This is a genomic window from Pseudomonas sp. NPDC090752 (assembly GCF_055584805.1).
This window is the reverse complement of record NZ_JBVJLI010000005.1, coordinates 1-57,303: the sequence shown is the minus strand read 5'-3', so window position 1 is coordinate 57,303 and position 57,303 is coordinate 1. Positions and strand designations below refer to the sequence as shown.

The following is a 57,303-nucleotide window of genomic DNA, read 5'->3' as shown; positions in this document are numbered from 1 at the left end:
TGCCCCAGGCGCTGCACTGCTGCACCAGCACCTTGCGGCAAGTGTCGTTGTCGTCGACCACCAGTACCCGGGCATCGCGCAGCGGGCCGTCGAGGTCAGCCGGCGGTTGTTCCAGTCGTGATGGGTCGAGCGGCAGGGTGAGCCACAGGGTATTGCCCATGCTGGTGCTGCTCTTGATCCCGAACTCGCCCTGCATCAGGCCGATCAGCTGCTTGGCGATGATCAACCCGAGGTGGCCACCGAGCTTGTTGCTGGAGAGAAACTGGTGGCTATGCAGCTCGGCCTGCAGCAGCGCTTCTCGCTCTGCGGCCGGCAAGGGCTCGCCGCTGTCTTGCACGGCAATGCGCAAGCGCGGGATTTCGCCGCGCTGGTCCAGCGCCACGACCAGCAGAATCTCCCCCTGGTCGGTATTCTTCAGGGCGTTTTCCAGCAAGCTGGAGAGCGCCTGGCGCAGGCGCGTGGGGTCGCCGCTGACAACCCGCGGCACTTGGGGCTGGGTGAAACTGATCAGTTCGATGTTCTGCTGTTCGGCCTTGGCTCGGAAGATGTTCAGGCAGTCTTCGATCAGGGCGTTGAGGTCGAATTGCACATCGTCCAGTTCGATCTGCCGCGATTCGAGCTTGGAAATATCGAGGATTTCGTTGATCAGCGTGAGCAGTTCGTTGCCCGCGCTGTGGATGGTCTGCACGTAGTCACGCTGCTTGACCGACAGTGGAGTGCCCAGCAGCAGCTCGGTCATGCCCAGCACGCCGTTCATGGGGGTACGGATTTCGTGGCTGATCTTCGCCAGGAATTCGGCTTTGGCGTTGATTTCCGCATCGCTGGCGGCCAGCGCGCGGCTGGCGCTGAAGCGCTCTTCGCTCATCCTGCGCAGGCGCTCGCTGACTGCAAGGTTCAGCAGCAGCCCGCTGACCACTGCCAAGCCGAGCAGAATGCACAGCAGCCAAGGCGTCGAAGTACGTGTCAGGCCGAGCAGGGCGGGCAGCAGCACCAGACCACCAAGGTTGAACACCACCATTGCCAGGCTGAACAGCCGTGCCGGTGCATAACCCTTGTACCAGTGGTAGCTGCTGACCAACAGCATGCTAACGCTGCCCAGGGCCATCAGGGCGTAGGTCATCAGGTTGAGTGGCAGGGTGTCGACGAACAGCAGGATCAGCCCGCTGACAGCAGCAATCAGTATCTCGCCCTGCAGCAGACGGTTGAGCTGCGGCGAATTGCAGGGCGCGAAGAAATGCTGCGTGAAATACAGCCCGGCCATGCCTGCCAACACCAGGGTCAAGTAGGCAGCCGGGGTTTGCGCGCTGTGCCACAGGTGCCACCAGGGCCCGCTGAGGTTTAGCAGGATCAGGCCGCTGAGCAGCATCAGCCCATGGTACATGGCGAGAATCAGGGTAGTCGTGGAGCGGGTGTACAGAAAGCGGATCAGGTTGTGCAGGATCAGCATCACCAGGCCGCCGAACAACATGCCGAAAAGCAACGGCTGGCTGTGGTTGGAGGCTGCCTCGGCTGCGGGTTCCAGGCTGATGGCCGGGCGCAGTTGATGCTCGGAAACCAGGCGCAGGTAGATGTCCAGCGCTTGTGAGCTGTTGGGCAAGGGCATCACATGGTCGCTGCCGCGCAGGGTTGGGCTGCTGCCCTTGCCGGCCTGGCGCCCGTGGTGCAGCTGGCGTAGCAGCTTGTCACCGTCGAGGGCGTAGAGGTCCAGGCGCGAAAGGTCGGGGGCGAAGACCCGCAGCAGTTGCTCCTGATCACCCGGTTCCAGGCGATAGTGCAGCCAAAGGGCTTGTTCGGCCGGGGCGGCATCAAGGTCACCCAGGGCGGTCGGGCTGAACTGGCTGCGGTAGCGATCGGAGCGCACGTCGCTCAGTTGCAGGTTGGCCTGTTCATCGAGCAAAACCGACCAACCTCCGCCTTGATCGGCCGAAGCCGGGAGAAGGCAGAGCAGAGTCAGCAAGCTGACGATCAGAGCTGTGGCAATCCGAAGCCGACGCACTACGAGATCCCTTCCTAGCCGATGTGCCGTGTACTAACTATGCGCGGCGCGCCAAGTCGAAGGCAAGGCCCCGGTGGGGCCTTGTCGACGAGCCGAATGTCGCATATGCGAGGCGCCGCGACCATCCGAGAAAGGTTACTTCTAGTGTTCACCGCGCTCGCGAGCAATGGCTCGGTAGCCGATGTCGGTACGGTAGAAACTACCGTTCCAGCTGACTTCCTTGGCCAGGCGGTAAGCCTGCTGCTGAGCGTCGGCGACGGTGCTGCCCATGGCAGTGGCGCAGAGCACGCGGCCGCCGTTGGTGACGACCTGGCCGTCCTTGAGCGAAGTGCCGGCATGGAACACCTTGCCTTCGATCTTGGCTGCTGCTTCCAGGCCGCTGATCGCGTCACCCTTGGCGTAGTCGCCCGGGTAACCGCCGGCAGCCAGGACCACGCCCAGGCTCGGGCGCGGGTCCCACTGCGCTTCGACTTTGTCCAGGGCCTTGGCGAATGCGGCTTCGATCAGCAGCACCAGGCTCGATTCCAGGCGCAGCATGACCGGTTGGGTTTCCGGGTCGCCGAACCGGCAGTTGAACTCGATGACCTTGGGGTTGCCCGCCTTGTCGATCATCAGGCCGGCGTACAGGAAACCGGTGTAGACGTTGCCTTCTTCGGCCATGCCGCGCACGGTCGGCCAGATCACCTGGTCCATCACGCGCTGATGCACGTCGGCGGTGACCACGGGGGCAGGGGAATAGGCGCCCATGCCGCCGGTGTTCGGGCCGCTGTCCTGGTCGCCGACGCGCTTATGGTCTTGGCTGGTGGCCATCGGCAGCACATTGTGGCCGTCGACCATGACGATGAAGCTGGCTTCCTCACCGTCGAGGAACTCTTCGATCACCACACGCGAACCGGCTTCACCGAAAGCATTGCCGGCGAGCATGTCGCGCACGGCGTCTTCGGCTTCCTGCAGGGTCATGGCGACGATCACGCCTTTGCCTGCAGCCAGGCCGTCGGCTTTGATGACGATCGGCGCGCCCTTTTCCTGCAGGTAGGCGAGGGCCGGCTCGATCTCGGTGAAGTTCTGGTAGTCGGCGGTCGGGATCTTGTGGCGTGCCAGGAAGTCCTTGGTGAAGGCCTTGGAGCCTTCCAGCTGGGCCGCGCCCTTGGTTGGGCCGAAGCAGTCCAGGCCGCGGCTGCGGAACAGATCGACCACGCCGATGACCAGCGGGGCTTCAGGGCCGACGATGGTCAGGTCGACGTTCTTTTCAGCGAAGTCGGCCAGTTGCTCCAGGGCGGTAACGTCGATGGCGACGTTCTCGCACTTGGCTTCAATGGCGGTGCCGGCGTTGCCCGGGGCGACGAAGACTTTTTCGACGCGTGGGTCCTGGGCGACTTTCCAGGCCAGGGCGTGCTCACGGCCGCCGCTGCCGATGATCAAAACTTTCATGTCAAAACCTCGATTCAGGTGATCCCTAGGCTGGCGAATAACCCTGTGGGAGCGGGCTTGCCCGCGAATGCGGCGGTGAATGCACCATCGTATTCGCGGGCAAGCCCGCTCCCACAGGATCGCCGATTGCCCGGGATCCGCGTAATTAGTGGCGGAAGTGACGCATACCGGTGAACACCATCGCGATACCAGCCTCGTCGGCAGCAGCGATGACTTCAGCGTCACGCATCGAACCACCCGGCTGGATCACGGCGCTGATACCCACTTTAGCCGCATTGTCGATGCCATCACGGAACGGGAAGAACGCGTCCGATGCCATTACCGCACCTTGCACCTGCAGGCCAGCATGCTCGGCCTTGATGGCAGCGATGCGCGCGGAGTTGACGCGGCTCATCTGGCCGGCGCCGACGCCGATGGTCTGGCGCTGCTTGGCGTAGACGATGGCGTTGGACTTGACGAACTTGGCCACTTTCCAGGCAAACACAAGGTCGTGGATTTCCTGCTCGGTCGGCGCACGCTTGGTGACGATCTTCAGGTCATCGGCGCTGATCATGCCGATATCGCGGCTCTGCACCAGCAGGCCACCGTTGACGCGCTTGAAGTCCCAACCGGCAGTACGCTCGGCTGGCCATTCACCGCATTCCAGCAGGCGCACGTTCTGTTTGGCCGCAACCACGTCGCGGGCCGCCTGGGAAATTTTCGGGGCGATGATCACTTCGACGAACTGACGCTCGACGATGGCCTTGGCGGTTTCGCCGTCCAGCTCGCGGTTGAAGGCGATGATGCCGCCGAAAGCCGACTCGGTGTCGGTGGCGTAGGCCAGGTCGTAGGCCTTGCGGATGCCGCCTTCTTCTTCCGGGACGACGGCCACGCCGCATGGGTTGGCGTGCTTGACGATGACGCAGGCCGGCTTGACGAAGCTCTTCACGCACTCCAGCGCGGCATCGGTGTCGGCCACGTTGTTGAACGACAGCTCCTTGCCCTGCAGCTGCACGGCACTGGAGATGCTGGCTTCGCCCTTGTGGGCCTCGACGTAGAACGCCGCGCTCTGGTGCGGGTTCTCGCCATAGCGCATTTCCTGGGCTTTGACGAACTGGCTGTTGAAGGTACGCGGGAACTCGCTGCGTGCTTCGGTGCTCAGGGTGTCTTTGGCCTGGTCGATGGTGCCCATGTAGTTGGCGATCATGCCGTCGTAGGCGGCGGTGTGCTCGAATGCCTTGAGCATCAGGTCGAAGCGTTGGGCGTAAGTCAGGCCGCCGGCCTTGAGGCCTTCGAGAACGCTGGCGTAGTCGCCAGCGTTGACCACGATGGCGACGTCCTTGTGGTTCTTGGCAGCCGAACGGACCATGGTCGGGCCGCCGATGTCGATGTTCTCGATGGCGGTCGGCAGGTCACAGCCCGGCTTGGCGATGGTGGCCTCGAACGGGTACAGGTTGACGGCAACCAGGTCGATCGGCTTGATGCCGTGCTCGTTCATGATGGCGTCGTCGGTACCGCGACGGCCGAGGATGCCACCGTGGATTTTCGGGTGCAGGGTCTTGACCCGGCCATCCATCATTTCGGCGAAGCCTGTGTAGTCGGCCACTTCCACCGCGTTCACGCCGTTGTCCTTGAGCAGCTTGTAGGTGCCGCCGGTGGACAGGATCTCGACACCGAGCTGCTGCAGCTCACGAGCGAATTCGAGGATACCGGTCTTGTCGGAGACGCTGATCAGGGCGCGGCGGACTGGCAGGCGGGTAGTCTGGTCGGTCATTTCGGGTTCCAATAACGCGGTGGAGTCAGCAAAAAAGGCGTCTCTTCACAGAGGCCGCCTTTTCTGATTGGGATTCTGGCTTACAACAAGTCGTACTGCTTGAGCTTCTTGCGCAGGGTGCCTCGGTTGAGCCCGAGCATCTCGCTGGCCTTGGTCTGGTTGCCCTTGACGTAATTCATCACGCATTCGAGCAGGGGCGCCTCGACTTCGGAGAGCACCAGGTTGTACACGTCAGTGACGGTCGCGCCTTCCAGGTGTGCGAAGTAGTTGTGCAGCGCCTTCTCGACGCTGTCGCGAAGGGTCTGGCCCTCTTCGCTCGGCGTGTTGAGGTGCTGTTTGAGGTTGGCGTTGTCGCTCACGGGCGTTGTTCCACTCACTAATGTCTCGGTCATCATCGTCATGCGGCCACCCCTTGTCCGTCCTCTGTCTCAAGGCTCTGTCGACGTTCGCTGAAAAACCCGCGAACGTTGGCGCACTGCGCTTGTGTGTCTTCCAAAGCGTTGAACCTGGCGCGAAACTCCTTGCCGCCGGGTCGTGTCGCCAGGTACCAGCCAACGTGCTTGCGGGCGATACGTACGCCCATCACATCGCCATAGAAGGCATGCAGCGCGGCCAGGTGCTCCAGCAGGATGCGTTCCACTTCGTCCAACTTGGGGGCCGGCAAATGCTGGCCGGTCCCTAAAAAATGTTCGATCTCGCGAAAGATCCATGGCCGCCCTTGAGCGGCCCGGCCAATCAGCAGGCCGTCGACCCCGGTGGCGTCCAGCACCGCCCGGGCCTTTTCTGGCGAGGTGATATCGCCGTTGGCAAACACCGGGATGGACACCGCCTGCTTGATGGCAGCGATGGTGTCGTATTCGGCTTCGCCTGTGTACAGGTCGGCGCGTGTGCGGCCATGCACCGCCAGCGCCTGGATGCCGGCCTGCTCGGCGATCTTCGCCACGTTCAGGCCGTTCTTGTTCGCCCGGTCCCAGCCGGTGCGGATCTTCAGGGTCACGGGTACGTCCACCGCGCCGACGACGGCATGGAGGATTTCGTTGACCAATGCTTCATCTCTCAATAAAGCAGAGCCTGCAGCTTTGTTGCAGACTTTTTTTGCCGGGCAACCCATGTTGATATCGATGATCTGAGCGCCCGCTTCGACATTGGCCCGAGCTGCCGCAGCCATCATCTGCGCATCGCCACCGGCGATCTGTACCGAGCGCGGCTCGGGATCACCTTCGTGGATGCGGCGCAGGCTCGACTTGCGGCTGTTCCACAGGCTCATGTCGCTGCTGACCATCTCCGACACCACCATGCCCGCACCCAGGCGCTGGCAAAGTGTACGGAAAGGCTGGTCCGTGACCCCGGCCATGGGCGCGAGGATCAGGTTGTTGCGTAGTGTGTATGGGCCGATGCGTACCGCCGACATAGGTGTTCCCTGTTGTGGGGCCGAATCATTGGAGTTCGAAAAAGGGTGGGCATAATACCCGCTCTCGGTGACCGGATAAAGATGGATTTGGATAAAATCTGTACAGCTGCCGGCTTATAACCTTTGCATTGGTTGGCTGATCCCCTGTGGGAGCGGGCTTGCCCGCGAACACGGGCGAAGCCCGTGCCATCCAATGCGCTGCCTGCTTCGCGGGCAAGCCCGCTCCCACAAGGTTCGCGTTTATTCCGGGGAGCGGAAGCTGAGGCTGTAATTCACGGCCTTGGGCCCCGGGTCGAGGATATCCAGGGCGATGTGGATTGGGGTCTGGCTGGGCATTTCGCCACGCCCGGCCAGTTCACCGGAGAGGTACTCGCTGGGCTTGAAGCGACGGCTGGCGATCAGTTGGCCATTGAGGTCGGCGAAGCGCAGCTCCAGCAGCGGGAACGGCTGGGCGAACGGTGCGCGGTTGTAGATGATCGCATCGACAATCAGCGCGCCCTTGAAGTCCGGGTGGCTGCGCACCACCAGGTTGCTGCTTTTGATGCGGCCGATGTCGACACGGGTGGGCACTTCGCAGCCCAGCATCGGGCACAGCTGCTGGAAGAGCGGGCGGTACTGGTCCTGGCGCGCCATCTCGTCAAAATGAAACCACACGTACTGGAAGGCCAGCAGGCCAGCGGCCAGCAGGGTCAGCACACCCCATAGCAGGCGCTTGCCCCAGTTCGGCTTGGGCTTCTCCCAGCCCAGTTGCAGCGGGTCGTCGACCACGTCGACCAACGGCTCCTTGCGTGGCGGGCGTTCGGCCTTGGCTGCAAAACCCGGCTCCAGGCGCTCGTCAGGCAGCGGTTCGACAGCGTCGTCATCACGTGCCGACAGATGGATATCGGCTTCGTCGTCATCCCGAGCGCTCAGGCCCTTTTCGTGGACCAGGTCTTCATCCGATGGCTGGGGTTCGTGGAATTCATCCGGCTCGTGGTGCTCGGCGGGCCGATGTAAGGCAGGCTCTTCATCGAAGTCCAGGTCCAGATTGCCGCCAAGCGTGGGTTCGGTACGATCACCGGGGGCCGGTTCCAGGTCCAGTGGCTCTTGCTCCAGCAGGACCGGTGCAGGCTCGACAGCGTCCAGCGGCTCATGATGATCGTCGGTCGCGTTGCCGAACAGCTTGTCTGTGTGTGCGTCGGCGGCGGGTTCATCGCGCCGTGCCTGCAGCGTCTGCGTGGGCGCCGCGGGGCGCGGTTCGTCAGGTTTACCGCGGCGTTCGAGGCGGGCCAACTCCTGGTCCAGGTCCAGCTCATCCAGCGCCTGGGCGGTGGCCGCCCAGTCTTCAGGCTCGGCGAGGGGTCGTACGCTGGCCGGCGGTTCGGGCGCGATGTCCGGCTCGACCACCGGTATCGGCGGCACCACAGGTGCCGCGCCCGCGCGGTTTTGCTCGAGCAACTGCTTCGCCGCATTGAACACCTGCAGGCAGTGGCCGCAGCGCACGACGCCGCGTGCCACGCTCAACTGGTGGTGGGTGACGCGAAAGCTGGTCTGGCAATGCGGGCACTGGGTGACGAAACTGTCGGTCATGCGGCGATCCGGGAGCTGTACAGAGAAGTATTCTAGGCCCGCTTAGCGGCGGCGACCACTGATGCGCACCCAGCCGTCGCGCACGACGATCGGGTCCAGCTCGAAATCGGCGGCGTAGGCCGCGGCCACCTCCTCACCCTGTTCGGCAAGGATGCCCGAGAGCGCCAGCAGACCGCCTGGGCGAACCAGGCCGGACAGTTGCGGCGCCAGCGAGACCAGCGGGCCTGCAAGAATGTTGGCGACCAGCACGTCGGCCTGCATGGCCGGCATGTCTTCAGGGAGGTACAAGGCCAGCTTTTCGTCAGCGATGCCATTGCGCTGGGCATTGTCACGCGAGGCCTCGATGGCCTGCACGTCGATGTCGGTACCGACCGCTTCACGGGCACCCAGCAGCAGCGCGGCGATGGCGAGGATGCCCGAGCCGCAGCCAAAGTCCAGCACCTGGGTGCCTTCAAGCTGCTGGCCATCGAGCCATTCCAGGCACAGTGCGGTGGTCGGGTGGGTGCCGGTGCCGAACGCCAGGCCCGGGTCGAGCAGCAGGTTGACCGCGTCCTTTTCGGGCGCGTCGTGCCAGCTCGGCACGATCCACAGGCGCTGGCCGAAACGCATCGGCTGGAAGCCGTCCATCCAGCTGCGCTCCCAGTCCTGGTCTTCGATGACCTCGGCCTGGTGCTCGGGCAGCGCCGCGCCGGTCAGCAGTTGCAGGTGAGCGAACACCGCTTCGGGCTCGGCATCGGCCTCGAACAAGGCCAGCAAGTGGGTGTGCGACCACAGCGGGGTAGTGTTGAGGTCAGGTTCGAAGATAGGCTGATCTTCGGCATCCATGAACGTAACCGAGACAGCGCCGACTTCGAGCAGGGCGTCTTCGTAGGTTTCGGCTTGTTCCGGGCTGATGGCCAGGCGTACTTGCAGCCAGGGCATGGCGGGCACCTTTGGTAAATCGACAGGGGCAGCCCGAGGCTGCGCGAAGGCTGGCAGTTTACGCGAGTGCGGGGGGTTTGTAGAGGAGGGCTGGAACACCGCGGTGTCCACAAAAGAAAAACCCCGGCACAGGGCCGGGGTCTTCAATGCATCACGCTAGCGCGATCACTCCTGGTTGGCCAGTTTGTGCTCGAGGTAGTGGATGTTGACGCCGCCTTTGCAGAAACCTTCATCACGCACCAGGTCGCGGTGCAGCGGGATGTTGGTCTTGATGCCGTCGACGACGATCTCGTCCAGGGCATTGCGCATGCGCGCCATGGCTTCGTCGCGGTCCTTGCCGTAGGTGATCAGCTTGCCGATCAGCGAGTCGTAGTTCGGCGGAACCGAATAACCGCTGTACAAGTGCGAATCGACGCGAACGCCGTTGCCACCCGGGGCGTGGAAGTGCTTGACCTTGCCTGGGCTCGGGATGAACTTCTTCGGGTCTTCGGCGTTGATCCGGCACTCCAGCGAGTGTCCGCGGATCACCACGTCTTCCTGACGGAACGACAGCTTGTTGCCAGCGGCGATGCTGAGCATCTCCTTGACGATGTCGATGCCAGTGACCATTTCCGACACCGGATGCTCAACCTGTACACGGGTGTTCATCTCGATGAAGTAGAAGCTGCCGTTCTCGTACAGGAACTCGAAAGTACCCGCGCCGCGGTAGCCGATTTCGATGCACGCATCGACGCAACGCTTGAAGACTTCCTGGCGGGCCTTCTCGTCGATGCCTGGAGCCGGCGCTTCTTCCAGTACTTTCTGGTGACGGCGCTGCAGCGAGCAGTCGCGGTCGCCCAGGTGCACGGCATTGCCCTGGCCGTCGGACAGTACCTGAACTTCCACGTGGCGTGGGTTGGTCAGGAACTTCTCCAGGTAGACCATCGGGTTGCCGAAGGCAGCACCGGCTTCGGTGCGGGTGAGCTTGGCCGAGGCGATCAGGTCCTCTTCCTTGTGCACCACGCGCATGCCGCGACCACCACCGCCACCGGCGGCCTTGATGATCACCGGGTAGCCGACGTCACGGGCGATCGCCAGGGCGACTTCTTCGTCTTCCGGCAGCGGGCCTTCACAACCGGGAACGGTTGGTACACCCGACTTGATCATCGCTGCCTTGGCCGAAACCTTGTCGCCCATCAGGCGAATGGTGTCGGCTTTCGGGCCGATGAAGGCGAAACCGGATTTTTCCACCTGCTCGGCGAAGTCGGCGTTTTCTGCCAGGAAGCCGTAGCCCGGGTGAATCGCCGTGGCGCCGGTGACTTCGGCAGCCGCGATGATCGCTGGGATGTGCAGGTAGGAATTCTTGGAGGGCGCTGGACCGATGCAGACCGACTCGTCTGCCAGGCCCAGGTGCATCAGTTCACGGTCGGCGGTGGAGTGCACGGCGACGGTCTTGATGCCCAGCTCTTTGCAGGCACGCAGGATCCGCAGGGCAATTTCCCCGCGGTTGGCGATCAGGACTTTTTCGAGCTTCGCAGACATCGTTGGCTCTCCGCGGTTCAAACGATGGTGAACAGCGGCTGGTCGAACTCAACCGGCTGGCCGTCTTCTACCAGAATGGCGTCGATGACACCGCCGAACTCGGCTTCGATGTGGTTCATCATCTTCATGGCTTCGACGATGCACAGGGTGTCGCCCTTCTTCACGGACTGGCCAACTTCAGCGAAGTTTGGCGAAGTCGGCGAAGGCTTGCGGTAGAAGGTGCCGACCATCGGCGAGCGAACCACGGTGCCTTTCAGGGCAGGTGCAGCAGCGGCAGCTTCGGCAACCGGTGCAGCAGCGGCTGCTGGAGCGGCAACAGGGGCGGCAGCCATCGGTGCTGGTGCGTAGAACTGCTGGGCAGCTGGGGTCTTGCTGTTGCGGCTGATACGGACCGACTCTTCGCCTTCCTTGATCTCCAGCTCGTCGATGCCAGACTCTTCCAGCAGCTCGATCAGTTTCTTGACTTTACGGATATCCATTAATCATCAACTCCCAAAGGGTTCGGTCAGGGGGCGTAATTTAAAAACGTATCGAAACGTTTCTGTCGAACCCCGGCCCACGTGGACCAGGGTCTCAATCATCAGGGCTGTGCGTTGGCAGCCAGTTGTTCCAGTGCGGACTCCAGGGCCAGGCGATAACCGCTGGCGCCCAAGCCGCAGATCACTCCTACGGCGACATCGGAGAAGTAGGAGTGGTGACGGAACGGTTCGCGTTTGTGCACGTTGGACAGGTGCACTTCGATGAATGGGATGCTCACCGCAAGCAATGCGTCACGTAATGCGACGCTTGTGTGGGTGAAAGCAGCCGGATTGATCAGGATGAAGTCCACACCCTCGTTGCGTGCGGCATGAATACGGTCGATCAGTTCGTACTCGGCATTGCTCTGCAGGTATTGCAGATGGTGGCCTGCGGCGCGGGCACGCTGTTCCAGGTCCTGGTTGATCTGGGCCAGGGTCATGGCGCCGTAGTGGCCTGGCTCCCGGGTACCGAGCAGGTTCAGGTTTGGGCCATGAAGGACCAGTAGCGTTGCCATCTGCGGATTCCTTGGATTTGTAGGGCAATTCGACACAGCGCGGCGAGTGTGCCGCAAAGCGACGGCAAGTGTCCAGTTCCCGGCAATAGCCAGCACGATGTCCGAGGTTCGCGCGAAAGATGTGACCGAATGATTAAATCCGGTCACTCAAGTGGAGAATTTTCCCGGCACGCGGGAAGTTATAGACCGAGTTCGCCGCGCACGCGCGTCAGAATTCGCGCAAATTCGCCGGCGTTTATCTCGCCAATCAGCCGATCGCTGGTCATTTCGCTGCCGTTCGCCGAAAAGAACAGCAGTGCTGGCGGACCGAAAAGCTGATAACGGTCGAGCAGGGTGCGCTGTTCGGCGTTGCTTTCGGTAATGTCGAAGCGCAACAGTTTGAATGCGTTCAGCTGGGGTTGGACCTGCGGTGCGTTGAGCACCTCATGCTCGATGACCTTGCAGCTGATGCACCAGTCGGCGTACCAGTCCAGCAGCACGGGTTGACCGGCGGACTTGGCCTGGGCCAGGGCGGCGTCCAGCGCCGCCTTGGTGGTGACGGTCTGCCAGGCATCTGCCTTGGCAGCAAGGCTGGCGTTGCCCACTGCCAGCGTTGGCGTGGGCAAAGGGCGCAGCGGGTCGCCTTGGCCGTTCAGCGCGCCGTACCAGCAGGCGAGGGCGTAGACCAGCAGCGCCAGGCCGAGCAATTGCGCCAGGCGTTGGCGGGGGGCCTTGACCACGAACTCCAGAGCGCCGAGGAACAGCGCCACGCCGGCACTCAGGAACCCGACCAGCAGCAAGGTCACCGGCCCCGGCAGCACGCGGCTGAGCAGCCCGATCGCCAGGCCCAGCAGCAGCACGCCAATGGCGTTCTTCACGGTATTCATCCAGGGGCCGCTTTTCGGCAGCCAGGCCGCACCGCCCGTGGCCACCAGCAACAGGGGCGCCCCCATGCCCAGGCCCAGAGCAAACAGCTTGAGTGCACCGCCCAAGGCATCGCCGCTGGCGCTGATGTACAGCAGCGCGCCGGCCAGCGGTGCCGAGACGCAGGGCGACACCAGCAGGCTGGAGAGCACCCCGAGTACCGCCGCACCCACCAGTGAGCCGCCCTTGGTGCGGTGGGCGAGCTTGTCCAGGCGATTGTTCAAGGCTTGCGGCAACTTCAGCTCGAACAGGCCGAACATGGCCAGCGCGAACAGCACGAAGAACAGCGCAAACGGCACCAGCACCCAGGCCGATTGCAGCCGCGCCTGCAGGTTCAGGCCGGCGCCGAACAGGCCCATCAGCGCGCCCAGCACGGCGAAGCTGGCGGCCATCGGAATGACGTAAGCCAGCGACAGGGAAAGGCCGCGTAGGCCGCCCACCTGCCCGCGCAGGACCACGCCGGAGAGGATGGGCAGCATCGGCAGCACGCAGGGGGTGAACGTCAGGCCGACACCGGCAAGGAAGAACAGCAGCAGCGATTTCCAGCTCCAGCCGGGTGCGTTGTTCGCAACGCCACCCTCGCCATCGATGTTCAGGCGTTCGGTTTCCGGCGGGTAGCACAGGCCCTTGTCGGCGCAGCCCTGGTAGCCCACCAGCAAGGTGAAGGCGCGGGAATCGGTGCGCGGCAGTTCGATGTCCACTACACCGTGGTAAACCTCGACATCGCCGAAGAACTCATCGTGCTTGGCCTCGCCCTTGGGGATGTTCGGTGTGCCCAGAGCGATGTCAGCGGGTTCGGTACGGAACTGGAAGCGATGGCGGTAGAGGTAATAGCCGTCGGTGGCGACGAAGCGCAGTTTGAGGGTGTGCGCATCGGCCTGGACCAGGCTGAGCTTGAAGGCTTCGTGTACCGGCAGAAAATCTGCGCTGTTGCTCAGCGAGGCGGCGCCAAGGGTGGCGCTGGGGCGGTTGTCGAGCAGGCCGGAGGCGAAGGCAGGGCTGGCCAGCAGCAGGAACAGCAGGAAAAACAGGCGGCGCATGGCGGACTCGCGAGGTGGAACATGGCGGGCATGATAGCGGAAGTGGTGGTCATTGGGTTTTGTGTCGGCTGTGCGGACCTCTTCGCGGGCAAGCCCGCTCCCACAGGCTCTCCACTGCACTCGAGGCCTGCGCTGTACCTGTGGGAGCGGGCTTGCCCCGCGAAGGGGCCGGTACAGGCAAAATCAGACTCTGAAGGCCAGCACCGCTTTGCTCAGCTCATCACCCAGGCTCAGCAGCTGTTCGCCCTGCTCGCGCCCTTCGCCAATGCGCTGCAGATTGTCTTCACCCAATGCATGAATCCGTTCACTGTGCCCGCGAATCTCACTCACGGCACCGCTCTGCTGCGCCGTGACATCGGCAATGCGCACCGCCGTCTCGGCAATCGTGCGGATCGCGCTGACAATTTCATCCAACGCGCCATCGGCAGCCTGTGCCTGCTCAGCGGTGGCTTCGGCATGTTCCAGCTGCGCCCGCATGCCCGCCACCGATCCTCGAGCCGCCTGCTGCAAGCGGTCGATCAAGGCCTGGATTTCACCTGTGGCGCCGGTGGTACGTTGCGCCAGCGAGCGCACTTCATCGGCCACCACGGCAAAGCCGCGGCCCATCTCACCGGCACGGGCGGCTTCGATGGCGGCATTCAATGCCAGCAGATTGGTCTGCTCGGCAATCGAGCGGATCACCGTCAGCACACCGCCGATGGTCGCCGACTCCTCGGCCAGCTGTTCGATCATGCGTGCATTGCCCTGCACTTCGTCGACCAGCGCGCGCAGGCCGGAAAGGCTCTGGCCGATCACCGTCTGGCCTTGCTCCACGGCGCGGCCGGCATCGCGGCTGGCATCGGCGGCTGAGCTGGCGTCACCGGCCACTTGCTGGATGGTCGCTTCCAGCTCGCCCAGGGCGTCGCGGATCTGCCCAGTGTCGCCGGCCTGGCGCTCGGCGCCGTCGTGCAGCGCCGCGCTCATGCCAGCCAGCGCGTGGCTGCTGCCAGCAACCTGCTCGGCGTTGTGGCGGATGGTGCCGACCAGTTCCACCAGGTACTGGCGCAGGCGGTTTAGCGACTCCTGGATGTCGTGCAGCTCGCGGTTGGTCTTGCCCAGCGCGATGGGCGCGGCGAAGTCGCCCTCGGCCCAGCGCGACAGGGCGGGTGCCAAGCCGGTCAGGGTACGGGTGAGGCGCCGCTGCAAGGTGTCGATCAGCAGGGCGATCAGCAGGATCAGGCCGATCATCAACCCCTGCATGATGCGCACTTCACCGGCGATCTTGGCGTGCTGTGCGCGCACCTCGGGCTCCAGGCCGGCGATGGCCTGTTGCACGGCGTCGAGGCGCTGGTTGGCGCTGGCGGCAAGGGCGGTGCGCCGTTCTATCTGTTCACGGGTGCGTTGCAGCTCGGCGGGGTAGCGGTTGAGCAGGCTCTGCAGCTCGCGCTTGAGGCCCACGGCGACGTCTTCCTGCTGCCCGCTGGCCTGGCTTTCCAAGCCCATCATCGCGGCGAAATCGTCGGCGCTCGATTCGGCGGCGCGGGTCACGCCCAACAGTGGCAGGCCGTCGATGACCTGGGCCTGGGCGCGGATCAGCTGCAGTTCGCGTTCGACTTCGTCGGCCAGCTCGGCGCGGCCGCTGCTGACCAGTTTGTCACGGGCCAGCGACAGGCGGCCCAGATGCACGCTGGCGTCGAGCAACGGCAGCAGGTAGCGCGTGGCATCAGCGCTGGCGCTGTCGCGGGCATAGCCGGCCAGTTGTTCGAAGCTGGCGCCCAGCTCGCGCTCGGCTTGCAGCAGCAAGGCCTGCGGGTCGCCGGCGAGCTTGCCGGCGGCCAGCAATTCGTTGGCGGTGAAGGCCTGCAGGGTGCCCAGGCTCGGGCGCAATTTGTCGGCCAGTTCATCTGGCCAGCCCGCCAGCGCCGCCTGCAACTGATTGTTGGCTTCCACTGCAGCCGCGTGACGTAGAGCATCGCCACTGCCGAGGTAGGCTTGGGTGTTGCGTGCAGCTTGGTTCTGGAACTGCTGCGACAGGCCCAGGTAGCGCTCCATCAATTGATAAGGCCGTTCCAGGGCACGCTGCGACCACCACAGGGTCGCGCCCAAGGCGATACACACGGTCACCAGCAACAGGGTGTTGAAATTGGTCAGCCACTTCAGGCGCATAGCCGCGAACTTCCTGCGGGGGAGTGGAGAGGTAGGTGCCTGAAGTTATTGCGGTTTTGTGACGTGGTGATGACGCCAGTGGCTTGGCGTCATAAAAAACTGGCAATGTGCCTTCAGTCGGCTAGGGCTCGACTCGCACCACGCAGTTGCGCCCGGCATGCTTGGCCCGATACAGCGCCTCATCCGCCGCGCTGGCCATGGTCAGCGCATCGAGCGCTTCATCCAGCTGCACCACCCCGGCACTGAAGGTGCATTGCAGATCACCGGGCTGCGCGGGATAGAGTATTTCCGCAAAGCGCCGGCGTATTTCGTCGAGCACCTTGTGCGCGGCCTCCAGCGCGGTGTTGGGCATGACGATGGCGAACTCCTCGCCGCCGTAACGGCCGATGAAATCGGTCTTGCGCAGGCGCTGCTTGAGAAACAGCGCCAGGCTTTTGATCACCCGGTCGCCCATGGGGTGGCCATGGTGGTCGTTGATCTTCTTGAAATGGTCGATGTCGAGCATGGCGAAGCTCAGTGGCTGGCCCTCCCGGCGCGCACGGAAGCTGCAGTCTTCGAGCAGTTGCAGGATATGGGTGTGGTTGTACAGCCCGGTAAGGCTGTCCCGGACCATGCGCGACTTCAGGTGGCGGGCGCGGGCCGCGCGGTTGCGCACCGTGGTGATCAGGTGGCGTGAACGGATCGGCTTGGTCAGGAAGTCGTCGCCGCCTTCGCTCATGGCGTCGAGCTGCTTGTCCAGGTCATCCTCGGCGGACAGGTAGATGATCGGCACGCTGACATAGCGGTCGTTGTGGCGGATCACCTTGGCCAGCTCCGGGCCGGAGCAGCCTGGCATGTACATATCGAGGATGATCAGGTCGGGCTGGAATTCGGCAAGCTCCGCCATGGTGGCGATCGGATCGGTCAGGCTGCGGGTGATCATGCCGGCGCTGCCCAGCACGCGCTCAGCATGCAGGGCCTGGGTGCGCGAGTCGTCGATGATCAACACGCGCAGAGGTTCATGGGCTGCGGTACTGGTGATGGCTTCGAGTTTTTCCAGCAGGCTGGAGGCTTCCAGGGTGCCGGTCAGGAAGGCTTGCCCGCCCGCGCGCACGGCCGCCAGGCGCGTGGGGGTGTCGGTTTCGTGGTGGCTGAAAAACAGCAACGGGATGGCGTGTTCGCGGCCTTGCTGTGCCCGAGCGGCCAACGGCACGCCGCAGCCGGGCCCGGTGAAGTCGACATCCATGACGATGGCCGACGGCAGTTGCTCGGCCACCGATGCCAGGAACGCGTCTGCACCGAACAGCGGTTGAGCGCACAGGCCGAAGAACTCCAGCTGCTGGGCCAGGCGCTCGGCTCGCTCAGGGTCGCGCAGCAGCAGGTACACCGGTTTGCGCGCAGGCCGCAGCGCCACCTGGTCGGGTTGGTCACCCTTGCGCAAGCGGGGTTGCGACAGGCGTTGCAGCAGGTGATCGAGCTCCTGCTTGAGGCGCTCTTGGCTCGGCTCCGCGGCTTGGGTCATGTCCTGACTACTTATTGGTTGGAGGTGCAGGTGCAATGATGGCTCTATGCTAGCAGTTCTTTCCCGGCCTGCGCGTGCGCCGCATCAACAAAGCGTTGAAAACGAATATTCAGTTACTGACCGATTGGTCGCTTATGCGTACGGCGGTGTCTGCTTTATAGTGCAGCAACGCGGGCTTGCCGTGGCACCCTGGCGAATGCCTGTGGTCCAAGCCCCTGAACCGTCGTGACTGATTAAGGACAAAGCCATGCTGGACTGGAAAAACCGCGAGGCCAAAGCCGAGCCCCGTGAGCGTGTCGACGGCCGCGGCGCAGCCGCCCGTAGCTACTTGGGCGGCCTCTGGAGCCGTGCCCTGGGGACCCTGATCGGGTTGTACCTGCTGGTCTGTATCGGCCTGGGTTGGTACTGGAGCCAGGAGCCGGAGCTGTTCCCGGTGCAGCAGAGTGCCCAGGCTGCGGCCGAGCGCAATGGCCAGCAAATGGTGATTGGCTACACCACTATCGAAACCCTCAAGACCGTGGCCAATACCCTGCTGAACAAGCCGGGCGGCTATATTTCCAACGACCGTTTCCCGCCAGGGCTGTGGATGGACAACATGCCGAGCTGGGAATACGGCGTGCTGGTCCAGGTGCGCGACCTGTCCCGCGCGTTGCGCAAGGACTTCGCCCGTTCGCAGTCGCAGTCCACCGAGGACGCCGACCTGGCCAAGGCGGAGCCACGCTTCAACTTCGACAACAAGAGCTGGATCTTGCCGTCGAGCGAATCGGAGTTCGAAGAGGGCATCAAATCGCTGGGCCGCTACCAGACGCGTCTGGCAGCTGGCGACAAGGGTGCGATCTTCTACACCCGTGCCGACAACCTGAACAACTGGCTGGGTGATGTTGCCACGCGCCTGGGTTCGCTGTCGCAACGCCTGTCGGCCAGCGTTGGCCGGGTCAAGCTCAACACCAACCTGAAGACCGAGTCGGTGGTTGCCGGCCAGGCACCGCAGGTTGACGAGGAAGTGGTGGAAACCCCTTGGCTGCAGATCGACAACGTGTTCTACGAAGCCCGTGGCCAGGCCTGGGCGCTGTCGCACCTGCTGCGTGCCATCGAGGTAGACTTCGCCGACGTGCTGGCGAAGAAGAACGCGACCGTCAGCGTGCGCCAGATCATCCGTGAGCTGGAAGCCTCGCAAGAGCCGCTGTGGAGCCCGATGGTGCTCAATGGCAGCGGCTTTGGCATGTGGGCCAACCACTCGCTGGTCATGGCCAACTACATTTCGCGGGCCAACGCTGCGGTGATCGACCTGCGTCAGCTGCTGTCGCAGGGTTGAGCATGACCATCAGCGCCCATGAGGCCGCCCACCGGGCGGCCTCCGACCGCGAACTGGTCGCCTGGGTGGACGACGCCGATCAGGTGCTCGGCGCGCTGCCCAGGGCTGAATTGCGTGAGCGCGGCCTGATCGGACGTTGCACCTTCATCCTGTTGTTCAACGGTGCTGGTGAGCTGTGCGTGCACCGGCGCACGTTGAGCAAGGCGCTGTATCCCGGTTATTGGGATGTGGCCGCAGGCGGAATGGTGGCAGCGGGCGAGGCGTATGCCGATTCGGCCGCTCGGGAGCTGGCCGAGGAGTTGGGGATCGAAGGGGCCGATCTGCGCTTCCATGAGCGGTTTTACTTCGACCAGCCCAATAATCACTTGTGGTGCGCGGTGTATTCGGCGGTGTCCGATGCGCCATTGCGGTTGCAGCCGGAAGAGGTGATCGAGGCCAAGTTCGTCAGCCTTGCCCAGGCCGAGGCAGAGAGCAAGGTGCTGCCCTATTGCCCGGACTCGTTGGCGGCATTGCAGCGGTATAAGGCCAGCCTGCGGTAACGCTGGGTCGTTGGGTCGCAAATCATTCGCAAAATGGCGCATTCCAGTACTTAGCAATTGCCTGATTTATCGTTACACTGCGCGCCCTTTTCGGGCTGTCGCAGGAACCTGCGGCAGTAGCGCCGCCCCTGCCAGAGTGGGGCTTCGCGGTCGGTCTCTGCACAAGGAGCCCGACCAGTTTTTGTCCTCAGCACAGAGGAACAAAAGTGGCCAAGAAAGCTTCTTCCTTTTCCGCCCTTGGCGGTCTCGTGTTTTCCACCGATGCCGGTCGGCACTGCCCCGACTGCAGCCAGCCGGTGGATGCCTGCATCTGTAAGCAGCAAACCATCCCCGAAGGCGACGGTATCGCCCGCGTGCGCCGCGAGAGCAAAGGCCGTGGGGGCAAGACCGTGACCACCGTCACCGGCGTGCCGCTGCCGCCCGACCAGCTCAAGGAGCTGGCCACCACGCTCAAGCGCCGCTGCGGTACAGGCGGTGCTTTGAAAGACGGGGTTATCGAGATCCAGGGCGACCATGTCGAGCTGTTGATCGGCGAGCTGACCAAACAGGGTTTCAAGGCGAAAAAGTCTGGCGGCTGAGGCTGTCGCGCGATTTTTTGCCCAGCGCTTTCTAAACTCGTTCCCGTGGTCAGGGTCTATGCCTGGGCACGGATGAATCGTCATTTTCAGCTTTTACACTCGCTCCGCTGCCTGCGGGGCAGTGTCTTCGACTTATCTATAGGGGACTTGAATGTCCGTACGACGCACACGCAAAGACGATGGTAGCCAGTGGACCGTGGCCGACAGCCGCAGTGTTTATGGTATCCGCCATTGGGGCGCTGGTTACTTCGCCATCAATGAAGCCGGGCGCGTCGAAGTGCGCCCCAACGGCCCCCAGAGCGCCCCGATCGACCTGTTCGAACAGGTCGACGAACTGCGCCAGAGCGGCCTGTCGCTGCCGCTGCTGGTGCGCTTCCCCGACATCCTGCAAGACCGCGTGCGCCAGCTGACGGGTGCGTTCGACGCCAACATCGCGCGCCTGGAGTACCAGAGCCAGTACACCGCGCTGTACCCGATCAAGGTCAACCAGCAGGAAGCGGTGGTGGAAAACATCATCGCCACGCAGAACGTCTCCATCGGCCTGGAAGCGGGCTCCAAGCCTGAGCTGTTGGCGGTGCTGGCACTGGCGCCGAAGGGCGGCACCATCGTCTGCAATGGCTACAAGGACCGCGAGTTCATCCGCCTGGCGCTGATGGGCCAGAAGCTTGGCCACAACGTGTTCATCGTCATCGAGAAAGAGTCCGAAGTGGCGCTGGTGATCGAAGAAGCTGCTGAGCTGAAGGTCAAGCCGCAGGTCGGCCTGCGCGTGCGCCTGTCGTCCCTGGCGTCGAGCAAGTGGGCCGATACCGGTGGCGAGAAATCCAAGTTCGGTTTGTCCGCTGCGCAGCTGATTTCGGTGGTGCAGCGCTTCCGCGACGCTGGCCTGGACCAGGGCATCCGCCTGCTGCACTTCCACATGGGCTCGCAGATCGCCAACCTGGCCGACTACCAGCACGGCTTCAAGGAAGCCATCCGTTACTACGGCGAACTGCGCGCGCTCGGCCTGCCGGTCGACCACATCGACGTCGGCGGTGGCCTGGGTGTCGACTACGACGGCACCCACTCGCGCAACGCCAGTTCGATCAACTACGACATGGACGACTACGCTGGCGTGGTGGTGGGCATGCTCAAGGAGTTCTGCGACGCGCAGGGCCTGCCGCACCCGCACATCTTCTCCGAGAGCGGCCGCTCGCTAACCGCGCACCATGCCATGCTGGTCATTCAGGTCACCGACGTCGAGAAGCACAACGACGACGTGCCTAGCATCGAAAACAAGGAAGCGTTGCCCGAAACCGTGCAATGGTTGGCCGACCTGCTCGGCCCGACCGACATCGAGATGGTCACCGAAACCTACTGGCGTGCCACCCACTACATGGGTGACGTGGCCGCGCAGTATGCCGATGGCAAGCTCACCCTGGCCGAAAAAGCCCTGGCCGAGCAGTGCTACTTCGCCGTGTGCCGCCGCCTGCACAACTCGCTGAAGGCCCGCCAGCGCTCGCATCGCCAAGTGCTGGACGAGCTCAACGACAAGCTGGCCGACAAGTACATCTGCAACTTCTCGGTGTTCCAGAGCCTGCCGGATACCTGGGCCATCGGCCAAGTGCTGCCGATCATCCCGCTGCACCGCCTGGATGAAGAGCCGCTGCGCCGCGCGGTACTGCAGGACCTGACCTGCGACTCCGACGGCAAGATCAACCAGTACGTCGACGAGCAGAGCATCGAGACCAGCATGCCGGTGCATGCCCTCAATGAAGGTGAGGACTACCTGCTGGGCGTGTTCCTGGTCGGCGCGTACCAGGAAATCCTCGGCGACATGCACAACCTGTTTGGTGACACCGACTCGGTGAACATCTACCAGAACGCCGATGGCAGCGTTTATCACGCCGGTATCGAGACCCACGACACCATCGAAGACATGCTGCGCTACGTGCACCTGTCGCCGGAGGAGTTGATGACTCATTACCGCGACAAGGTCGCCAGCGCGAAGATCACGGCGCGTGAGCGGACGCAGTTCCTGGATGCGCTGCGGTTGGGGTTGACCCGGTCTTCTTATCTGTCTTCCTGACCGGTTTTCCAGGTTACAGCGGTGTGTTTACAGACGCCGCTGAACTCTGTGGGAGCGGCTTTAGCCGCGAAGCAAACGACGCGGTGGATGGCACCGGCTTCGCCGGTGTTCGCGGCTGAAGCCGCTCCCTCAGGTTTTTTAGCCGATCCAACCATCCCGCTGCTGCAACCGCCACCCCACCCATCCCAGTGTCACCGCCCGCAACGCCATGAACCCGAGAAACGCCAACCATAACCCATGGTTGCCAAACCCGCTCATGGCCCACGCCACCGGCAGGGCGATCAGCACTGAAACCAGCATCGCATTGCGCATTTCTCGCGCCCGTGTCGCGCCAATGAACAGCCCGTCCAACAAGTAACTCCACACCGCCACCAACGGCAGCACTGCCAGGTACGGCAGGTACGGGTACGCAGCCGCGCGCACGCTGTCGATATCGGTCTGCAGGTCGATGAATAGGTGCCCGCCCAGCAGGAACAACCCGGCAAAGACCATGCTGGTGATCAGCGACCACCCACAGGCCACCACCAGCGAGCGGCGCAAGGTGTCGCGATCACGCGCGCCGATGGCATGACCGCATAGGGCTTCCACGGCATGCGCCAGGCCATCGAGGGCATAGGCGGTGAGCAGCAGTCCGTTGAGCAGCAGGGCATTGGCCGCCACCGTGGCTTCGCCCAGCCGCGCGCCCTGCACGGTAATCAACAGGAACACCAGCTGCAGCGCCAGACTGCGCAGGAAGATATCGCGGTTGACCGCCAGCAGCGGCCGCCAGGCTTGCCAGCGCTTGAGTGCCGCCCAGGCGATGTGGCCGGGGTAGGCGCGCAGGGCCGGACGTGTGAGGGCCAGGCCAAGCAGCGCGGCGCTCCATTCGGCGATCACCGACGCCCGCGCCGAGCCCAGCACCCCCCAGTCAAGGCCCAGTACGAACCATAGATTGAGGGCGATGTTCAGCAGGTTGGTGGTCAGCAGTATGGCCAGCGGCGCGCGGGCGTTCTGCGTGCCTAGAAACCAGCCAACCAGCGCGTAGCTGGCCAATGCTGCGGGCAGGCCGAGCAAGCGGGTGTGAAAGAACGTCTCGGTCGATTGCTGCAGTGCTTCGCTCGGTTGCATCGCGTGCAGCGCCAGCTGGCTGAAGGGCAGGGCAAGCAGGCCGATGAGCACGGCGAAAGCCAGTGCCAGCAGCAAGCCTTGCACCAGTACCTGGCGCAGCGCGGCACCGTCGGCACGCCCGGCGGCCTGGGCGGCGAAGCCGGTGGAGCCCATGCGCAGGAAGCCCATCAGGCCGACCATGAAGGTGAACAGGGTGGCGCCCACGGCCACTGCGCCAAGCTGGTGGGCGTGAGGCAGATGGCCGATCACCGTGCTGTCGACCAGCGCCACCAGCGGCACCGAGATATTGGATAGGATCATCGGCGCCGCTAGCGCCCAGACTTTGCGGTGGGTGAGGCGGTGGCGCCAGTCGGCGGCTAGTTGAGACATGTAGATTCCTGGGTAAAGCGGGGCCGCTGCGCGCCCCATTCGCGGGTCAAGCCCGCTCCCACAGAGTCTTGAGAGCACCAGATTACCTGTGGGAGCGGGCTTGCCCCGCGAATGGGGTGTGCAGCGGCCCTCTGGATCGAATGGAAGCATTGTACCGGCCAGCCTGCGGCCGTTGCGCTATAGTTGCGGCCTCACGTACACGCTGCCAAAGAGTCCCGACTCCATGTTCAACAAAGGATTGTTGCTGGCCTGCGCGCTGGCCCTGCTCAGTGCCTGTGATTCCTCCACGCCGGACAAACCCGCCGCCACCGAGACGCCGGCAGCGAGCGCTGCGGTCGAGGCTCCGGCGCCCAAGCGCGAGGACCCAGCCGTGCTCGCCAAGCGCTACGAGGGCCGCGAGCTCAGTGTGCTGGATGTCTCTGAAGTGCAGCTCGACGGTGCCAGCACCCTGTCGGTCAGCTTCTCCGCGCCGCTGGATGCCAAGCAGGACTTCGCCAGCAAACTGCACCTGGTCGACACCGTCAAAGGCAAGGTCGACGGCGCCTGGGAGCTCTCCGACAATCAGATGGAGCTGCGCCTGCGCCACCTCGAGCCGCAGCGCAAGCTGGTGCTGACCGTCGACAAGGGCCTGCTTGCAGTCAACGGCAAGCAGCTCGACAGCGAATCGGTGACCCGCCTGGAAACCCGCGACATGCAGCCGACCATAGGCTTCGCCAGCCGTGGCTCGCTGCTGCCCACGCGCCTGGCCGAGGGCTTGCCGGTGATTGCTCTGAACGTCGACAAGGTCGATGTCGAGTTCTTCCGGGTCAAGCCGGAGATGCTCTCGACCTTCCTGGTCAACTGGGGGCGCAACAGCAGCCTGTACTACTACCAGTCCAAGGAAACCCTGGCCCTGGCCGACCTGGTCTACAGCGGCCGCTTCGACCTCAACCCGGCGCGCAACACCCGCGAAACGGTGCTATTGCCAATTGCCGGGATCAAGCCGCTGCAGGAGCCCGGTGTCTACCTGGCGGTGATGCGGGCATCCGGCACGTACGACTATTCGCAGCCGGCAACGCTGTTCACCCTCAGCGACATCGGCGTGTCCGCCCATCGCTACCGCGATCGCCTCGATGTGTTCGCCCAGGCGCTGGAGGGTGGCAAGGCGCTGAAGGAGGTGAACCTCGAACTGCATGACGACAAAGGCAAGCTGCTGGCCCAGGCCAAGACCGATGGCCAAGGCCATGCCCAGCTGCCGATCACGGCCAAAGCCGATACCCTGATCGCGACCCAGGGCGTGCATACCACGCTGCTGCGCCTGAATACGGCTGCACTGGACCTGGCCGAATTCGACATCACCGGCCCGCAGGCCAACCCTTTGCAGTTCTTCATTTTCGGCCCGCGTGACCTCTATCGCCCGGGGGAAACGGTTCTGCTCAACGGCCTGCTGCGCGACCAGGATGGCAAGCCGGTGAAGGCCCAGCCGGTCAGCGTCGAAGTGCGGCGGCCGGATGAACAGGTGAGCCGCAAGTTCGTATGGGAGGCCGATGCGAACGGCCTCTATCAATACCAACTGCAATTGGCCACTGAAGCCCCGACGGGGCGCTGGCAGCTGTTGCTGGATCTTGGCGGCGGGCGCAAGCAGGTCTATGAATTCCTCGTCGAAGACTTCCTGCCCGAGCGCCTGGCGCTGGAACTCAAGGGCAGCAGCACGCCACTCTCGCCTGAGGAAACCGCCCAAGTCCAGGTCAAGGGTCGGTACCTCTACGGTGCACCGGCTGCGGGCAACCGCCTGAGTGGCCAAGCTTATGTGCGCCCGCTGCGCGAGGCGGTGCCGGCGTTGCCTGGTTACCAGTTCGGCTCGGTGACCGAGACGGAGCTGAACCAGGACCTGGAGCTGGACGAACTCACCCTCGATCAGGCCGGCAAGACCACAATCGATATCGAAAGCCGTTGGGCCGAAGCCCGTTCGCCACTGCAGCTGACCGTACAGGCTAGCCTGCAGGAATCCGGTGGCCGGCCGATCACCCGGCGCCTCGAACAACCCATCTGGCCCGCCGAGCGCCTGCCCGGATTGCGCGGCTTGTTCGACGGCGAGGAAACCGACAGCGACGGCCCGGTGGAATTCGAATTTCTGGTTGCCGACCGCGACGGCAACAAGCTCGCGGCCAACGGGCTTAAGGTGCGCCTGGTCCGCGAGCGCCGTGACTACTACTGGAATTACTCGCAGGACGACGGCTGGAGCTACAACTACAACGAGAAATTCCTCACCCAAAGCGAGGAAAACATCAGCGTCAAGGCCGGCTCCACCGCCAAGCTGACTTTCCAGGTCGAGTGGGGCCCGTACCGGGTCGAGGTGGAAGACCCTGAGACTGGCCTGGTCTCCAGCGAACGCTTCTGGGCGGGTTATCGCGTCCAGGACAATGCTGAAGGCGGCGCGGTGCGCCCCGACCAGGTCAAGCTGGCGCTGGATAAACCGGCCTACGCCGACGGCTCGACCGCCAAGGTCACGGTGATCCCGCCGGCCGCTGGTACCGGCTACCTGATGATCGAATCCAGCGATGGCCCGTTGTGGTGGCAGGAAATCGACGTGCCGGCCGAGGGCAAAACCTTCGACGTGCAACTGGACAAGCAGTGGGCGCGGCACGACCTGTACATCAGTGCCCTGGTGATCCGCCCGGGTGAGCGCAAGGCCAATGCCACACCCAAGCGCGCAGTGGGCGTACTGCACCTGCCGCTGGGCCGCGCCGAGCGCAAGCTCGCCCTCAGCCTGCAGGCACCGGAGAAGATGCGGCCCAAACAACCGCTGACGGTCAAGTTCAAGGCGGCCAATGCCGACGGCAGCATTCCCAAGCAGGTGCATGTGCTGTTGTCCGCGGTCGACGTGGGCATCCTCAACATCACCGACTTCAAGACCCCAGATCCGTTCGCCAGCCTGTTCGGCCGCAAGGCCTACGGCGCCGACCAGCTGGACATCTACGGCCAGCTGATCGAAGCCGGACAGGGCCGCCTGGCCAGCCTGGCGTTCGGTGGTGATGCGGCCATGGCCAAAGGCGGCAAACGCCCCAACACCACGGTCACCATCGTGGCCCAGCAGAGCGTGCCGGTGACCCTTAACGAACAGGGCGAGGGTGAGGCGACAGTCGATATCCCGGACTTCAACGGTGAACTGCGGCTGATGGCCCAGGCCTGGACCGAGGAGCATTTCGGCATGGCCGAAGGCAAGACGGTGGTGGCCGCGCCGCTGATCGCCGAGCTGTCGGCGCCACGCTTCCTCGCCGGCGGCGACCGCACCAGCCTGGCGCTGGACCTGGCCAACCTGTCTGGCAGCAAACAGCAACTCAGCGTCGATATCACCACCGAGGGTCAGTTGACTCTGGCGGCGAGTGCACGGCAGACCGTTGCCTTGGCCGAGGGCCAGCGCACCACGCTGATGATCCCGGTGCAGGCCCAGGGTGGCTTGGGCCAGGGCAAGGTACATGTGCGGGTCGATGGCCTGCAGTTGCCCGGCGAAAGCGTGAATGCCTTCGAGCGCGAGTGGACCCTGGGCATCCGCCCGGCTTACCCGGCGATGCTCAAGCACTATCGGGTGGCCCTGAAGGACCAGCCGTGGACTTTGCCGGAAGGCGACCTGGCCGCCTTCGAGCCTGCGGGACTGGAAGCCAGCCTGGCGCTGTCGAGCCGCCCGCCACTGAATCTGGCCGAGCAGATCCGCGCCCTTGAAGCCTATCCCTACGGATGCCTGGAGCAGACCACCAGCGGACTCTACCCGTCGTTGTATGCCGACGCCGAAAGCCTCAAGCGCCTGGGTATCAAAGGTGAGCCTGCCGACGTGCGCAAGCGCAAGATCGAAATGGGCATCGAACACCTGCTGGGGATGCAGCGCTACAACGGTGGCTTCGGCCTGTGGAGTTCGGACAGCGAAGAGGAATACTGGCTGACCGCCTATGTCACCGACTTCCTGCTGCGTGCCCGTGACCAAGGGTATGGCGTGCCTGCCGAAGCGCTGAAGAAGGCCAACGAAAGGCTGCTGCGCTACCTGCAGGAGCGCAACCTGATCGAAGTCGACTACAGCGAGAACGCCGAGCACACTCGCTTCGCCGTGCAGGCGTATGCCGCGTTGGTACTGTCGCGCAGCCAGCAGGCGCCGCTGGGCGCTTTGCGCAGCCTGTTCGAACGCCGCGCCGATGCACGCTCTGGCCTGCCGCTGGTGCAACTGGCGGTGGCGCTGGAGAAAATGGGCGACAAGCCGCGTTCGCAGGAGGCGCTGCAGGCGGGTCTGGGCATCAGTCGCAGCAAAGGCTGGATGGCCGATTACGGTAGCAGCCTGCGGGATCAGGCGTTGATCCTGGCGCTGCTGCAGGAGAGCAACTTGGCGGGTAATCAGGTTGATCAGCGCCTGTTCGCCTTGTCCGATGAGCTGGCGGCCAACCGCTGGCTGTCAACCCAGGAGCGTAATGCGCTGTTCCTCGCCGGTCGTGGCCTGCTCGGCAAGCCCGAGGGGCCGTGGAAAGCACGCCTGGACAGCGCGGGTGAGATTCGCGAGTTCAACAATGGCGAGTCTGGCATGAAGCTCGAAGGGCCGTTGCTGGCATCGCCGTTGAGCGTGCAAAACGAAGGCAGCGAAACTGTTTACCAGCAGCTCACGCTTTCGGGCTACCCACGCCAGGCGCCTGCCGCAGGCGGTAACGGTATGGAAATCCGCCGCGAATACCTGGGTACGAATGGCCAGGCCCTGGACCTGCACAACCTGCGCAGCGGTGATCTGGTTTTGGTGCACCTTGCAGTCAAGGGCAGCGACCCTGTCCCGGATGCCTTGGTCGTCGATTTGCTGCCGGCAGGCCTGGAACTGGAAAACCAGAACCTGGCGCAGAGCGCCGCCAGCCTGGACAATGCCAGCAGCGCAGTGAAGCAGTGGCGCGAGTCGATGCAGAACGCCAGCGTGGTGCATCAGGAGTACCGCGATGATCGCTATGTGGCGGCGCTCAAGCTCGACGGCTACGGCACCACCCATCTGTTGTACCTGGCCCGTGCGGTAACCCCGGGTACCTACCGTGTCCCACCGCCGCAGGTCGAGTCGATGTACCGGCCTAACCTTCAGGCGGTGGGCGATGGGCAGGGAGAGATGACGGTGAAGGCGCGTTGACCTCGGGCGGGGTGGTCCGCTGAGTCAGTGGATCACCCAGCTCATCACCCACAACCCCAGCACCAGCCAGATGATCCCGAGGATGATCGAGGCGCGCATGAACGCGCGGATGGCCGAGTACAGCAGCATCAGGCCGACGATGAGGGCGAGGATGCTCACAAGTGAGGTGTCCATGCCCAGGGTGCGCGCCAGGCCATCGATGAAGTTGCCCCCGGCGTTGGCCAACAGGTTGAACAGTCCGCTCAAAGCGTCGACGATGAAGCGGATCAATGAACCCAGTGCCTGGCCAAGCCACTCGAAAAAACCTTCTACATGCATAGTTGCTTCCTGATGTACGAATCGGCGAGGTTGCCGTTCCCAAGCCTTTGGCCATTATCTGGCCAGGTCGGTTCCCGATGCCAAGCTTAGCCCGGCCGCGCACCCGAGCGGGAAGGTTACTGCGCGCCAGTGTCATAACCGTGGTGGTGATGCTCGGCCTGCTGTGGTTGGCTGACCGCCTCTGGCCACTGCCCATGCCCACTGACGATCTCGCGCGGGTGGTGCTGGCCGAAGACGGTACGCCGCTGTGGCGCTTTGCCGATGCCGATGGCGTATGGCGCTATCCAGTCAGCCCGGAACAGGTGTCACCGTTGTACTTGCAGGCGCTGCTGACTTACGAAGACCGCTGGTTCTACCGCCACCCAGGGGTCAATCCCCTGGCGCTGGTGCGTGCGGCCTGGTTGAATCTGCGCGGCGGTCGCGTAGTGTCGGGCGGCAGTACCCTGTCGATGCAGGTGGCACGTTTGCTCGATCCACACGACCGCACCTTGGCCGGCAAACTGCGGCAGCTATGGCGTACGGCACAACTGGAGTGGCACCTGTCCAAGCGCGACATTCTGCAGATCTACCTGAATCGCGCGCCCTTCGGCGGTACTTTGCAGGGTGTAGCAGCCGCCAGCTGGGCCTACCTGGGCAAGTCGCCGATGCACCTGACGCCAGCCGAAGCGGCGCTGCTGGCGGTGTTACCACAAGCACCCAGCCGCTTGCGCCCCGACCGCCACCCGGCGCGTGCGCAGCGTGCCCGCGACAAGGTGCTGCAGCGCCTGGACGAATATCGGGTGTGGCCCGCCCTGCAGATCAAGGAAGCCGGCGAAGAGCCCTTGCTGCTGGCCCCGCGCCAGGAGCCGGCGCTGGCGCCGCTGCTGGCGCGCCGGCTGAACACCGCCAACAGCCCGCCGCTGATCCGCACCACCCTCGATGCCTCGTTGCAGCGGCGCCTGGAAGACCTGTTGCTGGGCTGGCGCGCGCGCCTGCCAGAGCGCACGTCCGCGGCCGTGCTGGTGGTGGACGCGCAAAGCATGGCCGTGCGCGCCTACCTCGGCTCGATCGACCTGGCCGATGAACGCCGCTTCGGCCACGTCGACATGGTCCGTTCGCTGCGCTCACCGGGCTCGACGCTCAAGCCGTTCCTCTATGGCATGGCCCTGGATGACGGCCTGATCCATTCCGAATCGCTGCTGCAGGACGTGCCGCGCCGCTATGGCGACTACCGCCCCGGCAACTTCTCGATGGGCTTCAGCGGCCCGGTGTCGGCCAGCTCGGCGCTGGCCTTGTCGCTCAACTTGCCGGCGGTGCAACTGCTCGAAGCCTACGGCCCCAAGCGTTTCGCCGCGCAGTTGCGCATGGCCGGCATGCCGCTGGCACTGCCGCCCTTGGCCGAGCCCAACCTGTCGTTGATCCTGGGTGGTGCTGGCAGTCGCCTGGAAGACTTGGTCGGGGGTTATGCCGCATTGGCGCGGGGCGGCAACAGCGCTCGCATACGCCTGCAGCCCCAGGACCCCTTGCTGGAGCGGCGTTTGCTGTCGCCGGGCGCGGCGTGGATCATCCGGCGCATTCTCAGCGGTCAGGCACGGCCCGATCGCGACCCGCATGCCGAACTGGTGCAACGCCCGCAACTGGCCTGGAAGACCGGGACCAGCTATGGCTTTCGCGATGCCTGGTCGATCGGCGTCGGGCCGCGCTACCTGATTGGCGTGTGGATCGGCCGCCCCGACGGCACGCCGGTGCCTGGACAGTTCGGCCTGGCCTCGGCGGCGCCGCTGATGCTGCAGGTGCACGACCTGCTGAGTAACCGCGACAGCCAGCGTGGCCTTCCCGTACCGGTCGAGCAGGTGCCCGCCAGTATCGGTGTTGCAGCCATCTGCTGGCCGCTGGGCCAGCCGATGAACCGCCAGGACCCCAACTGCAGGCGCCAGCGCTTCGCCTGGACACTGGATGGCACCACGCCACCGACCCTGCAGGCGGCCGATCAACCGCTTGGGCTGGGTTTGCGCGAGAGCGTCTGGGTCAATGCCCAGGGCCAGCGGGTCGACGGCAGTTGCCCAGGTGCCACATCCCGCGACATCGCCCTCTGGCCGGCGCCGCTGGAGCCCTGGCTGGGTCGCGTGGAGCGGCGTGCCGCACGCTTGCCGGCGGTGGACCCGAGCTGCCCGCCACAGGTGCCGGCCAGTGCACCACCGCTGTCCATCGTTGGCGTGCGCCCCGGTGACAGCCTGCGGCGCCCCGCCACCAGCAGCGAGCCGTTGCAACTGTACGTGTCGGCACTCGGTGGAGGAGGGCGGCGCTGGTGGTTCCTCAATGGTCAGCCGTTGGGCGAGACCGACGGCCAGGAAAGCCTGCTGGTGCGCTTCGACCGCGTCGGGCAGAGCGAGCTGAGCGCACTGGATGAAAGCGGGGAAACCGCGCGGGTGGCATTCCAGGTCAGCGAGTAGCCGTTCGACGTTTGCCGGGGCAGCACCTACGCTTGCTGGTGACGGGTATGACCGGCCGACGCCCCGGCGCCCAAGGGATTGTGGAGCGTCCTATGCGTCCTCTGGTCGTGCCCCTGCTTTTGTTGCTGGCCTGGGCCAGCATGGCCCTTGGCGCGCCGCTGCTGGGCGACACCCGCCTGGTCCTGCACAAAGTGCGCTTCGAGGGTGGCACGGTCTATCCGTTGAGTGAGCTGCGCGAGCATTACCAGCCACTGATTGGCCACACGATCACGATCAATGAGTTGCAGCAGTTTACCGAGCGCCTGACCCAACGTTACCAGCGTGACGGCTACCCCCTGTCGTATGCCTACCTGCCGCCACAGGACCTTGCCGATGGCAGGGCGGAGGTGGTGCTGGTTGAAGGGTACGTTCAGGGCTACGAGTTGCTGGGTGATGTTGGCCCGGCAGCGGGGTTCATTGAGCAGGTGATGGAGCGTTTGCAAGCTGAGCGGCCGCTGACCAGTGAATCGCTGGAGCGCGCCATAGGTCTGGTACAGCGGCTTCCCGGGATTACCGTGCAGGCTGAGTTGGCAGCGGCGCAGGGGCGGGATGAGGCGAACCGCCTCAGGCTTCATGTGCAACGCAAACCGTTCGATGCGGCTTTGGCATTGAATGACGGTAGCCGGGACGATCCAGAGGCGCTATTAACGCTTTCCAGCAATGCCCAGACGCGCTATGCCGAACAGTTGAAAGCGAGTTTCTTGCTACCGCTCGGCGATGATCTTACGCAATTTCAGCGCCTGGATTACAGCCAGTACCTGGACGCGCAGGGTAGCCAATTGTTGTTATCGGCGGCGCGTTTTCGCAGCGAGTCGGGCACCCGCGTTCGGCTGGAAGACGGAACCGATTTGACCGAGCGCCGTAGAGGCGAGCGCTTTTCGCTCGGCCTCGGTCAAGCACTGAGGGTGTCGCCCGATGAGTGGATCAACCTGTCTGGGCGGGTTTATTCGATCACTGAGCATATCCAGTACCGGTCTGGTGCTCTGCGTAACTACGATTCCTATATTCGCGCGTTGTCGTTCGAGGGCGATTGGCGCCAGGCTGCTGCACGTCGCCAGCGCATTGTCAGTGCGGGGGTCTACCAGGGCCTGGACTACCTGGGGGCGCGCAGCGATGCCGACTACGACATGGACTTCATGCGCTTTCGACTGTCTGGCTTGCAGAGCGACCAGCTGTTCGACAACTGGCAGGGCGTTGCCTCTGGGGCGCTGTACTGGAGTGATGACAGGCTCCCTGACAGTGAGCGGGCGGTGTTTGGCGGGCAGCAGTTCGGACGAGGTTACCCCCGTGACCAAGCGGCTGGCGACAAGGGCTGGGGGGTGGCTTACGAACTGAACTACAGCATCCAGCGTGGCGGCCGGTTGATGCAGGTGCAGCCTTATGCCGTGCTCGATGCCGCTGAGGCCTGGTACAACGGCGGGCCTTTCGAAGATTCGCACCTCAGTTCGGTGGCGCTGGGGGTGCGACTGGGCTATGTGGCGCTGGAGGTGGCCAAGCCGCTGGCGGATGTCGCGCTGGATAGTCTCAACCGTGGGCCACGGGTAATGCTGAGCTTCAGCTATCAACTGGAGTGATATGGCTCATGTCCCCTCGGCGACGCATTTTCTGTGGGAGCGGGCTTGCCCGCGAAGCAGCCGCCGCAGTGGATGGCACGCGCTTCGCCTGTGTTCGCGGGCAAGCCCGCTCCCACAGGGAATAGGCGAACTTGATAACTTTGCGCAAGTCAGTGGGTGGTAAACCGCTGATGCACGGGCGATGAAGTGGGCGTCAACGCCAGCGCCAGCTGCGTGCGATTGTGCATATGGGTCAAGCGCAGCACCTGCGAGACATAGAGCTTGACCGTATTCTCGGTAATCCCCAGTTCGCAGGCGATCTGGTAGTTGGTCTTGCCCTTGCTCACCAGCCGGGCCACTTCCAGCTGGCGCGGCGACAGTTTCTCGAACGCTGCGGGCAGGTCGCTTTCGCTTTCTTCGCCATCGCTGGCGCGGCGGTGAACACCTTGGCCACGGGCTTTTTCCAGGTCCTGGTACAGCTCGTCGATGCATCCCGCCAAATCTTGCAGACGCTGGTTGAGGTTGCCCAGGTCCTGAAAGTTGGCTTTGCGCTCCAGCAGCACCTGCTCCTGACGGCGCACGCCTTCGAGCAGTTCGTCGAGGTCCATGGGTTTCTGGTAGTAGTCGGCGAAGCCTTCGCGCAGGGCGCGGATCACGTCCTGCTTCTCCGCACGGCCGGTGAGCATGATCGCTTCGAACATGCGCTGGCGCCCGGCAATTTCCTTCAGCGCGCGGACCAGTTCGATGCCATCGCGCTCGGGCATGTGCAAATCACACAGCACCAGGCCAATCGCCTCATCGGCGACATAGCGTTGAATAGCTTCATCGGTGGAGTGGGCGCGTACGCATGGGTGGCCCTGGCTTTCGAGATATTCACACAGCTGTTCGACGATCAGGGGCTGGTCATCGACCACCAGTACCTTCACTTCTGTGTTTGATTTGTTCACGATCAACTCCCTGTCCTTAAGCGGCCCTGCTCCCGGGCCAGACGCTCTGGCAGCTTAACCATAGACGCTGCTAGCCAGCCTGTACAACTCATGTACAAGTTATCGGACAACCAAATTAATCATTGGATCCATACGGCGGTGAGCAGAAATCCGGCCAGTACGTAGGGAACGAAGGCTTGTTTGTCGCCCATTTCTTCGGTCAGCGCCTGCAGGCGCTTCTTTACCTTGGGGTTGGCCAGGGTCCATAGCCGGCGGCGCGTCAGTAACCACAGCAGCACGCTGACACCGGCGCCAATGAAGGTGCCGAGCACGTATTGCGGGCTGGTTGCCAAGGCTAAAGCACCCATCAGCTTGACGTCGTCGGCGCCAAAGCGGCCGAGCATGTAGCCGGGCAGGGTCAGCAGCATGACGATGGCGAGTGCCCAGCCAGCATCGCTGGCGTCGGCGCCGATCCAACTGTGGCCAGTGACGAACAACCAGACCAGGGCGCCTGAGGCGAAGCCCAAAGTCAGCAAGTCGGCGATCTGGCGTTGGCGGATATCTTGTTCAGCGCACAAGGCAAGCCACATCAAGAGAACAATGCTTTGCATTGGCTGGTCGTCATCCCTATTCGTTGAACACGTCTACCCGTTCAGTCAGGTTTCTCCTTCAGGGTAGACGCGATCTGACGAACGGGCTACGTGACGATCATTTGGCACTGCCTGGCGGATAGTTGCCCAGCACCTGGCTCACGGTCTTCTGGATAGCGCTGTTGCGCTCTTCGGGGCTCGGCGGGTAGTTGTTCATGATCTGTTCGGCACTGCCGCGCCAGACCAACTTGCCGTCGCGGCCGTCGAACATGTCAACCTGGATGGTCGCCACCTTGTAGTCGACGCTGCGGGTCTCGTTGTACATCGGCCCGCCCCAGTAGCCGCCCCAATAGCCACCCCAGCCACCGCCGTAGTTGGTGGTGATCTGCTGCTGGCGCTGCTCGACGATCAGGTAGGCGCGCACCTTGAGGTCTGCCCGCACGTTGCCCTGGGCCGGGCGCAGGCCGCGCTGGTCGAGCTGGTCGGCGACGGCGGCGCGGATGCGCTGCTCGGTGAGGTCGCTCTTGATGCGCGGATCATCCGGGCGGTATTGCAAGCCCGGCTCTTGCCACGCCCAGCTGCGGTAGGCGGCGAAATCGCGGCTGGCGTCGAAATCCTGCTGGACGTTGTTGCTGGAGCAGGCCGCCAGCAATAACGCGAATGACAGTAGAACGAGGCGACGCAACATGATGGTTCTCCGTGAGTTGTTAACTGGGAGGATAGCCGCTGAGCGCCTTGTGTACCGATTCGCGCAAGGCGCTTTCGCGATCGCGCGGCGAACTTTTGTCGCTGCCGCTTTCAGCGCTCGCGCTCCACACCGGCTGGCCGTTGCGGGCATCGAACAGGTCGATGCGTACCACCATCACTTCAACCTCGTAGGTGCGCACGATCGGCACGCTGCCATAGGCGCCGTATCCGTTGCGGTAGCCGCCAACACCGACGCCACCGTAGGGGTACGGGCCGTAATAGGGATCGTAGGCGTCATAATCGCGCACCTGGCGCAAACGCCGCTCCAGGCGCAGGTCGGCGCTGACCAGCAGGTCGGCGGTGGTGCCCCTCGCCGGGCGCAGGCCATGCTGGTCGAGCGCGCCGCTGACGGCGTCGGCCAACTGCGCCGGGTCGGCATCGGCAGTGCCGTTGGGTAGCTGGCCGCCCCGCCAGCTCCAGCTGCGGTAGCGCCCATAGTCGCGCGGCGCTGCCGGGTAGGCACTGGCGTCAAAGGTTGTGGCCGCCTGCGGCGGGGCCGGTGGCAGCGGGCGGCTGCTGGCAACATAGGGGTTGCTGCCCTGGCAGGCGCACAGGGCGAGTGGCAACAGGGCCAGGCACAACAGGCGGTACGGCATGGATTCCTCCCGGCGGGCGGGTCAGCGGGGGCGGCACATCCAGTGCAGGTAGCGGCCGAGCCCGGCAAAGCTTGGGTGACGGCGGTGGGCCAGTTCCATTTCCAGCAGGTCGAGCAATTCGGCCTTGGCCTGGAAGTCCTTGGGCATGTAGTCGTGGAACACCCTCACGCCACTTTCGCTTTCGACTTGCCAGATAGGCTCAAGTTGCGCCTTGAGCTCGCGCGGATCAAGCGGTTTCTGTGGGGTGAGGCTCTGCTTTTCACCTTCCAGGCGGTTGCTGCGCAACTTGCGGAAATGGCCCTTGAGCAGGTTGCGATACACCAGCGCATCACGGTTGTAGAACGCCAGCGACAGCCAGCCGCCGGGTGCGGTCAGCTGGTGCAGCACCGGCAGGATGCTTTCAGGTTCGGCCAGCCATTCGAGCACGGCGTGGCACAGCACCAGGTCGTAGGGCTCGGTGAGCTGGCCGAGCAGGTCCTGCCAGGGCGCCTGGATGAACGTGGCTGGCTGCCCGGCGTCGGCAAAGCGCGCACGGGCACCTTCGAGCATGGGGGCGGCAGGTTCGGCCAGGGTCACATGGTGGCCGCGTTGGGCCAGCCACAGGGCCATGTGGCCAAGCCCGGCGCCAATGTCGAGCACCCGCAGCGGACGGTCGGGCAGGGCGTCGGCGAGGTCGGCCTGGAGCACGGCCAGGCGAATGGCGCCCTTGGCACCGCCGTAAATCTTCTCGGCGAAACGGGTGGCCAGCTCATCGAAGTGACGGTCATTCATTTTGCGAAGCGCCTTTCGCTGTCGGCCAGCTTTGCCCGAACCACCTGTTCCATGTCCAGGCCCAGTTCGCTGCACAGCAACAGCAGATAGAGGATGACGTCGCCCACCTCCTGGCCTGCGTGGGCGAGTTTGTCTGCTGGCAGCTGGCGCGATTCGTCTTCGCTCAGCCACTGGAAGATTTCCACCAGTTCGGCCATTTCCACGCTGGCGGCCATGGCCAGGTTCTTCGGGCTGTGGAAGCCGCGCCAGGCGTTGTTGTCACGGATCTGGTGCAGGCGTTGAGTGAGTTCTTGCAGGTTCATCGGGGCTCTCCTAATGCTGCATAGCTTCGGCGGAGGCCTGTTGCAAAGCAAGCGCAATTGGGGCCGCTGCGCGACCCATTCGCGGGGCAAGCCCGCTCCCACAAATACAGCGCGGTCATTGTGGGAGCGGGCTTGCCCCGCGAAGGCGGCCTAAAGCACAGCCCATCTCCCGACCATGTGCAGCAGTTCGCCGTGCCCATCCAGGCGCAGCTCACCGGCAGGCCCAGCCTCGCTGGCGCTCAGCACCACCTCGGAGGGCAACCGCACCGGCTTGCGGAAATCCACCTCGAATGCATAGCCACTGTTCGGCAGATGCCCGCGCAATGCGGACAGCGCCATGGCCTTGCTCCACATGCCGTGGGCAATCGCCTTGGGGAAGCCGAACAACCGAGCACTGGCGGCGCTCAGGTGTATCGGGTTGTAGTCACCACAGACCTTGGCGTAGCGCCGGCCAATGTCACTGTCGGCGTACCAGCGAGTCGCCTCGGGCAGAGGCTCGGGCTCGCGTTCCTCACCTTGTTCGGGCTGGCCCTCGAGCTTCAATCCACGCACCAGCATGCGACTGGTCTCGCGCCACAGCAGGCCAAGGCCATCCTCGGCTTCGGTGACCAGGTCAAAGGTCCCGCCCTTGGGATGCGGCTGCAGGTTGTCGGCATGCACTGCGAAGCGCAGCCCATCAATGCCACCCAAGGGGCGCAGTACTTCGATGCGGTTGTGCAGATGCACCAGGCCGAGCAGCGGGAACGGGAAGTCGTGGGCCGTCAAAAGCTGCAGCTGCAGGGTGAAGGCCATCACGTGCGGGTAGGTGCCCGGTAGGCGGCCATCTTCGGTGAAGTGGCAAAGCCGTCGGTAAGCGGCGAGGTTGTCGGGTTGCACGCGAAAGAAGCAGCGCAAGCCGTCTGTGGGTAGCGCGTCGCCGCTGATCTTGCGCTTGCTGGCCGCGCGCAGGTAGAGCCTGGCGCGCGAGTCGGGGCTGTGCAGGTCGTGCCAGTGCCGATTCATGTTCAAGCCCCCATCAATGCCTGGCCACAGACGCGCAGCACCTGGCCGTTGATCGCCCCGGAACCCGGCTGGCTGAGCCAGGCGATGGCCTCGGCGACATCCTGCGGCCGCCCGCCCTGGCCCAGCGAGCTCAAGCGCCGCCCGGCTTCGCGCAGGCCCATGGGCATGGCGGCGGTCATGTGGGTTTCGATGAAGCCGGGAGCCACGGCATTGATGCTGCCGCCCCGCTCGGCGAGTTTCGGCGCCCACGCCTGGGCGAAGCCGATCAACCCGGCCTTGCTCGCGGCATAGTTGGCCTGGCCGCGGTTGCCGGCGATGCCGCTGACCGAGGCCAGCAGGGTAACGCGGGCGTCCTCGCCCAGCGCGCCGGCGTCGAACAACGCCTGGGTGAGCACCTGCGGGGCCTTGAGATTGACCGCCATCACGGCGTCCCAGTAGTCCGGGGTCATGTTGGCGAGGGTCTTGTCACGCGTGATGCCGGCGTTATGTACGACGATGTCGATGCCGTCGGGCAAGGCTTGCAGCAACTGTGAAGCGGCATCGCTGGCGCAGATGTCCAGCGCCAATGCTTTACCGCCCAGGCGCGCGGCGAGGGCGTCGAGGTCCTGCTGCGCTTGAGGCACGTCCAGCAGCATCACTTCGGCGCCATCTCGGGCCAGGGTTTCGGCAATGGCGGCGCCAATGCCGCGCGCTGCACCGGTCACCAGCGCCCGTCGGCCCGCAAGGGGGCGGGTCCAGTCCTCGACCTGACTGGCGCAGGCTTGCAGACGCAGTACCTGGCCGGAAATGAACGCGCTCTTGGGCGACAGGAAGAAGCGCAAAGCCCCCTCTAGCTGATCATCAGCACCTTCGTCGACATACAGCAGCTGGGCTGTCGCGCCGTTACGCAGCTCTTTGGCCAGTGAACGACTGAAGCCCTCCAGCGCACGTTGGGCGACGCTGGCCAGTGGGTCGTCGATGCCTTCCGGTGCGCGCCCGAGAATCACGATATGTGCGCAAGGCGCCAGGCTGCGCAGCAAGGGCTGGAAGAATTCGCGCAACTGCTTCAACTGATCGCTGTCGCACAGATGACTGGCATCGAACACCACAGCCTTGAGCTTGGGGCCTAAGCCTGCGACCCAGGCGGGCGCCTGCAGGCCTTCAGCATTGAAGCTGTAGCGTTCGTCGGTCAGGCGCGCAGCGATGGCTTCGACGGTGAGCGCCAGCGGCCCGCCGCCCATGACCAGCGCACCCTCCACCGGACGCAGGCGGCCGGCCTGCCAGCGCTCCAGCGGGGCCGGACGTGGCAGCCCGAGGGCATCGACGAGGCGGCGGCCGAGGTTGGTGTTGGCAAAGCCGAGATAGCGGTCGCTCATGTGCGGGTCTCCCTGAAGGCAAGCATGCAGTGTGGACCAACTTTGTGGCAGGGTCGTTCGAATGCGGTAAAAACACCTAGGCTGTTCGGATCTAATTGTTTCAGGAGGAAGCTACGCATGCGTTCACTTCGCCGGGTCGCGATTCTGGGCGGCAACCGAATCCCCTTCGCCCGCTCCAACGGCGCTTACGCCACCGCCAGCAACCAGGCGATGCTCACGGTCACCCTGGAGGGCCTGATCGAGCGTTATCGCCTGCACGGGCTGCGCTTGGGCGAGGTGGTGGCGGGTGCGGTGCTCAAACACTCGCGCGACATGAGCCTGACCCGCGAATGCGTGCTCGGCTCGCGCCTGTCACCACAAACGCCTGCCTACGACATCCAACAGGCTTGCGGTACGGGCCTGGAGGCGGCGCTGTTGGTGGCCAACAAGATTGCCCTGGGGCAGATCGACAGTGGCATTGCCGGGGGTGTCGACACCACGTCCGATGCACCGATCGCGGTCAATGAAGGGCTACGGCGCATCCTGTTGCAGGCCAACCGTGGCAAGTCCTACGGCGAGCGGCTCAAACCTTTCCTGCAACTGCGTCCTGGGCACCTGAAGCCTGAGTTGCCACGCAATGGCGAGCCGCGAACCGGTCTGTCGATGGGTGAGCATTGCGAGCGCATGGCGCAAACCTGGCAGATCGGCCGTGCCGAGCAGGACGAACTGGCACTGCTCAGCCATCAGCACCTGGCGGCTTCGTATGTCGAAGGCTGGCAGGACGACCTGCTCACGCCATTTCTCGGCCTGACCCGCGACAACAATCTGCGAACAGACCTGACTCTGGATCAGTTGAGCAAGCTCAAACCGTCTTTCGATCGCAGTGGTCAGGGCACGCTGACGCCAGGCAACTCCACACCACTGACCGATGGTGCGTCATTGGTGCTGCTGGGCAGCGAGGAGTGGGCCCAGGCGCAGGGCCTGCCGGTGCTGGCCTACCTGGTCGATGGCGAAACCGCTGCCGTGGACTTCGTCAGAGGCCAGGAGGGCTTGCTGATGGCGCCGGTCTACGCGGTGCCGCGGCTGCTGGCCCGCAATGGCTTGCGCCTGCAGGATTTCGACTACTACGAAATCCACGAGGCCTTCGCCGCCCAGGTGTTGTGCACGCTCAAAGCCTGGGAGGATGCCGACTACTGCCGTGAGCGGCTGGGGCTGGATGCACCGCTGGGTGCCATCGATCGCAGCAAGCTCAACGTCAAGGGCAGTTCGTTGGCGGCCGGGCACCCGTTTGCGGCGACCGGGGGGCGGATCCTGGCCAACCTGGCCAAGCTGTTGGCCACCGCCGGGAAGGGGCGCGGGCTGGTTTCGATTTGCGCGGCGGGTGGGCAAGGGGTGACGGTTATCGTCGAGCGGTAAGTCTCTCAGGCAGTGCAGTGGTAACCTTGTCTGCTGAAAACTACAAGAAACCACTATGTCGACTGTCGGACACCCTCGTGCCATTCCCACCCTGGACCATCTGCCCAGGCCGCTGTATGCCCGCGCCGAAAGCCTCGGCGCAGGCTCCTGGACCACTCGCCACCGCCATGATTGGGTGCAATTTTCGTATGCCATCAGTGGCGTATTGGGTGTGTATACCCGTGACGGCAGCTATTTCGCGCCGCCGCAGTGGGGGGTGTGGATACCGACGGATGCCGAACACGAAGTGGTCACTTCCGGGCAGGCTGAGATGCGCAGCCTGTACGTGCGCCGCGATGCCTGCCCCTGGGCTTCGGCGCATTGCCGGGTGCTTGAGGTGACGCCGCTGGCGCGCGAGCTGATCAAGGCGTTTTGCCTGTTCCCGGTGGACTACCCGGAAGGCGACAGCAACGAAGCCCGCCTGGTTGGCGTGCTGCTCGATCAGTTGCGAACCTTGCCTGAGGTAGGGTTTTCCTTGCCGCTGCCACGCCACCCAGGGTTGCTGGCATTGTGCAACGGCCTGATTGCCGAGCCGGATCAACAGCAGACGCTGCAGCAATGGGCACTGGAAATGGGCTGTTCGGAGAAAACCCTGATGCGCCTGTTCCAGCGTGAAACCGGGCTGAGCTTCCGTAATTGGCGCCAGCGCATGCGGCTGCTGTCGTCGTTGGCATTGCTTGAGGCGGGGGAGAGTGTGACGGAGGCGGCGTTGGGCTGTGGTTATGATTCGACCTCAGCTTACATCGCCGCCTTCAAGCAGCTGTTTGGCTCAACCCCAGGTGAGTTGAAGTTGTAGTCAGTGCCGGCCTCTTCGCGGGGCAAGCCCGCTCCCACAGGGTTTCGCATAAACCTGTGGGAGCGGGCTTGCCCCGCGAAGAGGCCCGCGCGTATGTACATCAGGTACGGAAGCGCCGCACCAGCGAATCCAGCTCGTTGGACAACCCGGCCAGGCTCTGCGAATCCTGCCGCGCCGTCTGGGCCAGCTCGGCCACCAACTGCGCATCGCCGTGAATCTGGCTGATATGGCGGTTGATGTCCTCGGCCACCTGGTGCTGTTCTTCCGCCGCCGTAGCAATCTGCGTGTTCATGTCGCGGATGATGTCCACCGACTCGCGGATCTGGCCAAAGCTGTCGCGGGCCAGGCCAATGCGGCTGACCGATTGTTGCGACACCTCGAGGCTGGCATGCATCTGCTCGGCCACTTCGGCAGTACGGCTGGCCAGGTTGCCCAGCAGGCCATCGATTTCGGCGGTGGAGTCGGCGGTGCGCTTGGCCAGGGCCCGCACCTCATCGGCGACCACGGCAAAGCCACGGCCCTGCTCGCCCGCGCGGGCGGCTTCGATTGCTGCGTTCAGCGCCAGCAGGTTGGTCTGCTCGGCAATTGAGCGAATGGTACCGAGAATCGACTGGATAGCGTTGCTGTCACGCTCCAGTTGCTGGATCGACTGCGCCGACTGTTCGATTTCCTGGCTCAGCCGGTCGACGCTGTTCACCGCCGCATCGATCTGCTGCTGGCCTTCACGGGCCTGCTGCTGGCCGCTGTCGGCCGACTGCGCGGCCTGGCTGCAGGAGCGTGCGACCTCGTTGGCGGTGGCGACCATTTCATGGAACGCGGTGGAGACCATGTCCACGGCTTCGCGCTGGCGTCCGGCGGCCTCGGCCATGTCACCGGAAACCTGGGTCGAGCGGGTTGAGGTGGCGAGGATATTGCTGGCGGCAGAGCCGATGTGCTGGATCAGGCTGCGGATGGCGCCGAGGAATTGGTTGAACCAGCTGGCCAGTTGCGCGGTTTCGTCGCGACCACGCACGTCGAGGTTGCGGGTCAGGTCACCTTCGCCCTGGGCGATGTCTTCCAGGCCGCTGGAGACGCTGTTGATCGGGCGCACGATGAGCTTGGCGAAAGCCGCGCCAACGACGGCGAACAAGGCGGCGAGAATCAGCGCAATGCTGCCCACCAGCCAGGTCAGGCGGGTGGTGGTCTGCATCACTTCGCTTTGTTGGATGAGGCCGATGAAGGTCCAACCGAGCTTCTCGTCGGGATAGATGTTGGCCATGTAGCGCACGCCGTCGAGCTCGACTTCGACCAATCCTTTGCCGGCCTTGGCCAGCGCTGCGTAGCCGTCACCGAAGCTGGCCAGCTGTTTGAAGTTGTGGCTGGCGTCGCGCGGGTCGACCATGACGTTGCCGTTGTTTTCCATGAGCATCAGGTAGCCGCTTTCGCCCAGCTTGATCTGCTTGACGATTTCGGTCAGGCCCTTGAGGGAAACGTCGATGTTCACCACACCCCCTGGGTTGCCCAATTGGTTGGCTACGGCGCGCACGGTGCTGACCAGCACGGCGTCGTCAGCGGCCCAATAGTAGGCGCCGGTGCGCACCGTCTTGCCGGGGTTGGCCATGGCCAGCTGATACCAGGGGCGGGGGCGCGGATCGTAGTTGGTGAACTTCTGGCCGGCGGGCCAGCCGACGTAGCCACCGTCACTGACACCGTAGGAAACGTAGGCATAGCCAGGGTGAGATTCCGCCAGGCGGGTGAAGAATTCCAGCAGTTGCTTGTCCTGGTCGCCCAGCTCGTAGGAGGGATTGGCGCTCATGAACTTGTTCAGATTATTGCCCGTGGCGGCGACCATCGGCTGGGAAGCCAGGTAAGCGACGTTCTGGTCGATGCCCTGGAAGAAGATGTCCATCGCGTTGCTGACCTGGCGGATTTCCCGGCTGCTGCTGTCGAGAAAGCCTTCGCGGGCTTCTCCCCGCAAGTTGATGACCACCAGCGTGGCCACGAGGACGATGGGCAACGCGGCGATCACCGCGAAGGCCCAGGTCAGTTTCTGTTTGATGTTCATCGACGCTCCCGGAATTATTTTTTTGACACGCGAGGCAGTTACTTCTGCATCGGCCACATCCGGTTTTTTTTGAGCGCCAAAGCCCGTATTTATTGGGTTAGGTCGCATTTGGCGACTATTCGGTCGGCTTGGGGCTAATATGGCATACCAATAAGCTGTCGGCTCGCTCAACTCCCTCAGTGACAGCATCCGCCGCCGTTCGCCAGGTCCTTGAGAATCGGGCAGTCAGGCCGGTCGTTGCCCTTGCAGTGGGCAACCAGTTCACCCAGCGTGTCACGCAGGCTGACCAGTTCTTCGATCCGCCGGTTCAGCTCATCGATGTGCTGCAAGGCGAGCGCCTTGACGTCGGCACTGGCGCGTTGCCGGTCCTGCCAGAGGGTCAGCAGCTTGCCCACTTCCTCCAGAGAAAACCCCAAATCGCGCGAGCGTTTGATGAAGGCTAGGCTGTGCAGGTCATCTGGCTGGTACAGGCGGTAGCCGCTGTCGCTGCGGGTGGCCGGCTTGAGCAGGCCGATGGACTCGTAATAGCGGATCATCTTGGTGCTGAGCCCGCTGCGGCGGGCGGCCTGGCCGATGTTCATGGGGCCTCCTGCGAGGTGTTGGTGGGTTTCCAGGTTTTAAGCCACAGGGCATTGCTCACCACGCTGACGCTGGACAGCGCCATGGCGGCGCCGGCGAGCACCGGGTTGAGGTAGCCCAGCGCGGCCAGAGGGATGCCGACGAGGTTGAAGATAAAGGCCCAGAACAGGTTCTGGCGAATTTTCGCATAGGTCTTGCGGCTGATCTCCAGGGCGGCCGGGACCAGGCGCGGGTCGCCGCGCATCAAGGTAATCCCGGCGGCCTGCATGGCCACATCGGTGCCGCCGCCCATGGCGATCCCGATGTCGGCGGCGGCCAGGGCCGGGGCATCGTTGATACCGTCGCCGACCATCGCTACGACACCGTCTTTCTTCAGCTCGGCGACCGTGGCAGCCTTGTCGGCTGGCAGCACTTCGGCGTGCACATCGTCGATGCCAAGGGCTTCGGCCACCACCTTGGCACTGCCACGATTGTCACCGGTCAGTAGGTGGCTGCTGATGCGTTGCTGGTGCAGGGCAGTGATCGCTTCTCCGGCACCGGGCTTGAGGCTGTCACCAAAGGCGAACAGGCCGATGACTCGGGGCTGCGCGCCTCGCTCGACGAGCCATGAAAGCGTACGGCCTTCGGCCTCCCACGCATTGGCTTTGCTCGCCAATTCTCCGGGCTGCAAGCCGCTTTCGTCGAGCAGGCGGCGGTTGCCCAGCGCCAGTTCGCGGCCTTCCACAACGCCTGCGATTCCCCGCCCAGTCAGCGACTGGCTGTTGGCCACACCGGGAACAATCAGGCCTTGCTCGCTGCAGGCATCCAGTACGGCCTTGGCCAATGGGTGTTCGCTGCCGCGTTGCAAGGCACCGGCGAGGCGATGCAGTTCGCCGGTATCATCGGTCACGGCTTGGCTGTGCACCACCCGCGGGCTGCCGGAGGTGAGTGTGCCGGTCTTGTCGAACACCACACGGTTAACCGCATGGGCGCGTTCCAATGCTTCTGCGTCCTTGATCAGAATGCCGTGACGCGCTGCGACACCGGTACCCGCCATGATCGCCGCCGGCGTAGCCAGGCCGAGGGCGCAAGGGCAGGCAATCACCAATACGGCAACGGCGTTGATCAGTGCGGTCTCCAGTGGCGCTCCGGCCAACCACCAGCCGACCAGGGTAATCAAAGCGATGACCAGCACGGCCGGAACGAATACCTGGCTGACCCGGTCCACCAGTTTCTGGATCGGCGCCTTGGCCGCCTGGGCGTCCTCAACCAAGCGGATGATCCGCGCCAGCACGGTCTCGGTCCCCAATGCCTGGGTGCGCACCAGCAGCCGGCCTTCGCCGTTGATGGCGCCACCGGTCACGCTGTCGCCGGGCTGCTTGGGCACGGGCAGGCTCTCGCCGCTGATCAGGGCCTCGTCGGCGTGGCTGCTGCCTTCTTCCACTTCGCCATCGACCGGGAAGCGCTCACCGGGCTTGACCAGCACCAGGTCACCAAGGCGCAATTGGGCAATCGCGACGTCTTCCTCACGGCCCTCGACCAACCGGACCGCGCGCTCGGGGCGCAGCGCTTCGAGCGCGCGGATGGCACTGGCAGTCTGGCGTTTGGCGCGGCTTTCAAGGTATTTACCCAGCAGCACCAGGGCGATGACCACCGCCGACGCTTCGAAGTACAGGTGCGGGACCATGCCGGCCGGGGCTTGGGCCCATTGGTACAGGCTCAGGCCATAACCGGCACTGGTGCCCAGCGCCACCAGCAGGTCCATGTTGCCGGCACCGGCACGCACGGCCTTGTAGGCCGCCACATAGAAGCGCGCGCCAAGAATGAACTGTACTGGCGTGGCCAGCAGGAATTGCGCCCAGGCCGGCAGCATCCAATGCAGGCCGAACGGCTGAACCAGCATCGGCAGCACCAGGGGCAGGGCCAGCAACAGGGCGGCGCCGACTGCCAGGCGTTCTTTGCGCAGGCGGCGCAGGGCGTGCTGTGGGTCGTCGTTGGCCGACTGCGGCAGGCTGGCGCTGTAGCCGGCTTTCTCGACAGCGTCGATCAGCACGCTGTCATCCAGGCCTTGCAATACCTCGAGGTGGGCGCGTTCGCTGGCCAGGTTGACGCTGACCTGCTCTACCCCGGGCAACTTGCCGAGGGCGCGTTCGACACGGCCGACACAGCTGACGCAGGTCATGCCGTCGATTTGCAGCTCCACGGTGCGGGTCGGCACGCCGTAGCCAGCGCCACGTACGGCGTCGACCAGGGCTGGCAGGCTGTCGGCCGGGGCCTTGACCCGGGCCTGTTCGGTGGCGAGGTTGACGCTGACATTGTCAGCGCCGCTGACCTTGCGCAGGGCGCGCTCGACACGGCCAGCACAGCTGGCGCAGGTCATGCCGGAGATCGGCAGGTCGAAAGTGGTGGATGCAGGCATTGGCGCTCCTCCTTGGACAGGCCTTCAGCATCAACCTTGCCATGTGGGGAAGGTCAATACTCCAGGTTGGCGCGTCTGAGCTCCAGCCCATTGTGGCCCATGGCAATGCGGTATTTGTTGATCTGGCCTGCCTGCAGGGTCAGCCGGGTGCTGCGCTGATCCTCGATGCCGGGGGCGCAGCCGGGCATCTGCCCCGGCAGCAAGCGCAAACGTACGTCGACCGGGCCGGGCGGCAGGTTGAACGAAGTCGACTGTTCCTGGAACACACGCCCGGAAAGTTGATCGTTGAGGTACACGCCGATTTCACAACTGGTGGCTACTTCCAGGCGCTCCCGCGAAATGATCAGCACGCTGTAGTCCGCGTTGCCCTCGGCGCTGGCCGGTGGCACCACGGCCAGCGCCGCCATCAACCCGACAACGCTCACTGCTGCCCTGAACATGAAGTATCTCCTGCTTGCCAAATCGTCAAAGGCGCAGCTTGGCCGAGGATTGCGCGGATTTCCAGCCCGGCCGTTGCAGACAGAACTTGACCTTGCCCCGATGGCAAGCTTGAAACTGGGCAAAACCCTGAAGGAGGCAACCCCGATGCAAGTGTTCAATGTGCAAGGCATGACCTGTGGCCATTGCGTGAAAGCAGTGACCCGCGCGGTGCAGGAGCAGGATGCAAATGCCCAGGTTGAGGTCGACCTGGCGGGTAAGCAGGTGCGTGTGCAAAGCGCGTTGGCGGCCGAGCAATTGCTGGCAGCAATTCGTGAAGAAGGCTATCAGGCCGCCGTGGCGTGAGCGTGAGGGGCCGCTTGGCGGCCCTGTTTTGTTGCAAATGTTTTCATGCTGATGGCGTCCGCTGCAGGTAGACTTGTGCGCTTGCTTAGCCTGCTATGGATTCCTGATGAACCTGAGAATGGTGCTGATCCTGGGTGCACTCAGTGCGTTCGGGCCATTGGCGATCGACTTCTACCTGCCCGCCTTCCCGGCAATGGCGCAGGCGTTCGCCACCGATGAGAAACATGTCCAGACCACACTGGCCGCCTATTTCCTCGGCCTGTCGCTCGGGCAACTGGCCTATGGACCGGTGGCCGACCGCTTTGGCCGACGTAAACCGCTGCTGTTTGGCGTTGCGTTGTTCACCCTGGCCTCGCTGGCCTGCGCCTACGCGCCCAACCTCGACACGCTGATCCTGGCGCGCTTCGTTCAGGCCCTGGGCGGTTGCGCCGGCATGGTGCTGTCGCGGGCAATCGTCAGCGACAAATGCGACCCGGTGGCCTCGGCCAAAGTGTTCTCGCAACTGATGCTGGTGATGGGGCTGGCGCCGATCCTCGCGCCGATGCTCGGTGGCGTACTGGTGAACCTGGCCGGATGGCAGTCGATCTTCCTGGCCTTGAGCCTGTTCAGCGCGGCCTGCCTGGTTGCAGTCGGGCTGGGGTTGCCGGAAAGCTTGCCCACTCATATGCCGCGCCAGCCGCTCTCAGGCGCACTACGCCAGTACCTGCGGCTGTTGGCCGATCGCGTGTTCGTGGGGCATGCGCTGACGGGGGGAATTGCCATTGCCGGGATGTTTGCCTACATCGCCGGGTCGCCTTTCGTCTTCATCAAGCTCTACGGCGTACCCGCCGAGCATTACGGCTGGCTGTTCGGTACTAACGCAGCGGGCTTCATTCTCGTGGCACAAATCAATGCACGCCTGCTGGCCAAGCGTGGCCCGGCGTTCCTGCTGGTGCGTGCTGTCTGGCTGTACCTCGCGGCGGGGCTGGTGTTGCTCGGCGTGGCAGCGCTACGCCCGGCGCAATTGTGGCCACTGCTGGTACCGCTGTTCGTCTGCATCGCCAGCCTGGGTTGCATCATTCCCAATGCTTCGGCCTGCGCCATGAGCGGACAGGGCGCGCGGGCCGGCAGCGCCTCGGCCCTGATGGGCTGCCTGCAGTTCAGCGTCGCCGCAGGCGCGGCGGCGTTGGTGGGCGTGCTGCACGACGGCAGTGCCGTGCCGATGACCTTGGTGATCAGCTTGTGCGGGGCACTGGTGGTCAGTGTCGCGCTGCTGACCCGGCGTTCGCAGGCCAAGCGTTCGGCATAAGCGAGTGAGGTGCCTGCAAGCGGGTTTCCAGGGTGGCGACGAAGGCGCGTGCTTCGCTTTCGCTGCGGAAACTCACCACGTGCTGGTCGAGCCTCACCTGCCAGGGGCAGTTGGGGTTACGGTTCGACGCACTGACGACAATCTTCATCGCGGCCTACCTCCGAAGGGTGGTGTGAGCGGATCTAGTGTAGCGCTGCGGTCACCCACCGCCATGGCTTGATCAGGTGTTCTGACTGACGGTCGGGACACTACTGCCTGCTCGCCTGACACATTCAGATGCAATGTCTGAATCAGTCAGGATGCTTCTTCTTTTCTTGCGAGATTTTTGGCGCGTCGCTGTCAGTAGAGTCTTCAATTTCACGGGGGCGGGCTTCCTAATGCGTTGCCGCTTCCCGCTTGATTACGGCCTTCTCGCCCACCATCGCGACTACAGCATGCGTGTGCCAATAGTGCGAGGGTCGCCATACCCACGCCACTTTGCTGGCTTGCGGCCGCGGACGCGGCTGCCGGAGAGGGCGATCGTGCGGCTTATACTGGCGCGTGTCAGGCCGGCAGCTGCCCGGGTGGCAATCGGCGTTGCCAAGGTTGGCCAGTGAAAATCACATGGGGTTTTGCAGGGAGTAGAAGGGACATGAATACAGTCAGCAGTATCAGTCAAATCGCCGGCCTGATGGCCGACCCCAAGCGCAGTGCAATGTTATGGGCGTTGATCGATGGTATGCCACGACCGACCGATGAGCTGGCGGTAATGGCCGGATTGACTTCATCCTCAGCCTGCGCCCACCTGTCGTTGCTGTCTTCGGCAGGCCTGCTAAGGCTGGAGGCGCGTGGGCGTAAGCGCTACTTCAGGCTGGCGACACCCCAGGTAGGTGCGGCAGTAGAAGCGTTGGCCAGCGTGCAGCTCGGGCGTGACAAGGATGGACGGGCAACGCCATTGCAACTGCCAATGTCGATGCGCCGGGCGCGTCGTTGTGGCGATCACCTGGGGGGAGAGCTGGCGGGTGAGCTGTATCACCGGCTGGTGGTTGCGGGCTGGTTGGAGGGTAACGAGCAACAGCTGATGGTCAGCGAGGAAGGGCGCGTGCAATTGGCGGACATTGGCGTCTACATCGATGCACTGGCGCCGCGTCAGAAACGCGGCTGCGTGATCTGCCATTGCAACGAGTGGAGTGACCAAGGGCCGCACCTGGGTGGGAGTCTGGGAAGGGCTTTGCTCCAGCTGTTCCTGCAGTCAGGCTGGATTCGTGAAGCCGAGGACACACGGGCGTTGCAGATTACTGCACTGGGTGTACAGCAGATCAACCGCATTGCCCGCATAGCGACGTTGCAGATTGGGTGACTGCAACGCCGTGTCGGTGTCAGACCAAACGGGCGTCCAGACTATTCTGAGCCAGTCGTTGGGCTTGGTCTTCGGTCATGCCCAGGTGGGTGTACAGGGCATGGAAGTTCTCGGTCACGTAGCCGCCGAAGTAGGCCGGGTCGTCCGAGTTCACCGTTACCTTCACGCCACGTTCGAGCATGTCGAGGATGTTGTGTTGGCTCATATGGTCAAACACGCAGAGCTTGGTATTGGACAGGGGGCACACGGTGAGCGGGATCTGCTCGTCGATGATGCGCTGCATCAGGCGTTCGTCTTCGATGGCGCGTACACCATGGTCGATGCGCTTGATCTTGAGCAGGTCGAGGGCTTCCCAGATGTACTCGGGCGGGCCTTCCTCGCCGGCATGAGCCACTGCGACGAAGCCTTCACTGCGGGCGCGGTCGAAGACGCGCTGGAACTTGCTCGGTGGGTGACCTTTTTCAGAGCTGTCCAGGCCCACGGCGATGAACGCGTCGCGGAAGGGCAGGGCCTGGTCGAGGGTCTTCTGGGCCTCATCTTCGCTCAGGTGGCGCAGGAAGCTCAGGATAAGGCCGCTGCTGATACCCAGTTGCTCACGGCCATCTTTAAGTGCCTTGTCGATGCCGTTGAGCACTACTTCGAACGGGATACCGCGATCGGTGTGCGTTTGCGGGTCGAAGAAGGGTTCGGTGTGGATGACGTTCTGCGCCTTGCAGCGCTGCAGGTAAGCCCAGGTCAGGTCATAGAAGTCCTGCTCGGTGCGCAACACGTCCGCGCCTTGGTAATAAAGGTCGAGGAATTCCTGCAGGTTGTTGAAGGCATAGGCGCTGCGCAGGGCTTCGACGTCGTTCCAGGGCAGGGCGATCTTGTTGCGCTCGGCCAGGGCGAACAACAACTCGGGTTCCAGCGAACCTTCGAGGTGCAGGTGCAGTTCGGCCTTGGGCAGGGCATTGAGCCAGTCATACATAGGGGGATGTCTCGAATCAGGTACGGTTGCCGCCATTCTACAGGGCCTGGCCGGGCATTGCGCCCGGCCGGTCGCTATTCGGCTCACCAGGTGAGCGCGTCGCCCTTGTAATTGATGAAACGCAGGCCACCGTTGCCGCGCTGCGCCTTGATCTGCTCAAGCATGCCGCGGGTGCTGGTGAGCACGTCGATTTCGGCGTTCTCCCCGCCCATGTCGGTCTTCACCCAGCCCGGGTGCATGGCCAGCACGCACAGGTCAGGGCGCTGCAGGCCGACCACGAAGCTGTTGATCATCGAGTTCAGCGCGGCCTTGCTGGCTTTGTACAGGCAGATCTCGCCGCCGTCGGGGATGCTCACGCTGCCCAGGATCGAGCTCATGAACGCCAGCACGCCGGTGCCCTCGCGAATCTGGCCGGCGAGGCGCTGGGCGACCCGGATCGGCGCCACGGCGTTGGTCATGAACAGGTCGCCGATGTCTGCGCGCTGCACGGTTTCCAGATCTTGCGGCAGAGGCCCCATGACACCCGCATTGACGAACACCAGGTCGAACACTTTGCCTTGCAGGCGAAGCTTCAGGTCGTCGAGTTGAGCGGTGTCATTCATTTCCAGCTGTTCGATGCGAACCCCTGGCACAGCTTTCAGATCGCCGGCATTGCGCGGGTCACGAACCGTGGCGGTGATGTTCCAGCCGTCTTCCTGCAGGCGTTGTACCAGGCCAAGGCCGAGCCCGCGGGAGGCGCCGATGATGAGGGCCGTTTTTGGAGTTTCCATTGGCACGTTCCTTTATCGGTTTTGAGAAAGGAATTCAGCATACTGCAGGCCCGGCAGACTCGCCCGTTTTCAGGCCTGATCAAAAAACGATCAGTTGCGTTTGGCCGTGCGATGACGGGCGCTTGGCGAGTTGGCTAACCGGTTATCCACAGGCTGGTCCACAGTTAATGTGCGCAAGCTGCGCCGCGCTCTTAGTGACTTCTGCTTGACACGTTGGGGATAACTCCCAGCGGTTCAGTGCTTTACGGCTGTCATCAAACAGTGATCAAAATATGAGCAATGCTTTATAGGCCTTGATCGGTAAGGCCTGTAGAAGAGTGCCCCAAGCTTATCCACAGGCAGGCCCACAGTAGTTGTGAGCAATCTTCAGCAGGCTTCCAGGAGAATGCGTCCACGGCTGAGGTCCGCCAGTTGCTGCTGCAGCATGCTGATGTGCGCCTGGCCAATAGCAATCTGCAGATCAACCCCGTTAGCGGTGAACTGTTCATCGAGTACCAGGCCATCGACGTCGGCCAAGCGCAATTTCACCAGGGCCAATTCACTGAAGCTGCAGCTGCACCGGTACTCACTGCGTTGTACCAGCAGCCTCTTTGGTGCCTGCTGCAGGCATTTGTTGGCACCGCCGCCGTATGCTCGGGCCAAGCCGCCAGTGCCCAGCTGAATACCGCCGTACCAGCGAATCACCAGCACCACCACCTGGTCGCAGTCCTGGGCTTCTATGGCAGCCAGGATCGGCCGTCCCGCCGTGCCGCCAGGCTCGCCGTCATCGCTGCTGCGGTATTGCCCGCCCAGTTTCCAGGCCCAGCAGTTATGCGTGGCCGCCAGGTCGCTATGGCGTTCGATGAAGCCCATGGCTTCGGCGGCGCTGGCGATTGGGCCGGCGAATGTAATGAAGCGGCTCTTACGGATTTCCTCGCGAAACTCGCAGAGGTCGAGCAGGGTAGAAGGCATAAATAGTTGTCAGGCACTCGGCTTGATGCCGCACCCCTTGAGGATGATGTGGATAAGGTTGTTGCTCGCGTCTTCCATGTCCTGCTTGGTCAGTCGGCTGCGGCCGGTGACCTGGCAGATCTGCGTGGCAAAGTCTGCATAGTGCTGGGTGCTGCCCCACAGCAGGAATATCAGGTGTACCGGGTCGACCGGATCCATCTTGCCCGCTTCGATCCAGGCCTGGAATACCGCAGCCCGGCCACGGAACCATTCGCGGTAGTCGGCGCTGAAGTATTCGGTCAGGCACGTGCCGCCGCTGATCACCTCCATGGCGAAGATGCGTGAGGCCTGTGGATTGCGCCGGGAAAATTCCATTTTGGTGCGGATATACTGGCTCAGCGCTGCAGCGGGGTCGTCCTCGACGCTCAAGGCGTTGAAGGTGCTGTCCCACAGTTCGATGATATTGCTCAATACGGCGATATACAGGCCGAGCTTGTTGGTGAAGTAATAATGCAGGTTGGCCTTGGGCAAGCCGGCTTTCAGCGCGATGGTATTCATGCTGGTGCCCTTGAAGCCATGGCGGGCGAATTCGTCTTCGGCGGCCTGGATGATGGCCTGTTCGTTCTTCTGGCGAATGCGGCCGGCGGGCTTACCCGAGGCGGGAGGGCGATGCGCAGGGACTTCTAGGGTCATGGACGATTCCGTACAGGTCTGTGGCAACGGATGTCGGACAAGATTACCTGCCTGCGCTCAAGTGACAAGCATTAGCGTCACAAGCAGGCATCAGCGTGTCGCAGCCAGGCTTTCGAGGAAGCTTTCCAGTACCAGGTTCGGCCGTCGGCCTTTGCGCGTGACCCAGCTCAGGCTCAGGTCGTAGAAGCGCTGGTCGGGTTTGAGTGCGCGAAGCCGGCCTTGCTGAACCCAAAAGCTCGCGTAGTGGTCGGGGAGATAGCCGATATAGCGGCCGGTGAGGATCAGGAACGCCATGCCTTCCCGGTCGGAGGCGCTGGCGGTGCAGTTCAGGACCTGGTAGTGGGCCTGGATATCGGCTGGCAAGCGGAAGGTCGGGGCAATCGCTTCCTGGTCGTTGAGGCGTTCATCGACGATCTGCTGGTCATCGGCGTAGAACAACGGGTGGCCGACTGCGCAATAGAGCAGTGAGCGTTCGCTGTACAGTGGCTGGTACTCAAGGCCGGAGAGTGGGCTGGTCTGTGGCACCACGCCAACATGCAGGCTGCCGTCGAGAACACCCTGCTCGACCTGGCTGGGCGCGATCATGCGGATCTGGATGCGCACATCCGGGCCACGGTCCTTGAGCTCGGCCAGGGCATGGGTAATGCGCATGTGCGGTAGGGTCACCAGATTGTCGGTCAGGCCGATGTTCAGCTCGCCGCGCAGGTGCTGGTGCAGGCCGTTGACTTCGGTGCGAAAGGTTTCCAGCGCACTGAGCAGCTGTAGCGCCGAGTGGTAGACCTCGCGCCCTTCCTCGGTCAGCGAGAAGCCGGCGCGCCCACGCTGGCACAGGCGCAGGCCGAGACGCTGTTCGAGGTCGTTCATCTGTTGGCTGATGGCCGAGCGACCAATGCCGAGTACGTTCTCGGCGGCCGAGAAGCCACCGCATTCAACTACGCTTCGGTAGATTTTCAGCAGGCGGATGTCGAAATCGCTGACTTGAGCGAGAGGGTCGGGGCGTCGGCTCATAAGTTTAGTCGTGTACTACCTGAAGATTAGAAATGCAGGCTTTTCCAGACTTTATCCCCGTGCCAATTTAGCTGCAACAACATCCATCGTTGCCTAATCGTCTTTCGAGGAACCGCCGATGAACATGCCCGAAACCGCCAGTGTCGGTATCGCCAGCCAGCTCAAGCTGGATGCCCACTGGATGCCCTACACCGCCAACCGCAACTTCCATCGCGACCCACGCCTGATTGTGGCTGCCGAAGGCAATTATCTGGTCGATGACAAAGGGCGCAAAATCTTCGATGCTCTGTCCGGTCTGTGGACGTGTGGTGCCGGTCATACCCGCAAGGAGATTGCCGACGCAGTCACGCGGCAGCTGAATACCCTGGACTACTCCCCGGCGTTCCAGTTCGGCCACCCGCTGTCTTTCCAGCTGGCCGAAAAGATCACCGAGCTGACGCCGGGCGACCTGAACCATGTCTTCTATACCAACTCCGGTTCAGAGTGCGCCGACACCGCGCTGAAAATGGTCCGTGCCTACTGGCGCCTCAAGGGCCAGGCCAGCAAGACAAAGATCATTGGACGTGCGCGTGGATATCACGGCGTTAACATCGCGGGCACCAGCCTGGGCGGCGTCAACGGCAACCGTAAGATGTTCGGTCAGTTGCTCGACGTCGACCACCTGCCGCACACCGTACTGCCGGTCAACGCCTTCTCCAAGGGCCTGCCGGAAGAAGGCGGTATTGCTTTGGCAGACGAGATGCTCAAGCTGATCGAGCTGCACGATGCTTCGAACATCGCCGCCGTGATCGTCGAGCCGCTGGCAGGTTCTGCCGGTGTACTGCCTCCGCCGAAGGGTTATCTAAAACGCCTGCGTGAAATCTGCACCCAGCACAACATCCTGCTGATCTTCGACGAAGTGATCACTGGTTTCGGCCGCATGGGCGCCATGACTGGCGCCGAAGCCTTCGGCGTCACCCCGGACCTGATGTGCATCGCCAAGCAGGTCACCAACGGCGCCATTCCAATGGGCGCGGTGATCGCCAGCAGCGAGATCTACCAGACCTTCATGAACCAGCCGACCCCGGAATATGCCGTGGAATTCCCACACGGCTATACCTACTCGGCGCACCCGGTCGCCTGCGCCGCCGGTATCGCCGCGCTCGACCTGCTGCAGAAGGAAAACCTGGTGCAATCGGCGGCCGAACTGGCACCCCATTTCGAGAAACTGTTGCACGGCGTCAAGGGTACCAAGAACGTCGTCGACATCCGTAACTACGGTCTGGCCGGGGCGATCCAGATCGCTGCCCGTGATGGTGATGCCATCGTCCGTCCTTACGAAGCTGCGATGAAGCTGTGGCAAGCCGGCTTCTATGTACGCTTTGGTGGTGACACCCTGCAGTTCGGCCCAACCTTCAATACCCAGCCGCAGGAGCTGGACCGTCTGTTCGACGCGGTCGGCGAAACATTGAACAAGGTCGACTGATCTTTCCGAATCTGACGTAAGGCGCGTGAGCTAGTTTGCGCGCCGGCATCCATCTTCTTTATCTGGAGTTTTGCATGAGCATTGTTCAGCACCTGATCCACGGCGAGCTGGTTACCAAGGGCGAGCGCACCGCCGATGTCTTCAACCCATCGACTGGCCAGGCGGTACGCAAGGTCGAGCTGGCCAGTCGTGCGACCGTGCAGGAAGCGATCGATTCGGCCAAGGCGGCCTTCCCTGCCTGGCGCAATACACCACCGGCCAAGCGCGCTCAGGTGATGTTTCGCTTCAAGCAACTGCTGGAGCAGAACGAAGCCCGCATCTCGCAGTTGATCAGCGAAGAGCATGGCAAGACCCTGGAAGACGCCGCTGGCGAGCTGAAGCGTGGCATCGAGAACGTCGAGTTCGCCTGCGCGGCGCCTGAAGTGCTGAAGGGCGAGTACAGCCGTAACGTCGGCCCTAACATCGACGCCTGGTCCGACTTCCAGCCGTTGGGCGTGGTGGCCGGCATCACGCCGTTCAACTTCCCGGCCATGGTCCCGCTGTGGATGTACCCATTGGCAATTGCCTGCGGTAACGCCTTTATCCTGAAACCGTCCGAGCGTGACCCGAGCTCGACGTTGTACATCGCTCAACTGCTGCTGGAAGCCGGCCTGCCGAAGGGCATCCTCAACGTGGTGCATGGCGACAAGGAAGCCGTGGACGCGCTGATCGAGGCCCCAGAAGTGAAGGCGCTGAGCTTCGTCGGCTCGACCCCGATCGCCGAGTACATCTATTCCGAAGGTACAAAGCGCGGCAAGCGTGTTCAGGCACTGGGCGGCGCGAAGAACCATGCGGTGCTGATGCCTGATGCCGACCTGGATAACGCGGTCAGCGCACTGATGGGCGCGGCCTACGGCTCTTGCGGCGAGCGTTGCATGGCGATTTCCGTGGCGGTGTGCGTGGGTGATCAGGTTGCCGATGCACTGATCGCCAAGCTGGAGCCGCAGATCAAGGCGCTGAAAATTGGTGCGGGCACTTCTTGTGGCCTGGACATGGGCCCGCTGGTAACCGCAGCTGCCCGAGACAAAGTGGTCGGTTACATCGAAGAGGGTGTTGCAGCTGGCGCCAGACTGGTGGTGGATGGCCGTGGCTTGCGTGTTGCAGGTAACGAAGATGGTTACTTCGTCGGTGGCACCTTGTTCGATAAGGTGACCCCAGAAATGCGCATATATAAAGAAGAGATCTTCGGCCCTGTGCTGTGCGTGGTGCGTGTGAACAGCCTGGAGCAGGCCATGCAACTGATCAACGATCACGAGTACGGCAACGGCACCTGCATCTTCACCCGTGACGGTGAGGCCGCCCGGCTGTTCTGTGACGAGATCGAAGTGGGCATGGTTGGCGTCAACGTACCGTTGCCGGTGCCGGTGGCTTACCACAGCTTTGGTGGTTGGAAGCGCTCGCTGTTTGGTGACCTGCATGCATATGGTCCGGACGGGGTGCGCTTCTATACGCGTCGCAAGGCGATTACCCAACGCTGGCCACAGCGTGCCAGCCATGAGGCATCGCAATTTGCGTTCCCCAGCCTGTAAGGCATGAGGTGAAGCGGGGAGGCCGGCAGGCCGCCCCGCTTTGTTTTTCAGGAATATGAAGGTTTCTTGAAATTAAGCCTTGACGCACTTTCAAATCCCCTTATAATGCGCCCCACTTCCAGCGACAACGGAACGAGAAACTCCTTGAGATTCAACGAGTTACTTGATTCTGGCGGTGCTGAAAGTGCTTCGATCGTCTGATCGATAGCGGTTGAAAAGGTGGTTGACAGCGCTTCTAAACGCTGTAGAATTCGCCTCCCGCTACGAGAGATCGCAGCGAGCCAAGTG

General features: G+C 63.5%; 48 protein-coding genes and 1 pseudogene (1 of these 49 only partly in view). 14 read left to right on the top strand and 35 right to left on the bottom strand.

The window, feature by feature from the left end:
* The 13 genes from ACZ6YA_RS08985 to ACZ6YA_RS08925 form a co-directional block, all read right to left on the bottom strand.
* A protein-coding gene (locus ACZ6YA_RS08985) for a hybrid sensor histidine kinase/response regulator (RefSeq protein ID WP_465896754.1) crosses the window boundary here: on the bottom strand, positions 1–1,996 show its 5' portion. Its footprint begins 776 nt before the window's first position; 1,996 of the gene's 2,772 nt are visible here — the first part of the coding sequence; it begins with the start codon at positions 1,994–1,996; its stop codon lies beyond the left edge, outside the window.
* Positions 1,997–2,137: 141 nt separating this feature from the next.
* Positions 2,138–3,427 (bottom strand): phosphoribosylamine--glycine ligase, encoded by a 1,290-nt coding sequence (gene purD / locus ACZ6YA_RS08980; RefSeq protein WP_465896753.1) that lies wholly within the window; start codon positions 3,425–3,427, stop codon positions 2,138–2,140.
* A gap of 145 nt (positions 3,428–3,572) precedes the next feature.
* Positions 3,573–5,180: a bifunctional phosphoribosylaminoimidazolecarboxamide formyltransferase/IMP cyclohydrolase gene (gene purH / locus ACZ6YA_RS08975; protein WP_465896752.1), complete on the bottom strand. Its 1,608-nt coding sequence runs from the start codon at positions 5,178–5,180 to the stop codon at positions 3,573–3,575.
* Between the two features lie 80 nt (positions 5,181–5,260).
* The gene (gene fis, locus ACZ6YA_RS08970; protein ID WP_011535876.1) at positions 5,261–5,581 is read right to left on the bottom strand and encodes a DNA-binding transcriptional regulator Fis; all 321 of its coding nucleotides are present in this window, start codon (positions 5,579–5,581) and stop codon (positions 5,261–5,263) included.
* On the bottom strand, positions 5,578–6,591 hold the full coding sequence (dusB, locus tag ACZ6YA_RS08965) for a tRNA dihydrouridine synthase DusB (RefSeq protein WP_465896751.1): 1,014 nt from the start codon (positions 6,589–6,591) through the stop codon (positions 5,578–5,580). The genes fis and dusB overlap by 4 nt, the downstream gene beginning before the upstream one ends.
* Before the next feature lie 240 nt (positions 6,592–6,831).
* Positions 6,832–8,160, bottom strand: coding sequence for a DUF3426 domain-containing protein (locus tag ACZ6YA_RS08960; protein WP_465896750.1), 1,329 nt, complete (start codon positions 8,158–8,160; stop codon positions 6,832–6,834).
* A gap of 42 nt (positions 8,161–8,202) precedes the next feature.
* Complete coding sequence (gene prmA, locus ACZ6YA_RS08955) at positions 8,203–9,081, bottom strand: 50S ribosomal protein L11 methyltransferase (protein ID WP_465896749.1); 879 nt, start codon at positions 9,079–9,081, stop codon at positions 8,203–8,205.
* 165 nt (positions 9,082–9,246) lie between these two features.
* The gene (accC, locus tag ACZ6YA_RS08950) at positions 9,247–10,602 is read right to left on the bottom strand and encodes an acetyl-CoA carboxylase biotin carboxylase subunit (protein ID WP_465896748.1); all 1,356 of its coding nucleotides are present in this window, start codon (positions 10,600–10,602) and stop codon (positions 9,247–9,249) included.
* A gap of 17 nt (positions 10,603–10,619) precedes the next feature.
* Positions 10,620–11,081, bottom strand: coding sequence for an acetyl-CoA carboxylase biotin carboxyl carrier protein (gene accB, locus ACZ6YA_RS08945; protein WP_465896747.1), 462 nt, complete (start codon positions 11,079–11,081; stop codon positions 10,620–10,622).
* A 101-nt stretch (positions 11,082–11,182) separates the two neighbouring features.
* The gene (gene aroQ, locus ACZ6YA_RS08940) at positions 11,183–11,635 is read right to left on the bottom strand and encodes a type II 3-dehydroquinate dehydratase (RefSeq protein WP_176518061.1); all 453 of its coding nucleotides are present in this window, start codon (positions 11,633–11,635) and stop codon (positions 11,183–11,185) included.
* 179 nt (positions 11,636–11,814) lie between these two features.
* Positions 11,815–13,578, bottom strand: coding sequence for a protein-disulfide reductase DsbD (locus ACZ6YA_RS08935; RefSeq protein WP_465896746.1), 1,764 nt, complete (start codon positions 13,576–13,578; stop codon positions 11,815–11,817).
* A gap of 183 nt (positions 13,579–13,761) precedes the next feature.
* Positions 13,762–14,541, bottom strand: coding sequence for a methyl-accepting chemotaxis protein (locus tag ACZ6YA_RS08930; protein ID WP_465896934.1), 780 nt, complete (start codon positions 14,539–14,541; stop codon positions 13,762–13,764).
* 1,303 nt (positions 14,542–15,844) lie between these two features.
* Positions 15,845–17,224, bottom strand: coding sequence for a diguanylate cyclase (locus ACZ6YA_RS08925; RefSeq protein WP_465896745.1), 1,380 nt, complete (start codon positions 17,222–17,224; stop codon positions 15,845–15,847).
* Between the two features lie 247 nt (positions 17,225–17,471).
* Between ACZ6YA_RS08925 and ACZ6YA_RS08920 the strand changes: the two genes are divergently transcribed.
* The 4 genes from ACZ6YA_RS08920 (at position 17,472) to speA (ending at position 21,721) form a co-directional block, all read left to right on the top strand.
* Complete coding sequence (locus ACZ6YA_RS08920) at positions 17,472–18,539, top strand: DUF2333 family protein (protein ID WP_465896744.1); 1,068 nt, start codon at positions 17,472–17,474, stop codon at positions 18,537–18,539.
* A gap of 2 nt (positions 18,540–18,541) precedes the next feature.
* Complete coding sequence (locus ACZ6YA_RS08915) at positions 18,542–19,078, top strand: NUDIX hydrolase (RefSeq protein ID WP_465896743.1); 537 nt, start codon at positions 18,542–18,544, stop codon at positions 19,076–19,078.
* Between the two features lie 206 nt (positions 19,079–19,284).
* Positions 19,285–19,656, top strand: coding sequence for a translation initiation factor Sui1 (locus ACZ6YA_RS08910; RefSeq protein ID WP_012316399.1), 372 nt, complete (start codon positions 19,285–19,287; stop codon positions 19,654–19,656).
* Between the two features lie 151 nt (positions 19,657–19,807).
* Positions 19,808–21,721, top strand: a complete 1,914-nt coding sequence (gene speA / locus ACZ6YA_RS08905) for an arginine decarboxylase (RefSeq protein WP_465896742.1) — start codon at positions 19,808–19,810, stop codon at positions 21,719–21,721.
* Positions 21,722–21,859: 138 nt separating this feature from the next.
* Here the strand turns inward: speA and ACZ6YA_RS08900 are convergent, their stop codons facing one another.
* Positions 21,860–23,197, bottom strand: coding sequence for an MATE family efflux transporter (locus tag ACZ6YA_RS08900; RefSeq protein WP_465896741.1), 1,338 nt, complete (start codon positions 23,195–23,197; stop codon positions 21,860–21,862).
* Between the two features lie 223 nt (positions 23,198–23,420).
* Here ACZ6YA_RS08900 and ACZ6YA_RS08895 point away from each other — a divergent pair, with 223 nt between their 5' ends.
* Positions 23,421–28,322 (top strand): alpha-2-macroglobulin family protein, encoded by a 4,902-nt coding sequence (locus tag ACZ6YA_RS08895; RefSeq protein ID WP_465896740.1) that lies wholly within the window; start codon positions 23,421–23,423, stop codon positions 28,320–28,322.
* Between the two features lie 24 nt (positions 28,323–28,346).
* Here the strand turns inward: ACZ6YA_RS08895 and ACZ6YA_RS08890 are convergent, their stop codons facing one another.
* Positions 28,347–28,640, bottom strand: a complete 294-nt coding sequence (locus ACZ6YA_RS08890) for a hypothetical protein (protein WP_054913171.1) — start codon at positions 28,638–28,640, stop codon at positions 28,347–28,349.
* Between the two features lie 77 nt (positions 28,641–28,717).
* On the opposite strand from ACZ6YA_RS08890, the gene pbpC reads away from it, so the two are divergent.
* Entirely contained in the window at positions 28,718–31,072 is a 2,355-nt protein-coding gene (pbpC, locus tag ACZ6YA_RS08885) for a peptidoglycan glycosyltransferase PbpC (RefSeq protein ID WP_465896739.1), read from the top strand.
* Between the two features lie 92 nt (positions 31,073–31,164).
* Positions 31,165–32,685: a ShlB/FhaC/HecB family hemolysin secretion/activation protein gene (locus tag ACZ6YA_RS08880; protein WP_465896738.1), complete on the top strand. Its 1,521-nt coding sequence runs from the start codon at positions 31,165–31,167 to the stop codon at positions 32,683–32,685.
* 149 nt (positions 32,686–32,834) lie between these two features.
* Here ACZ6YA_RS08880 and ACZ6YA_RS08875 read toward each other — a convergent pair whose 3' ends face one another.
* From ACZ6YA_RS08875 to ACZ6YA_RS08840, 8 genes are all read right to left on the bottom strand, one after another.
* A complete protein-coding gene (locus tag ACZ6YA_RS08875; RefSeq protein WP_465896737.1) occupies positions 32,835–33,617 on the bottom strand; it encodes a response regulator in 783 nt (260 codons plus the stop codon).
* Positions 33,618–33,730: 113 nt separating this feature from the next.
* On the bottom strand, positions 33,731–34,201 hold the full coding sequence (locus ACZ6YA_RS08870) for an A24 family peptidase (RefSeq protein WP_465896736.1): 471 nt from the start codon (positions 34,199–34,201) through the stop codon (positions 33,731–33,733).
* A gap of 97 nt (positions 34,202–34,298) precedes the next feature.
* Complete coding sequence (locus tag ACZ6YA_RS08865; protein WP_465896735.1) at positions 34,299–34,868, bottom strand: DUF4136 domain-containing protein; 570 nt, start codon at positions 34,866–34,868, stop codon at positions 34,299–34,301.
* Between the two features lie 19 nt (positions 34,869–34,887).
* The gene (locus tag ACZ6YA_RS08860) at positions 34,888–35,523 is read right to left on the bottom strand and encodes a DUF4136 domain-containing protein (protein ID WP_465896734.1); all 636 of its coding nucleotides are present in this window, start codon (positions 35,521–35,523) and stop codon (positions 34,888–34,890) included.
* Positions 35,524–35,544: 21 nt separating this feature from the next.
* Positions 35,545–36,294, bottom strand: a complete 750-nt coding sequence (locus tag ACZ6YA_RS08855; protein WP_465896733.1) for a methyltransferase — start codon at positions 36,292–36,294, stop codon at positions 35,545–35,547.
* Complete coding sequence (locus ACZ6YA_RS08850; RefSeq protein ID WP_465896732.1) at positions 36,291–36,596, bottom strand: MazG-like family protein; 306 nt, start codon at positions 36,594–36,596, stop codon at positions 36,291–36,293. Before ACZ6YA_RS08850 ends, ACZ6YA_RS08855 begins: the two co-directional genes overlap by 4 nt.
* 150 nt (positions 36,597–36,746) lie before the next feature.
* On the bottom strand, positions 36,747–37,598 hold the full coding sequence (locus ACZ6YA_RS08845) for a MaoC family dehydratase (RefSeq protein ID WP_465896731.1): 852 nt from the start codon (positions 37,596–37,598) through the stop codon (positions 36,747–36,749).
* Positions 37,599–37,600: 2 nt separating this feature from the next.
* A complete protein-coding gene (locus ACZ6YA_RS08840) occupies positions 37,601–38,953 on the bottom strand; it encodes a 3-oxoacyl-ACP reductase (RefSeq protein WP_465896730.1) in 1,353 nt (450 codons plus the stop codon).
* A 117-nt stretch (positions 38,954–39,070) separates the two neighbouring features.
* On the opposite strand from ACZ6YA_RS08840, the gene ACZ6YA_RS08835 reads away from it, so the two are divergent.
* Together ACZ6YA_RS08835 and ACZ6YA_RS08830 are read left to right on the top strand one after the other, a co-directional pair.
* Complete coding sequence (locus ACZ6YA_RS08835) at positions 39,071–40,348, top strand: acetyl-CoA C-acetyltransferase (RefSeq protein WP_465896729.1); 1,278 nt, start codon at positions 39,071–39,073, stop codon at positions 40,346–40,348.
* A 55-nt stretch (positions 40,349–40,403) separates the two neighbouring features.
* Entirely contained in the window at positions 40,404–41,183 is a 780-nt protein-coding gene (locus ACZ6YA_RS08830; protein ID WP_465896728.1) for an AraC family transcriptional regulator, read from the top strand.
* 100 nt (positions 41,184–41,283) lie between these two features.
* Here ACZ6YA_RS08830 and ACZ6YA_RS08825 read toward each other — a convergent pair whose 3' ends face one another.
* The 5 genes and pseudogenes from ACZ6YA_RS08825 to ACZ6YA_RS08805 form a co-directional block, all read right to left on the bottom strand.
* On the bottom strand, positions 41,284–42,012 hold the full coding sequence (locus ACZ6YA_RS08825) for a methyl-accepting chemotaxis protein (protein WP_465896933.1): 729 nt from the start codon (positions 42,010–42,012) through the stop codon (positions 41,284–41,286).
* A gap of 129 nt (positions 42,013–42,141) precedes the next feature.
* A pseudogene (locus ACZ6YA_RS08820) lies at positions 42,142–43,071 on the bottom strand (cache domain-containing sensor histidine kinase); the annotation flags it as partial.
* 332 nt (positions 43,072–43,403) lie between these two features.
* Positions 43,404–43,808, bottom strand: a complete 405-nt coding sequence (cueR, locus tag ACZ6YA_RS08815) for a Cu(I)-responsive transcriptional regulator (RefSeq protein WP_465896727.1) — start codon at positions 43,806–43,808, stop codon at positions 43,404–43,406.
* Entirely contained in the window at positions 43,805–46,204 is a 2,400-nt protein-coding gene (locus tag ACZ6YA_RS08810) for a heavy metal translocating P-type ATPase (protein WP_465896726.1), read from the bottom strand. The genes cueR and ACZ6YA_RS08810 overlap by 4 nt, the downstream gene beginning before the upstream one ends.
* Before the next feature lie 53 nt (positions 46,205–46,257).
* Positions 46,258–46,644 (bottom strand): hypothetical protein, encoded by a 387-nt coding sequence (locus ACZ6YA_RS08805; protein ID WP_465896725.1) that lies wholly within the window; start codon positions 46,642–46,644, stop codon positions 46,258–46,260.
* 145 nt (positions 46,645–46,789) lie between these two features.
* On the opposite strand from ACZ6YA_RS08805, the gene ACZ6YA_RS08800 reads away from it, so the two are divergent.
* Together ACZ6YA_RS08800 and ACZ6YA_RS08795 are read left to right on the top strand one after the other, a co-directional pair.
* Positions 46,790–46,987 (top strand): heavy-metal-associated domain-containing protein, encoded by a 198-nt coding sequence (locus ACZ6YA_RS08800; protein ID WP_465896724.1) that lies wholly within the window; start codon positions 46,790–46,792, stop codon positions 46,985–46,987.
* A gap of 106 nt (positions 46,988–47,093) precedes the next feature.
* A complete protein-coding gene (locus ACZ6YA_RS08795; protein ID WP_465896723.1) occupies positions 47,094–48,275 on the top strand; it encodes a multidrug effflux MFS transporter in 1,182 nt (393 codons plus the stop codon).
* Here the strand turns inward: ACZ6YA_RS08795 and ACZ6YA_RS08790 are convergent.
* Positions 48,226–48,423, bottom strand: a complete 198-nt coding sequence (locus ACZ6YA_RS08790; RefSeq protein ID WP_465896722.1) for a hypothetical protein — start codon at positions 48,421–48,423, stop codon at positions 48,226–48,228. The genes ACZ6YA_RS08795 and ACZ6YA_RS08790 overlap by 50 nt on opposite strands.
* A gap of 483 nt (positions 48,424–48,906) precedes the next feature.
* On the opposite strand from ACZ6YA_RS08790, the gene ACZ6YA_RS08785 reads away from it, so the two are divergent.
* The gene (locus tag ACZ6YA_RS08785) at positions 48,907–49,614 is read left to right on the top strand and encodes a transcriptional regulator (protein WP_465896721.1); all 708 of its coding nucleotides are present in this window, start codon (positions 48,907–48,909) and stop codon (positions 49,612–49,614) included.
* Positions 49,615–49,633: 19 nt separating this feature from the next.
* On the opposite strand, the gene ACZ6YA_RS08780 is transcribed toward ACZ6YA_RS08785, so the two are convergent.
* The 5 genes from ACZ6YA_RS08780 to ACZ6YA_RS08760 all read right to left on the bottom strand — a co-directional run bounded on the left by ACZ6YA_RS08780 (position 49,634) and on the right by ACZ6YA_RS08760 (position 53,982).
* A complete protein-coding gene (locus ACZ6YA_RS08780) occupies positions 49,634–50,581 on the bottom strand; it encodes an adenosine deaminase (protein WP_465896720.1) in 948 nt (315 codons plus the stop codon).
* Positions 50,582–50,664: 83 nt separating this feature from the next.
* The gene (locus tag ACZ6YA_RS08775; RefSeq protein ID WP_465896719.1) at positions 50,665–51,351 is read right to left on the bottom strand and encodes an SDR family oxidoreductase; all 687 of its coding nucleotides are present in this window, start codon (positions 51,349–51,351) and stop codon (positions 50,665–50,667) included.
* A gap of 366 nt (positions 51,352–51,717) precedes the next feature.
* On the bottom strand, positions 51,718–52,302 hold the full coding sequence (locus tag ACZ6YA_RS08770) for an IMPACT family protein (RefSeq protein WP_465896718.1): 585 nt from the start codon (positions 52,300–52,302) through the stop codon (positions 51,718–51,720).
* Between the two features lie 9 nt (positions 52,303–52,311).
* A complete protein-coding gene (locus tag ACZ6YA_RS08765; RefSeq protein ID WP_465896717.1) occupies positions 52,312–52,974 on the bottom strand; it encodes a TetR/AcrR family transcriptional regulator in 663 nt (220 codons plus the stop codon).
* A gap of 90 nt (positions 52,975–53,064) precedes the next feature.
* Positions 53,065–53,982 (bottom strand): LysR family transcriptional regulator, encoded by a 918-nt coding sequence (locus ACZ6YA_RS08760; protein WP_465896716.1) that lies wholly within the window; start codon positions 53,980–53,982, stop codon positions 53,065–53,067.
* Between the two features lie 118 nt (positions 53,983–54,100).
* Between ACZ6YA_RS08760 and aptA the strand changes: the two genes are divergently transcribed.
* On the top strand, positions 54,101–55,447 hold the full coding sequence (gene aptA, locus ACZ6YA_RS08755) for an omega-aminotransferase AptA (RefSeq protein WP_465896715.1): 1,347 nt from the start codon (positions 54,101–54,103) through the stop codon (positions 55,445–55,447).
* Between the two features lie 74 nt (positions 55,448–55,521).
* Entirely contained in the window at positions 55,522–57,015 is a 1,494-nt protein-coding gene (locus ACZ6YA_RS08750) for a CoA-acylating methylmalonate-semialdehyde dehydrogenase (RefSeq protein ID WP_465896714.1), read from the top strand.
* Positions 57,016–57,062: 47 nt separating this feature from the next.
* Here ACZ6YA_RS08750 and ACZ6YA_RS08745 read toward each other — a convergent pair.
* On the bottom strand, positions 57,063–57,303 hold a 241-nt coding region (locus tag ACZ6YA_RS08745), incomplete at its 5' end, for a hypothetical protein (protein WP_465896713.1).

Coding starts and splice junctions, on each gene's coding strand:
- aroQ (WP_176518061.1), bottom strand. CDS start 11,635: ATGGCAACGCTACTGGTCCTTCATGGCCCAAACCTGAACCTGCTCGGT.
- ACZ6YA_RS08835 (WP_465896729.1), top strand. CDS start 39,071: ATGCGTTCACTTCGCCGGGTCGCGATTCTGGGCGGCAACCGAATCCCC.
- ACZ6YA_RS08925 (WP_465896745.1), bottom strand. CDS start 17,224: ATGACCCAAGCCGCGGAGCCGAGCCAAGAGCGCCTCAAGCAGGAGCTC.
- ACZ6YA_RS08920 (WP_465896744.1), top strand. CDS start 17,472: ATGCTGGACTGGAAAAACCGCGAGGCCAAAGCCGAGCCCCGTGAGCGT.
- ACZ6YA_RS08810 (WP_465896726.1), bottom strand. CDS start 46,204: ATGCCTGCATCCACCACTTTCGACCTGCCGATCTCCGGCATGACCTGC.
- ACZ6YA_RS08890 (WP_054913171.1), bottom strand. CDS start 28,640: ATGCATGTAGAAGGTTTTTTCGAGTGGCTTGGCCAGGCACTGGGTTCA.
- ACZ6YA_RS08780 (WP_465896720.1), bottom strand. CDS start 50,581: ATGTATGACTGGCTCAATGCCCTGCCCAAGGCCGAACTGCACCTGCAC.
- pbpC (WP_465896739.1), top strand. CDS start 28,718: ATGCCAAGCTTAGCCCGGCCGCGCACCCGAGCGGGAAGGTTACTGCGC.
- ACZ6YA_RS08865 (WP_465896735.1), bottom strand. CDS start 34,868: ATGTTGCGTCGCCTCGTTCTACTGTCATTCGCGTTATTGCTGGCGGCC.
- aptA (WP_465896715.1), top strand. CDS start 54,101: ATGAACATGCCCGAAACCGCCAGTGTCGGTATCGCCAGCCAGCTCAAG.
- ACZ6YA_RS08775 (WP_465896719.1), bottom strand. CDS start 51,351: ATGGAAACTCCAAAAACGGCCCTCATCATCGGCGCCTCCCGCGGGCTC.
- ACZ6YA_RS08845 (WP_465896731.1), bottom strand. CDS start 37,598: ATGAATCGGCACTGGCACGACCTGCACAGCCCCGACTCGCGCGCCAGG.
- ACZ6YA_RS08830 (WP_465896728.1), top strand. CDS start 40,404: ATGTCGACTGTCGGACACCCTCGTGCCATTCCCACCCTGGACCATCTG.
- ACZ6YA_RS08895 (WP_465896740.1), top strand. CDS start 23,421: ATGTTCAACAAAGGATTGTTGCTGGCCTGCGCGCTGGCCCTGCTCAGT.
- ACZ6YA_RS08760 (WP_465896716.1), bottom strand. CDS start 53,982: ATGAGCCGACGCCCCGACCCTCTCGCTCAAGTCAGCGATTTCGACATC.
- ACZ6YA_RS08880 (WP_465896738.1), top strand. CDS start 31,165: ATGCGTCCTCTGGTCGTGCCCCTGCTTTTGTTGCTGGCCTGGGCCAGC.
- ACZ6YA_RS08795 (WP_465896723.1), top strand. CDS start 47,094: ATGAACCTGAGAATGGTGCTGATCCTGGGTGCACTCAGTGCGTTCGGG.
- ACZ6YA_RS08840 (WP_465896730.1), bottom strand. CDS start 38,953: ATGAGCGACCGCTATCTCGGCTTTGCCAACACCAACCTCGGCCGCCGC.
- ACZ6YA_RS08790 (WP_465896722.1), bottom strand. CDS start 48,423: ATGAAGATTGTCGTCAGTGCGTCGAACCGTAACCCCAACTGCCCCTGG.
- ACZ6YA_RS08805 (WP_465896725.1), bottom strand. CDS start 46,644: ATGTTCAGGGCAGCAGTGAGCGTTGTCGGGTTGATGGCGGCGCTGGCC.
- purH (WP_465896752.1), bottom strand. CDS start 5,180: ATGACCGACCAGACTACCCGCCTGCCAGTCCGCCGCGCCCTGATCAGC.
- ACZ6YA_RS08765 (WP_465896717.1), bottom strand. CDS start 52,974: ATGACCCTAGAAGTCCCTGCGCATCGCCCTCCCGCCTCGGGTAAGCCC.
- ACZ6YA_RS08750 (WP_465896714.1), top strand. CDS start 55,522: ATGAGCATTGTTCAGCACCTGATCCACGGCGAGCTGGTTACCAAGGGC.
- ACZ6YA_RS08860 (WP_465896734.1), bottom strand. CDS start 35,523: ATGCCGTACCGCCTGTTGTGCCTGGCCCTGTTGCCACTCGCCCTGTGC.
- accB (WP_465896747.1), bottom strand. CDS start 11,081: ATGGATATCCGTAAAGTCAAGAAACTGATCGAGCTGCTGGAAGAGTCT.
- ACZ6YA_RS08770 (WP_465896718.1), bottom strand. CDS start 52,302: ATGCCTTCTACCCTGCTCGACCTCTGCGAGTTTCGCGAGGAAATCCGT.
- fis (WP_011535876.1), bottom strand. CDS start 5,581: ATGACGATGATGACCGAGACATTAGTGAGTGGAACAACGCCCGTGAGC.
- ACZ6YA_RS08930 (WP_465896934.1), bottom strand. CDS start 14,541: ATGAGCGCGGCGCTGCACGACGGCGCCGAGCGCCAGGCCGGCGACACT.
- ACZ6YA_RS08785 (WP_465896721.1), top strand. CDS start 48,907: ATGAATACAGTCAGCAGTATCAGTCAAATCGCCGGCCTGATGGCCGAC.
- cueR (WP_465896727.1), bottom strand. CDS start 43,808: ATGAACATCGGCCAGGCCGCCCGCCGCAGCGGGCTCAGCACCAAGATG.
- ACZ6YA_RS08855 (WP_465896733.1), bottom strand. CDS start 36,294: ATGAATGACCGTCACTTCGATGAGCTGGCCACCCGTTTCGCCGAGAAG.
- speA (WP_465896742.1), top strand. CDS start 19,808: ATGTCCGTACGACGCACACGCAAAGACGATGGTAGCCAGTGGACCGTG.
- ACZ6YA_RS08850 (WP_465896732.1), bottom strand. CDS start 36,596: ATGAACCTGCAAGAACTCACTCAACGCCTGCACCAGATCCGTGACAAC.
- ACZ6YA_RS08825 (WP_465896933.1), bottom strand. CDS start 42,012: ATGGTCTCCACCGCGTTCCATGAAATGGTCGCCACCGCCAACGAGGTC.
- purD (WP_465896753.1), bottom strand. CDS start 3,427: ATGAAAGTTTTGATCATCGGCAGCGGCGGCCGTGAGCACGCCCTGGCC.
- prmA (WP_465896749.1), bottom strand. CDS start 9,081: ATGCCCTGGCTGCAAGTACGCCTGGCCATCAGCCCGGAACAAGCCGAA.
- ACZ6YA_RS08800 (WP_465896724.1), top strand. CDS start 46,790: ATGCAAGTGTTCAATGTGCAAGGCATGACCTGTGGCCATTGCGTGAAA.
- ACZ6YA_RS08915 (WP_465896743.1), top strand. CDS start 18,542: ATGACCATCAGCGCCCATGAGGCCGCCCACCGGGCGGCCTCCGACCGC.
- accC (WP_465896748.1), bottom strand. CDS start 10,602: ATGTCTGCGAAGCTCGAAAAAGTCCTGATCGCCAACCGCGGGGAAATT.
- ACZ6YA_RS08900 (WP_465896741.1), bottom strand. CDS start 23,197: ATGTCTCAACTAGCCGCCGACTGGCGCCACCGCCTCACCCACCGCAAA.
- ACZ6YA_RS08935 (WP_465896746.1), bottom strand. CDS start 13,578: ATGCGCCGCCTGTTTTTCCTGCTGTTCCTGCTGCTGGCCAGCCCTGCC.
- dusB (WP_465896751.1), bottom strand. CDS start 6,591: ATGTCGGCGGTACGCATCGGCCCATACACACTACGCAACAACCTGATC.
- ACZ6YA_RS08960 (WP_465896750.1), bottom strand. CDS start 8,160: ATGACCGACAGTTTCGTCACCCAGTGCCCGCATTGCCAGACCAGCTTT.
- ACZ6YA_RS08870 (WP_465896736.1), bottom strand. CDS start 34,201: ATGCAAAGCATTGTTCTCTTGATGTGGCTTGCCTTGTGCGCTGAACAA.